Raw genomic sequence first — 57671 nt, 5'->3', positions numbered from 1 at the left:
GTCCCAACTGCCGGAACAGGGCGTGCAGTTCACGGGGGGCGAAGAGGTAGGCAAGCATCAGTACGTCGGCCTGCTTGGAGGCCTGGTAGCGGTTGACGGTGTCGCCCTCGGCCTCCAGGATCCGGTCCAGGCGCCGGATGTCGCCGTAGCGTTCGCGGTAGGCGCCCCAGTCCAGTTCGGCGAGGTCGCCGTAGCCCGCGAACTGGCTGATCACACCGTTGTGCCGGGGCACATGGAGGGTGTGCGCGACCTCCGTCCAGCGGTCGGTCTCGCCGGGTTCGAGGCCGAGGCGTTCGATGAGTTCGCGGCGGCGCGGTTCGGGCAGGGTGCGCAGCAGGTCCAGGGCGCGGGCCAGCACCCAGGCGGCGGTGGCGTTGGTGTACGTGTTGTCGTCCAGGCCCGGCCGGTCGGCGCCGGGATAGGCGTCGTGGTACTCGTCGGGGCCGACGACGCCCCGGATGCGGTGCCGCCCGAGCCCCTCGTCGTACACCGCCGAGTCGGCCCAGAAGCGGGCGATCTCCAGGAGCATCTCGGCGCCCTCGCCCGCGCGGAAGGCGCTGTCGCCGGTGGCCTCACAGTACTGCCACACGTTGTAGGCGACCGCCGAGCCGACATGGTGCTGGAGGCGGGAGTTGTCGGGCAGCCAGCGGCCGGAGCGCGGGTTGAGATGGAGTTCCTGGGTCTCCTCGTGGCCGTCGCTGCCGCTCTGCCAGGGGTAGCACGCGCCGCGTCTGCCGAGCCGGGCCGCGGCGTGCCGGGCGGCGTCCAGACGGCGGTGCCGGTAGCGGAGCAACCCCCGGGAGACCTCGGGCAGATGGAGGTCGAGGTAGGGCAGCACGAAGAGTTCGTCCCAGAAGACATGGCCGCGGTACGCCTCGCCGTGCAGTCCGCGCGCGGGCACACCGGCGTCCAGGTCGGCGGTGTGCGGGGAGAGGGTCTGGAGTACGTGGAAGAGGTGCAGCCGCAGGATCCGCCCGGCCTCGCCGGGCACGTCGAGGACGGTGCGCCGCCACAGCCGCGCCCAGGCGGCGCGGTGCGATTCCCGCAGCTCCGGGAAGCCGGGGGCATCGGCCAGCCGGTCCAGGGCCGCGCGCAGCGGGTCGCCGATGGCGGGGTCGTGGGAGGTGTGCAGGGCGACGGTCTTGTCGACGGTGACGGTACGGCCGGGGAGCAGGGTGAGGCGCACCGTCTGTACGGCGCGGCGGGGTTCGGCGGTGGCGGTGACGGGGGGTGGGGTGTCCTGCGCCCCCGGGCCTCGCGTGACGGTGAGCCGGCTCGCGAGGGCGATGCGGATGTCGGAGGTGCGGGTGCGGCAGTCCAGCCACACGGTGGCGGGGCCGGCCGCTGCGGTGCGTACGTCGGTGAGATGGCGGCCGTCCAGATCGCGGTAGCGGGCGACGCCCGCGTTGGTGACGTCGCCGTCGAGCGCGGCCTCGACATCCAGGTCGAGGGCCGCGCCCTCGGCGGTGAACTCCGTGCGCAGCGCGGCCAGATGGGGGTCGCCGAGGTGGACCAGGCGCGACTGCCGTACCAGCAGGGACCCGTCAGGTCCGAGGGAGTAGCGGGTACGGCGCTCCAGCAGGCCCGCGTCCAGGTGCAGGGTGAGGTGGTGTTCGGTGACGCCGGTGGTGTCCGGGGTCAGCCAGTCGGCTCCGTCGGCCGCCGGACGGAAGCGCAGGGGCAGCCAGTTGGGCAGGTTGACCATGTCCTCGTTCTCGACCCGGCGGCCCGCGATCTCGGAGGTGAGCCGGTTGTAGAGGCCGGCCGCGTAGGTGCCCGGGTAGTGGATCTCGTCGGCGGCGCACTCGGGCAGCGCGCCCCGGGTCGCGACATAGCCGTTGCCCAGGGTGCACAGGGACTCCCGCAGCCGCTCCCGTTCGGCCCGGTATCCGTCGTACTCCCAGGTCGGCCCGGCCATCGTCATCCCGCGGCGGGCAGACCGGCGAGGATCCGGTCGGGGGTGAGGGTCAGTTCGCGGCAGCGGACGCCGGTGGCGTGGTGGACGGCGTTGCCGATGGCGGCGGCGCGGACTTCGAGGCCGTCGGGCGGCAACGGGCCTTCCCGTACGGCGAGTCGGGTGGCGATCCGGGCGAGGACGGTACGGGCCCCGGTGCCGATGTCGGTCGCGTCGATCCGCACCTCGAAGGTGCCGTCGGGCAGGGCGCGCGCGGTGGCGGAGGCCGGGTAGGTGGCGGCGGCGACACCGGTACCGAGCAGCCAGAGGCCCTCGCGCGGGCACCGCACCAGGTGCCTGCTCCTGAACGGCATGCCGGTGCCCGGCTCGGGCTCGGGCTCGTTGCGGATGCGCGGCTGGACGGGGTCCACGGCGAGCGCCTCGGCGAGTTCGTCCCTGACGGACTCCGGGGCGTATCTGCCGGGCGATTCGCCGGGGGCCCGCATCCAGGAGGGGCTCGGCACGTCGAGGAAGGCCCGCTGCAGCGGATGCGGTTCCTCGCCGTCGCCGCCCAGGCCCTGCACGGTGGTGACCTCGGCGCCGTCGAGGGTCACCGCCGGCAGCAGACAGCTGTTGAGCCGCCGCCCGCCGGCCAGCACGGTGCAGGCCCCGCACTGGCCGTGGTCGCAGCCCTTCTTGGCGCCGGTGAGCCCCAGATCCTCGCGGAGCAGGTCCAGCAGGACGCGGCGGTGGTCGACGTACAGGGTGTGCGGCTTGCCGTTCACCCTCAGGGTGATCTCCGATCCCGGAGCGGGCGCGTTCTCGCTGGTCATGGGCGTGGGCCTTCCGGACGGACCGTGGTGCCGTGCGCTCCGCGTATCCAGGTTCACCGGGCTCACACGTACGGGGCGCACGCGCACGGGGAGGGGCGGGCGGGTTCTCAGACCGCCCCCACCTCCGTCTCCGCGGCCACCGTCTCCCCGGCCCCCTGCGCGAACTGCGTCCGGTACAGCTCGGCGTACCGCCCGTCCGCCGCCAGCAGTTCCTCGTGCGTGCCCCGCTCCGCGATCCGGCCGGACTCGATCACCAGGATCTGGTCGGCGGAGCGGACGGTGGACAGGCGGTGGGCGATGACCACGGCGGTGCGCCCCTCCAGTGCCTCGGTGAGCGCTTCCTGGACGGCGGCCTCGGAGGTGTTGTCCAGATGGGCGGTGGCCTCGTCGAGGATGACGACGCGCTGGCGGGCCAGCAGCAGCCGGGCGATGGTCATCCGCTGGCGCTCACCGCCGGACAGCCGGTAGCCGCGCTCGCCGACGACCGTGTCGAGGCCGTCGGGCAGGGACCGTACGACCTCGGCGAGGCGGGCCCGGCCGAGGGCGTCCCACAGTTCCTCGTCGGCGGCGCCGGGGCGGGCGAGCAGCAGGTTGGCGCGGACGGTGTCGTGGAACAGATGGCCGTCCTGGGTGACCATGCCGAGCGTGGCCCGCAGCGAGGCCGCCGTCACCTCGCGCACATCCACCCCGCCGACCCGCACGGCGCCCCCGTCGACGTCGTAGAGCCGCGGCAGCAGCTGCGCGATGGTGGACTTCCCGGCGCCGGAGGAGCCGACGAGGGCGATGGTCTGGCCGGGTTCGGCGCGGAAGGAGATGCCGTGCAGGACCTCGGTGCCGCCGCGGGTGTCGAGGGCGGCGACCTCCTCCAGGGAGGCGAGGGAGACCTGGTCGGCGGCCGGGTAGGCGAAGCGGACGGCGCCGAACTCGACGGCCACCGGGCCCTCGGGCACCTCGGTCGCGTCCGGCTTCTCCTCGATCAGCGGCTTCAGATCCAGCACCTCGAAGACCCGCTCGAAGCTGACGAGGGCGCTCATCACCTCCACCCGGGCCCCGGCGAGCGAGGTGAGCGGGGCGTAGAGGCGGGTCAGCAGCAGGGCCAGCGAGACGACGGCCCCGGCCTCCAGGGTGCCGCGCAGCGCGAACCAGCCGCCGAGGCCGTAGACGAGGGCGAGCGCGAGGGCGGAGACCAGGGTGAGGGAGGTGATGAACACCGACTGGGCGGTGGCGGTGCGCACCCCGATGTCCCGGACCCGGGAGGCGCGGGCGGCGAACTCCGCCGACTCCTCGTCGGGGCGGCCGAACAGCTTGACCAGGGTGGCGCCGGGCGCGGAGAACCGCTCGGTCATCCGGGTGCCCATGGCCGCGTTCAGCGCCGCCGCCTCCCGCTGCATCCGGGCCATCCGGCTGCCCATGCGGCGCGCGGGCAGCACGAAGACGGGCAGCAGGACGAGCGCGAGCAGGGTGATCTGCCAGGACAGGGTGAGCATCACGGCGAGCGTGAGCAGCAGGGTGACCAGGTTGGTCACCACGCCGGAGAGGGTGTTGGCGAAGGCCCGCTGGGCGCCGATCACATCGTTGTTGAGACGGCTGACCAGCGCTCCCGTGCGGGTCCGGGTGAAGAAGGCGACGGGCATGCGCTGCACATGGTCGAACACGGCCGTTCTGAGGTCGAGGATCAGTCCCTCGCCGAGCGTGGACGACAGCCGCCGGCCGAGGATGCCGAGCCCGGCCTCCGCGAGCGCGACCAGCGCGATCAGCAGGGACAGGCGGACCACGGTCCCGGAGTCGTGCCCCGACACGATGGCGTCCACGACGTGTCCGGCGAGCACCGGGGTCGCCACGGCGAGCAGTGCGGTCAGGACCCCGAGCAGGACGAAGCGGACGATGCCGGCGCGGTGCGGGCGGGCGAAGGCGGCGATGCGGCGCAGTGTGGCGCGGGCGAGGGGACGGCGGTCGGCCTGCGCGTTCATCACGCTGTGCAGCTGCGTCCATGCGGTGGTCTCCATGCTCATGAGGAGAACGTAGAACCTCAAGCATCGTTGAGGTCAAGGTCCGAGGTTTTTCACCCGCTCCGGCGCCGTCGACCGGGGCGCCCCGACGAACCGGACGGCCCCCATGACCCCGCCGACCGCTGCCCGTAAGCCGCCGTCCCCGACCGCGCCATCCCCCGTTGAGGCGGCGCCGGAACCCTCTGCGGATGTGACCGCCGTCCCCACTCCCCCGCTCTCCCGGGTACGACTCCCCCGTCGCGTACCCGTCCGCCAGGCGCTGTGCCTGCTGCCGCTCGCGCTGGTCGCGGTGGCCGCCGTACGCAATCGCCCGCTGCTCGCGGCGGGCCTCGGGCAGCTGCGTACCGCGTCCTGGCCCTGGCTGCTCGCGGCGGCCGGTGCCACCTGTCTGACCTGGGTGGCGGCGGCCGTCACCCGGCAGGGCGCGGTGGTCCAGGCGCTGCCCAAGGGGCGGTTGCTGGCCACCCAGTTCGCGGCGGCCTCAGCCAACCATCTGCTGCCCACCGGGCTCGGCGCGGGCGCGGTGAACCTGCGTTTCATGACCGTGTGCGGGGTACCGCTGGCCCGCTCCTCGGCCGCGCTCGCGCTGTATCTGCTCGCGGAGAGCGCGGGCCGGCTCGGGCTGCTCGCGGCCCTGCTGCTGGTCTTCCCGGACGCGCTGCGGCTCGGCCCGCTGCTGCCGGACGGCTCGACGCCGCCGCTGCTCCTGGGCGCGGCCGGGCTGCTGGTGGCGGCGGTGGCCGCCGGGACGCTGGTACGACCGCTGCGCGTGCGGGTCGCCGCGTTCGTGCGGGACGCTGTGGGCGAGGCGCGCCGCGTGCACACCCGGCCGATCCGCGCGCTGGCCCTGTGGGGCGGGTCGCTGGCCTTCCCTGCGCTCCAGGCGGCCGGGCTCGCCGCGGTCGGCCAGGCGCTGCGGCTGCCGGTGCCGCCCGCCCATATGGCGCTCGCCTATCTCGCGGCGACGGTCGCGGTGGCGCTGGTGCCCACTCCGGGCGGGCTCGGTTCGGTCGAGGCCGCGCTGATCGTGGCGCTGGTCGCGGTCGGTGGTCCGGCGGCGCCGGCCACGGCGGTGGTGCTGGCCTATCGGATCATCACGGTCTGGGCGCCGCTGCTGCCGGGGGCGCTGACCCTCGGGGCACTGGTGCGGCTGAAGGTCATCTGAGGCAGAGTGGCCCTCCCAGCCGTCTGGAGAGGGAGTGCCCGCCGTGCCGGTCCGTGTGGAGCGCGAGGAGTACGTCACCACCGTCGTCCTGTCCCGGCCCGCGGTCCGCAATGCCGTGGACGGTCCGACGGCGGCCGAACTCGCCGCCGCGTTCCGTGCGTTCGAGGCGGACGAGAGTGCCCGGGTGGCGGTGCTGTGGGGCGAGGGCGGCACGTTCTGCGCGGGGGCCGATCTGAAGGCGATCGGCACCGAGCGGGGCAACCGGGTGGCCGAGGACGGCGACGGGCCGATGGGTCCGACCCGGCTGCGGCTGTCCAAGCCGGTGATCGCGGCCGTCGCCGGGCAGGCGGTGGCGGGCGGCCTGGAGCTGGCCCTGTGGTGCGATCTGCGGGTGGCCGAGGAGGACGCGGTGTTCGGGGTGTTCTGCCGCCGCTGGGGGGTGCCGCTGATCGACGGCGGGACCGTACGGCTGCCCCGGCTGATCGGGACGGGCCGGGCCATGGACCTGATCCTGACCGGCCGTCCGGTGCCGGCGCCGGAGGCGTATGCGATGGGGCTCGCCAATCGGGTGGTGCCGACCGGCACCGCGCGCGCCGCGGCGCAGGCGCTGGCCGCGGAGATCGCCCGGTTCCCGCAGGCGTGTCTGCGCAGCGACCGCGCCTCGCTCCTCGACCAGGAGGGACTGCCGGAGGAGGCGGCGCTGCTCGGTGAACTCCGCCATGGGGCGGGTGTGTTGGCGCAGAGCGCGGAGGGTGCCGCCCGGTTCGCCTCGGGGGCGGGACGGCACGGCTCGTTCGGCTGAGTCCGCCGCGCACGGCGGGCGTCGGCGCGGACCGGTCGACGGTGCCGAGCGCCGCAGGGCGCGGGCGAACGCCGGAGCGCTGATCCCGGTCACGGCCGCACACACCACGGACAGCGCCCCCGGCTCAGCCCGCGCTGACCCGCACCTCCCCGCCCCCGGGATCCACCCGCCCGTGCCAGGACGCGTCGAGCGTCAGGGTGCGGTGCGGCCGGGCGGTACGGGGGCCGAGGCGGGCGCGGTGCAGCAGGCGGCCGTCCTGGTGGACGGACAGGACGGGGCGCGGCAGGGGGATGTCGAGGCGCAGGAGGTGGGGCGGGGCGGCCGGGTGGAGGTGGTCGGGGTCGACGCGGTTGGGGGTGATCCGGCACAGCGGCGCCGCCACGGTGACCGGGATGCCGGGGCGCGGCCAGGGGGCGCCCGCCAGCCGGTTGAGGACGGCGGCGGCCGCCCTGGCCCCCTCGCGGGCCGCGGTGCCGGCGGGCTCCACGGCGTGCAGGAGGTTTCCGGCCGCGAAGACGCCGGGGCGCGAGGTGTGCAGGGCGACGCCGACGGCCGGGCCCCGAGTGCCGGGGTCGAGGTCGAGGGCGCCGCGCCGGGCGAGTTCGTGGTCCGGGACGAAGTCGCCGGTGAACACGACGGTGTCGCAGGGCAGTACGGTCGTACGGCCGTCCCGGTGCCGGACCCGGACGCCGGACAGCCGTCCGTGGCCGAGGAGCTCGGTGACCGTGGTGCCGGTCAGCAGCGGAATGCCCCGGACCAGCCGGGCCGTCCGGGCGCGGGCGGGGCTCGTGAGGGCCCGGGGGTGTTCCGTGACCAGCGCGACGACCTCGGCACCGGCCGTGCGGACGGTCCCGGCCGCCGCGTACGACACGTCCCGCGCCCCGACCACGACCGCTCGGGTGCCGATGCGCTGCCCGAACAGATGGACCGCCTGCTGGAGTTCACCGGTGGTGTAGACACCGGCGGGCCGGGTGCCGGGCACCAGGCGGGCCGCGCGGGGGCGTTCACGGGCCCCGGTGGCGAGGACGACGGCCCGCGCGGCGAGGGCCTCCGGCCCTTGCGGCCCGACGGTCAGCAGCACATTCGCGCCGGAGCCGACTCCGGCTTCCCAGTCCAGCACGGTGGTTCGTGTCCTGAGCACCGCGCCCGCCCGCTCGGCCGCTTCCGTGAGCAGGTGGGCGTAGCGCGGGCCGGTCAGCGGACGGGTCCAGGTGCCGAAGCCGCCGTGGGCGCAGTGCCGGGGCACTCCCCCGGGCCGGGCCTCGCGCTCCAGGACCTCCACGTGTCCGGCTCCGGCGCCGGCGAGCCGGGCCGCCGCGGCGAGACCGGCGGGCCCGGCCCCGACCACGAGGACGTCGACCTGGCGTACGACCGTCATGCGCGCTCACCCCTGCCCTGCCGTTCGAGCAACTCCCTTACCGCCGCCCCGCAGTAGAACCCCTGGCAGCGGCCCGCCCGCGCCCGGGTGCGGCGGCGCAGGCCGTCCGGGCCGCGGGGCGGGATCGGTCCGGCGAGGGCGTCGCGGATCTCGCCGAGGGAGACCCGCTCGCAATGGCAGACGAGGGTGCCGTAGGCGGGGTCGGCGGCGATCAGTTCGGGGCGCTGGTGGGGACGCGGGTACGCCTCGCCGAGGTTGGGCATGCGCACCGGTTCCAGGTCGCGCTCGGGACCGAGGACGAGGCCGCTGTCGGCGAGCAGTCCGGTGATGTGCTCGGCGATGGCCAGGGAGGCGGTCAGGCCGGTGGAGCGGATGCCGCCGACGGTGATGTACGACCGCTCGGGGTGCGCGGCGATCCGGTAGTCCTCCTGCCCGGTGGCCGCGCGCAACCCCGCGTAGACGGCGGTGACTTCCTCCTCGACCAGCGCGGGCAGCACCCGGCGGCCCCGCTCCCGCAGCAGGGCGATGCCCTCGGCGGTGGTGCCGGTGGCCCGCTTGTCGTCCAGGTCCTCGGCGGTGGGGCCGAGCAGCACATTGCCGTACACGGTGGGGGCGACCAGAACTCCCTTGCCGAGCGCGGTCGGTACGGGCAGCAGGATGTGCCGGACCAGTGGGCGGGCGAATGTGTCGAACACCAGGAGCTGGCCGCGGCGCGGGGTGACGGTGAAGTCGTCGCGCCCGAGGCGGCGGTCGAGGGTGTCGGCGCCCAGTCCGGCCGCGTTGACGAGATGGCGGGCGCGCAGGGTGCCGCGGGAGGTGTGCAGGTGATGGCCGCCGTCCCAGGTGACCTGCTCCACACCGGTGTTCAGGTGCAGTTCGACTCCGGCGCGGACGGCCTGGGTGGCGTACGCCAGGGTGGTGGTCCAGGGGCAGATGATGCTCTCGCCCGGGATGTGCAGGGCGCCGAGCGCACCGGGGCCGAGGCGCGGCTCGCGCTCGTACAGCTCCGCTCCACTCAACGGCCGTGCTTCGTCGTAGGAGTTGGCTTTCGCCTTCGCCGCGAGTTTCGGCAGGGCGGCGAGTTGTTCCTCGTCCCAGGCGACGAGCAGTGCGCCGACGGGTTCGACGGGGATGCCGGACTCGGCCGCGTAGGCCGCGAGCCGGGTGTGTCCCTCGCGGACGAGCCGGGCTTCCAGGGTGCCGGGTGCGGCGTCGAACCCGGTGTGCAGGATCGCGGTGTTGGCCTTGGAGGTGCCCTGGCCCACGTCGTCCTGCGCCTCGATCAGGGCGACGCGCAGGCGGGGGTGGCGGGCGAGCCGGCGGGCGATGGCACAGCCGACGACTCCGGCGCCGACGATCGCGATGTCGTACGACCGCTCGGGCAGGGCCCCTTCGACGGTGACGGTCGGAGGCCGTCCCCTCAGGGGGTTCCCGGCGTCCGTCATGAGCCGGGCAGGGCGGCGACGGCCGCGCGGAAGCGGGCGCGGCGTTCGGCCGCCAGGTCGGCCGGGATGCGGGGCTCGTACACGGCGGCGGGGCGCTCCTCGGGCAGGGCCTCGGCGATGTCGAGGGCGGGGTCGGCGCCGAGGCGGGCGAGGGCGGCGGCGCCGAGCGCGGTGGCGTCGGGCAACGCGGATACCTCGACGGGGAGTTGCAGCAGATCGGCCTGGGTCTGCATGAGCAGCGCGGAGCGGGTGAGGCCGCCGTCGACGCGCAGCGCCCCGAGCGGGGTGCCGAGGTCGGTGGCGGCCGCCTCGGCGAGTTCGGCGACCTGGGCGGCGATGCCCTCGCACAGGGCGCGCACCAGATGGCCGGCGGTGGTGTCGAGGCCGAGCCCGGTGAGGGAGCCGCGCAGCTCACCGCGCCACCAGGGGGCGGCGAGTCCGGCGAGGGCGGGTACGAAGGTGACGCCCCCGCTGTCGGGGACGGCACCGCCGACCGGGTCGAGGTCGGCGGCCGAGCCGATGACCCCGAGGTCGGCGAGCCAGCGCACCGCGGAGGCGGCCGTGTAGACCTGGCCGTCCAGGCAGTAGCCGGTGGTCCCGCCAAGCCGCCAGGCCACGCAGGCAGCGAGTCCCGAGTCGCCGCGCCGGGGGCGTTCACCGGTGTGGGCGAGCAGGAACGCGCCGGTGCCATAAGTGCACTTGGCGGCGCCGGGGGCGGTGACCCGCTGGGCGAGCAGCGCGGCCTGCTGGTCCACGATCAGACCGGTGAGCGGGATGTCGTGGCCGAACTCCCGGGTGTGTCCGATCGGTTGGGCGACATCGGTGATGTCCGGGAGGGGTTCGCCGGTGAGGCCGTAGAGGTCGAGGGCGCGGGAGGACCAGCGGACCTGGTCGAGGTCGAGGAGCTGGGTACGGCCGGCGGTGGCGGCGTCGGTGACGAAGGCGCCGGTGAGGCGGTGCACCAGCCAGGCGTCCGAGGTGGTGACGACGCCCTCGCGGGTGAGATGGCGGCGGATCCAGGCCATCTTGGGCGCGGCGAAGTACGGATCCAGGGGGAGGCCGGTGAGGTGTCGCAACTCCTCGCCGTGGCCTTCGAGTTCGGCGCAGACGGTCTCGGCGCGGCGGTCCTGCCAGACCAGGGCGTCGGTGAGCGGGCGGCCGCTTGCGGGGTCCCAGGCGAGGACGGTCTCGCCCTGGTTGGCGAGGCCCAGCGCGACGACGGGCTCACCGGCCTCGGCGAGGGCGCTGCGGCCGGCCGTGAGCACCGAGTCGTACAGCGCGTCCGGGTCCACCTCGACCAGCCCGCCGGGCCGGTGCCGGGGGCGGACCTCGGCGTATCCGGTGCCGAGGACACCGCGCTCCGGGCAGACCACGAGGGCCTTGGTGCCGGAGGTGCCCTGGTCGACGGCGAGTACCGGCCCCGCTGTCACGCCGGTCCAGCCGTCCGCCGCTCCGGTACCGCCGTCCGGCGCGCCAATCCTGCCATCCGTACCCTCCCGCGCCCGGCACCAGAGATCACCGCGTCAGCCTGCCGCCGTGCGCATCCGGCGTCAAGCCGACCCGAGGCAGACCGATGATCTTCCAACTCACCTGGCTGGCTCATTGAGTTGGCAACAATGGTGAGGCTGAACCACCACCCCTATAGTGGCCGCCGACCACCACGCACCGCCCAGGGGAGGGCTGTTGCCACCTCATTCCGCCGCCTCGTCCGTGCGTCATCGGCTCCGGGGCTTCGGCTGATGGCACGCGAGGGAGCGAGACCCTCCTACGATCCCGCAGGACCCGACCACGCCCTGCGCGCGGTGCTCCAGGAGTTACGCACCGGGCGCTGGGTGGCCATGCGCACCCTGCTCGCGGAGACCACCGAGTGGTGGCTGTGGACCCAGCGCACCCAGATCCTCGCGGCCGCGGCCGCCGGCAGCGATGTGGTGCGCGCCTGGCTCGCGGAGGAGCCGGACAGCGCCCACGCGGGGGTGATGCGGGCCCGGATCGGCGTGGAGCGGGCGTTACGGGCCCGTCGCGAACGGCACCTGCGGGCCCATGAGTTGTGGATCGAGGCGTGGGACGCCGCCGAGACCGCCACCCTGCTCGCGCCGCGCGATCCGGTGCCCTGGATCTGCCTGCTCGCCCTGGCCCAGCTGGACCCCGAGCAGCGCTGGGCGGAGCATCGGGCGGACCCGCCCGAGCCGCAGCTCGTGCCGGGCCCCTGGGGACTGCTGGCCGAGGCCGCCGAACGGGACCCGGTCAACCGCGAGGCGCATCACCGGATGCTCCAGTTCCTCTACGCGCGCGGGGGCGTGGACGGCCGTACCGGAGCACCGGCCGCCGACGACTCCGACAGGCTGACGGACGCCGCCGGTTACGCCCGCTGGGCGGCGGCGGGGGCCCCGCCCGGATCGGCGCTCCACCTCCTCCCCCTGTACGTCCGTGTCGAGCGCCATCGCCGCGCGCGCCGCCCCGACACGCACTGGGCCATGGACGCGGCCGTCGAGGAGGCGCGGTCCGCCCTGCACTCCTGGTTCGAGCACGCGCCGCCCGGCCGGCGTGCGCAACCCGACCTCAACCATCTGGCGCACGCCCTGTGGGGAGCCCGTCAATTCACCTGCGCCGACCGGGTGTTCGAGGCGATCGGCCCGTACTTCAGCCCGCCGCCCTGGATGTACCGCGCCCAGGACGGCGACCGTGCGGTGGACGTGTTCACCCGGGCCCGCGACCACAGCCGCGCCCTGGCGGCCGACAGCGCCACCGGGGCCCGTACCAGAGTCTGCGCCGAAGCCTGCACCGAGCCTCGCACCTGCACCGGAACCCACCCCTGAGCCCCCCTGAGCCCCCCGACCGTCCCGACGCACTCCCGAGCCCCCAGGTCCCCACCCCCGGAGGTCCCCCATGTCCCCTTCCCCAGAGCTGCCCCAGCAGGACGAGGAGCGGCGCCTGCGCGAGCTCGGCTACCGGCCCGTGCTCGCCCGCCGCATGGGCGGTTTCGGCAACTTCGCGATCAGCTTCTCCGTGATCTCGATCCTGTCCGGCTGTATGACCCTGTACGGGTTCGGCCTGAACACCGGCGGGCCCGCCGTGATGCTGTGGGGCTGGGCGGGTGTCGGACTGTTCGTGCTGTGCGTCGGGCTCGCGCTCGCGGAGGTCACCAGCGCGTATCCGACCTCGGGCGCCCTGTACTACATGGCCGACCGGCTCGGCGGCCGCCGCTGGGGCTGGTACACGGGCTGGCTGAATCTGCTCGGGCTGCTCGGCGCGATCGCCGGGATCGACTACGGCGCCGCCCTGTTCACCGGCGCGTTCGCCAATCTCCAGTGGGGTTTCGTGCCGACGCCGGGCCGGACGATGCTGATCTTCTGCGCCGTCCTCCTGCTGCACGCGGTGCTGAACCTGTTCGGTGTCCGCGTCGTCAGCCTGCTCAACTCGGTCAGCGTCTGGTGGCACTTGGCGGGTGTCGCGCTGATCGTCGGCGCGCTCGCGATCGTGCCCGACCACCACCGCTCGCCGTCCTTCGTGTTCACCACGTTCGTCAACGGGACCGGCTGGTCGAACCCCGTCTACGTCGCGGCGATCGGCCTGCTGCTCGCCCAGTACACCTTCTCCGGCTACGACGCCTCCGCCCATCTGTCCGAGGAGACCTCGCGCGCCTCGGTGTCCGCGGCCAAGGGCATCGTCCGGGCCATCTGGGTGTCCTGGCTGGCGGGCTTCGTCCTGCTGGCCGGGCTCACCTTCGCCATCCAGGACTACGACGCCACGCGCACCACGGCCACCGGGGTGCCGCCCGCGCAGATCCTGCTCGACGGCCTCGGCACCGGTGGCGCGAAGGCGCTGCTGCTGGTGGTGATCGTGGCCCAGCTGTTCTGCGGGAACGCCGAGGTCGCGGCGGCCAGCCGGATGGTGTTCGCGTTCAGCCGGGACGGCGCGCTGCCCGGCTCCCGGCTGTGGCGCACGGTCAGCGGCCGTACCCAGACCCCGGTGGCCGCCGTCTGGCTGTCGGTCGGGGTCGCCGGGATCCTGGCGCTGCCTTCGCTGTACTCGGCGACGGCGTACAACGCGGTGACCGCCATCAATGTCATCGGCATCACCCCCGCGTACGCCATCCCGGTGCTGCTGCGGCTGCGGGCGGGCGACCGGTTCCGGCGCGGGCCCTGGCATCTGGGCCGGTGGAGCAGGCCGGTCGGCTGGGTCGCGGTGGTCTGGGTGGCCTGTGTCACGGTCCTGTTCTGCCTGCCGCAGTCCTCGCCGGTCACCGTCGGCTCGATGAACTACGCGGCCGTGGCCCTGGCCGTCGTCCTGCTCCTCGCCAGCGTCTGGTGGTACGTCGCCCGCCGCTCGTACGGCACCCCGACGGCGGCGTACGGCAGCGACCGCGACCAGGCCGAACTCGCCGAGGGCATCATCTGATCGGGGGTCCCGGGGCGCCGGTGGACCGGGTGGTAGGGCGTGTTCCGGATACGGCAGGATGAACGCTTCGGCCGGTCACCGGAGTTCCGGGGCCGGCACGTTCGTACTTCCCGCACATCGAGCAGGTGACCACGTGACGAGACCTCATATACGGCCCTCCGCGCAGACTCCGGGTTCCGGGGGTGCCCGGTGAACCGTGCGCTGACCCTGGACGACGCGGTGGTCGCCGGTATCGCGGTCGCGGCGGGCCTGCTGGCCGCCTTCCTCTCCCGTTCGCTGCTGCGCTGGCTGGCCAGGCACGCCAAGCGGACCCGGTGGAGCGGTGACGACATCATCGTGGACGCGCTGCGCTCGATCGTGCCGTGGGCGCTGATCGCGGCGGGTGTGGCGGCCGCGGCGATCGTGCTGCCGCTCACCAGGTCCGTGCAGCACCACACCGATCAGGTGCTGGAGGTGTGGCTGATCCTCGTGGCCACGCTGTCCGCGGCGCGGGTCATCACCGGTCTGGTGCACACGTTCACGCAGTCGCGCTCGGGGGTGGCGGGCTCGGCGACCATCTTCGTCAACATCACCCGGGTGCTGGTCCTGGCGATCGGCTTCCTGGTGGTGCTCCAGACGCTCGGGATCTCCATAGCGCCGCTGCTCACCGCGCTGGGCGTCGGCGGTCTTGCGGTGGCGCTCGCGCTTCAGGACACCCTCGCGAACCTCTTCGCGGGCGTCCACATCCTGGCGTCCAAGACGGTCCAGCCGGGCGACTACATCCAGCTGAGCAGCGGTGAGGAGGGGTACGTCGTCGACATCAACTGGCGTCAGACGACGGTCCGCCAGCTGTCCAACAACCTGGTGGTGATCCCGAACGGCCAGCTCGCCAAGGCCAATATGACCAATTACACCCGGCCCGAGCAGCGGCTCACGGTGCCGGTGCAGGTGGGGGTGAGCTACGACGCCGACCTGGAGCAGGTGGAGCGGGTGACCGCCGAGGTGGTCGCGGAGGTCATGCACAAGGTGCCGGGCGCGCTGCCGGACCACGAGCCCGCGATCCGCTTCCACACCTTCGGCGACTCCCGCATCGGCTTCACGGTGATCCTCGGCATCGGCGAGTTCAGCGACCAGTACCGGATCAAACACGAGTTCATCAAGCGCCTGCACCGCCGCTACCAGGAAGAGAACATCCACATCCCCTCCCCGGTCCGCACGGTCGCCATCCAGCAGGGCTCCTTCACGATCCCCCAGCAGCGAACCGCGGGGGAACCGGCACGGGAGACCGCCGAGTAGGGGTTCCGGCCGCCGGACGGAAGCGGGGGCACGCCATCATTCGGGGACGGCGACGGGGGCCCGTCACTCACGCCGACGCGAAGATCGGACCCGCAGCACAAATCCCGCCACGCATGCCGGATCCGCCACCCCGTACCCTCATACCGATATGACCGTTTCACCCGACCCCCGCTCCCTCGACCAGCGGCTCGACGCCCTCGCCCGGCAGCCGTTCCGGGCCCGGTTCCGGCTGCGGGGGCCGGAGCGGGTCACCGCCGCGGAGAAGGGGCCGGCCACCATCAGGTGGCACGCCTATGACCTGGTCGCGAAGCGGCTCGCGCCGGCCGAGCCGTACAAGGACGGGAAGCAGACGCCGTACCGGGGGCACCCCGTTTTCGTGGCGCAGCACGCGACCGCCACCTGCTGCCGCAACTGCCTGCTCCGCCTGCACGGCATTCCCAAGGGGCGGCAGCTCAGCAGGGCCGAACACCTGTACGTCGTGGAGGTGATCTGCCGCTGGATCGAGCGCGAGCTCACCCGCGGGCCCGTGGAAACAAGCGGAGGCGACTGACCAGGCGAGCGTCCGGTCGGCGGAAAACAGCGGCCCCGGGCGCCACCCCTGTCGAGCCCGCCCCCGGCACGAGATATCTTGATGTCGAGCAATGTTGCAGACGTGGAGCGGAGCACCCGGTGACTGACTCGACCATCATCTACACGTACACAGACGAGGCCCCGGCCCTGGCGACGCATTCGTTCCTGCCGGTGGTCCGGGCGTATGCCGCGCAGGCCGGTGTGCCCGTGCAGACCCGCGACATCTCGCTGGCCGGGCGCATCATCGCCGTTTTCCCGGAGTACCTGAACGAGGACCAGCGCATCGCGGACGCGCTGACCGAGCTGGGCGAGCTCGCCAAGACCCCTTCGGCCAACATCGTCAAGCTGCCGAACGTCTCGGCGTCCATCCCGCAGCTCAAGGCCGCCGTCGCCGAGCTGCAGGGCAAGGGCTACGCGCTGCCGGACTACCCGGACGACCCGAAGTCGGACGAGGAGCGCGACATCCGCGCCCGCTACGACAAGATCAAGGGCTCCGCGGTCAACCCGGTCCTGCGTGAGGGCAACTCCGACCGCCGCGCCCCGGCCTCGGTGAAGAACTACGCCAAGACCCACCCGCACCGCATGGGCGCCTGGACCGCCGAGTCCAAGACCAATGTGGCGACCATGAGCGAGAACGACTTCGCGGGCACCGAGAAGTCCGCGGTGATCGCCGAGAACACCACCCTGCGCTTCGAGCTGGTCGGCGCCGACGGCACCACCACCGAGCTGCGCGCGCCGCTGCCGGTCATCGCCGGTGAGGTCGTGGACGCCGCCGTGCTGCGCGCCGCCGCCCTCAACGAGTTCCTCGCCGCGCAGGTCGCCCGCGCGAAGGAGGAGGGTGTGCTGTTCTCCGTGCACCTGAAGGCCACGATGATGAAGGTCTCCGACCCGATCATCTTCGGTCACGTGGTGCGCGCCTTCTTCCCGAAGACGTTCGCGAAGTACGGCGAGACGCTCAAGGCGGCCGGTCTCTCCCCGAACGACGGCCTCGGCGGCATCTACAAGGGCCTGGAGAACCTGCCCGAGGGTGCCGAGATCAAGGCGTCCTTCGACGCCGAGCTGGCCGACGGCCCGGCGCTGGCCATGGTCGACTCCGACAAGGGCATCACCAACCTGCACGTCCCCTCGGACGTCATCGTGGACGCCTCCATGCCCGCGATGATCCGCACCTCCGGCCACATGTGGGGCGCGGACGGCCAGGAGCACGACACCCTCGCGGTGCTGCCGGACCACAGCTACTCCGGCGTCTACCAGGCCGTGATCGAGGACTGCCGCGCCAACGGCGCCTTCGACCCGTCCACCATGGGCTCGGTGCCGAACGTCGGCCTCATGGCGCAGAAGGCCGAGGAGTACGGCTCCCACGACAAGACCTTCGAGATCCCGGCCGACGGCACGGTCCGCCTGGTCGACGCGGCCGGCAACGTGGTCCTGGAGCAGTCCGTGGCCCGGGGCGACATCTTCCGCGCCTGCCAGACCAAGGACGCCCCGATCCGCGACTGGGTCAAGCTGGCCGTCACCCGCGCCCGCGCCACCGGCGACCCGGCCGTGTTCTGGCTGGACGAGGAGCGCGCCCACGACGCGCAGCTGATCGCCAAGGTCGAGCGGTACCTGCCGGAGCACGACACCGAGGGCCTGGACATCCGGATCCTGTCCCCGATCGAGGCCACCAAGCTGTCGGTGGAGCGCATCCGCCGCGGCGAGAACACCATCTCGGTCACCGGCAACGTGCTGCGCGACTACCTGACCGACCTGTTCCCGATCCTGGAGCTGGGCACCAGCGCCAAGATGCTGTCGGTCGTCCCGCTGATGGCGGGCGGCGGCCTGTTCGAGACGGGCGCCGGCGGTTCCGCGCCCAAGCACGTCCAGCAGCTGGTCAAGGAGAACTACCTGCGCTGGGACTCGCTCGGCGAGTTCTTCGCGCTCGTACCCTCCCTGGAGCAGTACGCGACGACCACCGGCAACACCCGCGCCAAGGTCCTGGCCGACGCCCTGGACCGCGCCACGGCGACCTTCCTCAACGAGGACAAGTCCCCGACCCGTCGCCTCGGCGGCATCGACAACCGCGGCAGCCACTTCTACCTGTCCCTGTACTGGGCGCAGGAGCTGGCCAAGCAGACCGACGACGCCGAGCTGGCCAAGGCGTTCGCGCCGCTCGCCGAGGCCCTCGCGGCCGACGAGCAGCAGATCGTGACCGAGCTGAACAGCGTCCAGGGCAAGCCGGCCGACCTCGGCGGCTACTACCGCGTCGACCAGGAGAAGGCGGACGCGGTGATGCGCCCGTCGGCCACCTGGAACACGGTGCTGGCCTCCCTGAGCTGATCCCGGCCGATCCCGGCTGATCGCAGCGGAGCGCCCCACCACCCTCGCCGGGCGGTGGGGCGCTCCGCTGTTCCCGCCTACGGGTGGTAGATCTCCGACAGGGCGGTGATCTGGCCCTTGGCGTTGACGTGGTAGGTGAAGTACGGGCTGTTGGCGAGCTTGTGGTTGGCCAGCCATGTCGGGGCGACCTTCACGCTCGTGGTCTCGCGCAGCACCTCGACGGAGGCGCCCGGCGCGAAGCCGAGCGAACGGGCCGCGCCGCTCGGGGTGTAGACGACGTCCTCGTCGTTCCTCGTGTTCACCTTGCACGTCTGCGGGGTGACGCGCACGACGGCCTTGCCCTTGACGTTCTTCGCGGAGTCCAGCTTCAGGAAGTGCCGGCCCGCGGGCAGGTGGCAGGGCTTCCAGGTGGTGGCCGAGGCGGCGTGGCCGGCCCCCTCCCGCGGGGCGGCGCCGGCGGACCCGCACGTGGTGGCGAGGAGGGCCGCGGCCGAGGCGGCGACGAGAGCGGCGGAGACATGACGGTGGTTCATTGAGCGTCCTCTGCTACGAGTGCTACGAAGATCTGCTGACATCGAAGATCTGCTGACATCGAGGGAGATAGCGGACCGGGGTCACGGGTTTCACCGGCCCCCACTGCTGTGACGGGACGGTGACAACTGGTACCCGGCCGGGACGATCACCCCGGGCGCGCCGCATGGACGTTCGCCCCGGCCGTACGTACGGCCGGCCGCCCGAACCGCGCCCCGTGTCGGGAACATTGCGGCCGCGTGTCGTCCATGACGTCCTCATGTCGCCTCGCGCGTAAGCCTGTTGGCCGAAGAGAGCGCATGGTTGCCTCGTGCCACGTCACCGCCTCCCGCGCACGAGGAGCACGCACCATGAGCACGCAGCCCGACACCGCCGCCTGGTCCTTCGAGACGAAGCAGATCCACGCGGGCGCCGTCCCCGACCCCGCGACCGGCGCACGGGCCACCCCCGTCTACCAGACCACCTCGTTCGTGTTCCGGGACACCCAGCACGCGGCCGACCTGTTCTCGCTGGCCGAGCCCGGCAACATCTACACCCGGATCCACAACCCCACCACGGACGTGTTCGAGCAGCGGATCGCCGCGCTGGAGGGCGGGGTCGGGGCGGTCGCGCTGGCCTCGGGGCAGGCCGCGGAGACCCTGGCGATCCTGACCCTGGCGGGCGCCGGTGACCACATCGTCTCCAGCACGGCGCTGTACGGCGGCACGTACAACCTCTTCCGGCACACGCTGGCGCGGCTCGGCATCGAGGTGTCGTTCGTGGACGACCCGGACGACCCCGAGGCCTGGCGGGCGGCGATCCGGCCCACCACCAAGGCGCTGTTCGCCGAGTCGCTCGGCAATCCGCGCGGCAATGTGCTGGACGTACGGGCGGTCGCGGACGTGGCGCACGCGGCCGGGGTGCCGCTGATCGTGGACAACACCGTGCCGACCCCGTATCTGCTGCGGCCGATCGAGCACGGCGCGGACATCGTGGTGCACTCGGCGACCAAGTTCCTCGGCGGGCACGGCACCGCGGTCGCCGGTGTGGTGGTGGACGGCGGCACCTTCGACTTCGGCGCCCACGCGGACCGGTTCCCGGACTTCAGCGAGCCGGACCCGAGCTATCACGGGCTGCGCTACTGGCCCGCGCTCGGTCCTGGCGCGTTCGCGGTGAAGCTGCGGGTGCAGCTGCTGCGCGACCTCGGCCCGGCGCTCGCCCCGCACTCGGCGTTCCTGCTGCTCCAGGGCGTGGAGACGCTGAGCCTGCGCCTGGAGCGGCACACCGCCAACGCGCAGGCGCTGGCCGAGTGGCTGGAGCGGCGGGACGAGGTGGCGACCGTCCACTACGCGGGCCTGGAGTCCAGCCCGTGGTACGAGGCCGGGCAGAAGTACCTGCCGCGCGGGGCCGGTGCCATCGTCTCCTTCGAGCTGCGCGGCGGGATCGAGGCGGGCAAGCGGTTCGTGGACGCGGTCGAGCTGTTCAGCCATCTCGCGAACATCGGGGACGTACGCAGTCTGATCATCCACCCGGCGTCCACCACGCACAGTCAGCTCACCGAGGAGGAGGCGGCCGCCACCGGCACGGCGCCGGGTCTGGTGCGGCTGTCGGTCGGCATCGAGAACCTGGCCGACCTCAAGGCGGATCTGGAGGCCGGCTTCCGCGCGGCGAAGGGCGCGTAGGTGAACGCGGTCACGGCGACCGAGCGGCTGCCGGCCACCGGGGCCTGGCGGGAGGGGGACCCGCCGGGCCACCGGCGGTGGTTCACGGCCGACCGGCCGCTGCCGCTGGAGGCGGGGGGTGAACTCCCCGGCGTGCGCCTCGCGTTCGAGACCTGGGGGCGGCTCGCGCCGGACGCGTCCAACGCGGTGCTGGTGCTGCACGCGCTGACCGGCGACAGCCATGTCGCCGGTCCCGCCGGACCCGGGCACCCCACGCCCGGCTGGTGGGAGCCGCTGGTCGGACCCGGGCGGCCGCTGGACACCGACCGGTGGTTCGTGGTGGCCCCCAATGTGCTGGGCGGCTGCCAGGGCAGCACGGGGCCGTCCTCGGCGCGTCCGGACGGCCGCCGGGCGTGGGGCGGCGCCTTTCCGTTCCTCACCCAGCGCGACCAGGTCGCGGCGGAGGCGGCGCTCGCGGACGCGCTCGGCATCGACCGCTGGGCCCTGGTGGCGGGCGGTTCGATGGGCGGGATGCGGGCGGTGGAGTGGGCGGCGTCGTACCCGGAGCGCACCGGGGCGCTGCTGCTGCTCGCCACCACGGGGGCGGCGAGCGCGGAGCATATCGCCTGGGCGGGGATCCAGTTGCGGGCGATCCGCACCGACCCCGACTGGCGGGGCGGCGACTACCACGATGCCGCCCGCGGCCCGCACACCGGTCTCGGGCTCGCCCGCCGTCTCGCCCATGTCACCTACCGCAGCGAGCCGGAACTGGCCACCCGCTTCGGCCGGGCCCCGCAGGGCACCGAGCACCCCTGGCGGGGCGGCCGCTACCAGGTGGACTCCTATCTGGACCATCACGCCGAGAAGCTGGTACGACGCTTCGACGCGGCGAGCTACGTCGTCCTCACGGAGGCCATGAACGCCCATGACGCCGGCCGCGCCCGCGGCGGCCTCCGCTCGGCCCTCGCCCGTGTCACGGCCCCCACCCTGGTCGCCGGCGTCGACTCCGACCGCCTCTATCCCCTCGCCCAGCAGCACGAGCTGGCCGCCGCGATCCCGGGCGCGGACCGGACCCGGGTGGTGGAATCGCCGTACGGGCACGACGGGTTCCTCATCGAGACGGCGCAAGTGGGCGCGCTGGTCACGGAGTTGCTGGGCTGATCGTCACCACTCGCGCGGGGCGATCAGCTCCTCCACGTCCGCCTTCCCGAAGCCGTACGCCCGGGCAGATCGGCGGGCCGCCCGGTCTCGGGAAGGTATGTTCCTTCCTGCCGCGATCCTGCACCACGCCACTGACCATCACGCCACAGACAACGACCCCACCGCCGACGCCCGGAGCCGCCGATGCCCGCGTTCGAACTCCTGCCCGGTGCCGCCGGCTCCCCCGTCCTGCTGCACGTGCCGCACTCCGCCCGCGCGATCCCCCGGGACGTCCGGGACGGGATTTTGCTGGACGACGCCGCTCTGGAGCGGGAGTTGGACCACCTCACGGACGCGCACACCGCGGAGCTGGCCGGGCGGGCGGCGGGGGCGGCCGGGCAGATGCCATGGCGGTTCGTGAACCGGCTGTCCCGGCTGGTGGTGGATCCGGAGCGGTTCCCGGACGAGCGGGAGGAGATGCTGGCCGTCGGGATGGGCGCCGTGTACACGCGGACCACGCACCGCGCGGAGCTGCGGCCCGCGGACACCGACCCGCGGCCCTTGGTCGAGCGGTACTTCCGGCCGTACGCCGAGGCCATGACGCGGGCCGTGGCCGGGCGGCTGGCGGCGACCGGGCGGGCCGTGATCGTGGATGTGCACTCCTACCCGGCGCGGGCGCTCCCCTACGAGCTGCACGGTGACGGCCCGCGGCCGCCGGTGTGCCTGGGCACCGACCCCTTCCACACCCCGCCGAAGCTGCTCGCCGCCGCCCGCGAGGCGTTCGCCGGGTGCGGGGAGACGGGGCTGGACAGCCCGTTCGCCGGGACCTATGTGCCACTGGCGTACTACGGCAGCGATCCCCGCGTGGAGGCGCTGATGATCGAGCTGCGGCGGGACACCTACATGGACGAGCCCGGCGGACCGGCCGGACCGGGCCTCGACCGGCTCGCGGCGGCGCTGGCCGCCCTGCTCGACGCCCTCTAGCCGGACCTGGTCGAAATCCCCGCAGCCACGCCGGTCGAAGCGCCGTGGACCCTCCGCCTGGAGCAGTCCCGCACGACACCCGCCGCGCCCCACCCCATCGTGGAGGGCATGACGACCATGGAGACCAGCGCGCCCACCGGCCAGGAACCGCCGCCCGTGCGGGACTGGCCCGCGATCGATCTGGACGGCACCGAGTTCGACCCGGTGCTCGCGGGACTGGTGCGCGAGGGACCGCTGACCCGAATACGGCTGCCGTTCGGAGAGGGCTGGGCCTGGCTGGCCACCCGCTACGAACACGTGAAGCTGATCACCAACGATCCCCGGTTCAGCCGCGCGGAGGTCGCCCGCGGCCGCGTCACCCGGCTGGCGCCGAACTTCGCGCCCCGCCCCGGCTCGCTCGCCTGGGCCGACCAGCCGGACCACAACCGGCTGCGCAAGCCCATCGCGGGTGCCTTCACGGTCGGCGCGATGAAGCGGCTGCGGCCCCGCGCCCAGGAGATCCTGGACGAGCTGGTGGACGGCATGGTCCGCGAGGGCCCGCCCGCCGACCTGGTCGAACGGGTGCTGGAGCCGTTCCCGTTGTACATCGTCAGCGAGGTGATGGGCGTCCCCGGCACCGACCGCGAGCAGGTGCACGACTGGACCCGGCAGATCATCTCCCTGTCCGGGGGCGCGGAGGCCGCCGACCGGGCCAAGAACGGCCTGTACGGCTGGATCACCGAGATCGTCCGGGCCCGCGCGCGCAGCGCCGGGGAGGACGTCTACTCGCTGCTCGCGGGCGCCGTGGCGCGCGGTGAGATCGGCGAGGAGGAGGCCGTCGGGCTCGCCGGTCCGCTCCAGATCGGCGGCGAGGCGGTCACCCACAACTGCGGGCAGATGCTCTATCTGATGCTGACCCGGCCGGAGTTGATGGCCCGCATGCGCGAACGGCCCGACGAACGCGGCCCGGTGTTCGACGAGTTGCTGCGCTGGATCCCGCACCGCAGCACCGTCGGACTCGCCCGGATCGCCCTGGAGGACGTGGAGATCGCCGGGCACCGGATCGCCGCGGGCGAGGCGGTCTACGTCTCCTACCTGACCGCCAACCGCGATCCGGCGGTCTTCCCCGACCCGGACGGCATCGCCCCGGACCGTGACCCCAACCCGCATGTCGCCTTCGGCAACGGCCACCACTACTGCACCGGCGCGGTCCTGGCCCGCCTCCAGCTGGAACTGCTGGTGGACACGCTCCTGGACCGGCTGCCGGGGCTGCGGCTGGCCGTGCCGCCGGAGGAGGTCCGGTGGCGGCAGCAGACGATGATCCGGGGGCCGCGCACCCTGCCGGTGACCTGGTGAGCCGGTCCCCGCTCAGGCCCGCAGCCACTCCGTGACGATCACCTCCGTGCCGGTGCGCAGCCGCAGGGCGAAGGGCCCGGAGGGCGGGGCGTCGCTGATGAAGCGGCCGAGGGTGTCGACGGTGACCGGGCGGGCGGCGCCCGGACCGCCGAGCACCTCGATCCGCGCCGAACCCGGCGGCAGCACCTGCCCGATCAGCCCCTCGCCCGTGACCTCGACATCGACGGTGAGCGCCCCCGCGCGAAACGTCAGCATGCGCGGCGCGTCCGTGACCCCGCGCACCGGCAGCGCGTCCACCAGCGAGTCGAAGGTCAGCTCGGCGATCCGCGCGTCGAGGTCCCGCAAGGCGTAGGCCTCGATGGCGAGTTGTCGCAGGAAGCCGGGCACGGGGTCGAGGACGGCCGCGGCCTGCCGCAGCTCCTCCTCCAGCAGGGCGTCCGCCGTGGCCTCCAGCAGCGCGTCCGCCGAGAGCGCGTCCGCCGACTCCTCGCCGTCCCCGTCCGCCCCGTCGCAGGGGAACCCGTTGTCCTTGTTCATGCCGCACCCCGTTGGTCCATCCGGGCCCGCAGCCGGCGCAGACAGCGCTGGCGCAAGGGGCCGATGCTGCCGACCGCGATGCCGAGCGCGGCCGAGATCTCCACATAGCTGGGCGGCGGCGAGGAGACCAGTACGCGCAGCAACTGACGGCAGCGCTCGCCCAGTTCGTCCAGCTCCTGCCACAGGCGGCGGACCCGCTCGGCCCGGTCCGCCGCCTCCTCGGAGTCGATCAGTGTCTGCTCCGGCGTACGGTCGTCGCTGGCCCGGTCCAGGACCTGCGGATCATCCGTGAGGGTGAGCCGCGTCATGCCCTTGATGACCTTCAGGCATTCATGGCGGGCGGTGCTCGCCAGCCAGGCGCCGGTCTTGTCGGGTTCCCGGATCCGCCCCAGATGCTGGGCGAAGCGGAACCACACGGTCTGGTAGACCTCGTGCCCGTCCGCGTCGGAGAGCCGATGGGCGCGCACCACCGACCACACCAGCGGGCTCATGCCCTCGACCAGCGCCTTCCAGGCCGCGGCGTCCCCGTCGACGGCGGACCGGACGAGCGCGCCGACCTCTGTTCGGTCCACGGCTCCACCCCTCGTATAGGGCTCGTCATGGTACGCCGTGGAACGGAGGGTTCCGGCGCTCATGCGGGCAGCGCCGGGGCCGTGACCGGGACCGGGCGCCAGGTGGGCGGCCGGAGCGCGCGCACCTTCGCCCCGCGGACGTCGGTGCGGTGGGTCGCGTCCGCCAGCAGCCGGGCGCCCGCCGTACGGGGATCGCGCTCGCGCTCGGAGGTCATCAGGGCGGCGACGAGCCCGGCGGCGACCGGGGTGGCGAAGGAGGTGCCGCTCCACTGCGCGAACCCGTCGAACATCACCTGGTCCGGCTTGCCCCCGGTGCTCTCCCGCGCCTCGCTCAACGCGCCGGTGTGGCGCGGGTACTGGCAGGTGCAGGAGTAGTCGAAGCCGTACCGGCAGTCGTCGTAGGTGGAGTGCTGGTAGAGGTACGGCACCGGGGTGCCGAAGCCGGTGAGGGCGCTGGTGAGGCGCTCGCCGGGGGCGAAGACGCGGACCCAGCGGCCGTGGTTGCTGAAGCAGGCGGGGCCCTCGCCGTCCGAGCGCAGCGCGCCGACCGACACGACGCTGTCCGCGTACTCGGGCAGGGCCGAGTACGCGGCGGGCCAGAACGGCACATCGCTGCCGTTGTTCCCGGCGGCGGCGACCAGCAGGGTGCGCTGCTCGCGCAGTTCGCGCATGAACGCGTCCAGGCCGAGCAGCCCGTGCAGGCCCGGGGCGGGGCTGCCCGCGGAGAGGCTGATCACATCGGGCCAGCCGGCCCCGTCGACGGCCTCGAAGAGCCGGGCGCCGAACTCCGACTCCAGTACGGCGCCCGCGTCGTTCAGGGTGCCGCGGACGGTGATGTCGGTGTTGGGCGCGACGGCCGCGAGGATGCCCGCGATGAACGTGCCGTGGCCGACGTACTGGCGCAGCACCCCGCCGCCGTCGGTCTCGGCCGCCTGGGTGTCGCCGGTGGTGTGGGCGAGCAGCGGGTAGGCGTGGTGGTCGTGCACCAGACCGGTGTCGACCACCAGGACGCGGACGGCGGTGGCGGGGTCGTGTCCGGTCCCGGCGGCGGCCGGGTTGGGCGCCGCGGAGCGCGCGATGGGCACCGGTTCGTCCCCGGGGCAGGCGTTGACCGCGATGTGCACCACATGGTTGCGGCTGACCAGCCGGCGCCCGTGCCGCTCCTCGGCCGCGCGCAGGGCGCCTAGGGCGTGCGGCACCACGTCGTCCCCGAGGTCGGGGGCGCCGACCCGGATGCGGGTGACGCCGGTGCGGCCGCCGTCCGGGCCGTCGCGGCGCACATGGTCGGGCAGCAGTCCCCGGGTCTCGGTGAAGTGGGCGCGCACCGAGTCCTCCACGGCGCGGGCCTCCTCCCCGGACCGGGCGAGGACGATCCCCTTCTCGTACAGCGGATGGGCGTCGTCGTCCGGGCCCATGGCCAACGGGACGTCGGGCATCGAGCGCTGGATGTGATCGAACTGTTCGCGGTATCGCTGGAGTGCCATGCCGTGTCCTCCCCCTGAAAGGCGGTGTACGAGAGTGAGAGCCGCCGGTCCGCCGTCTGATACAGGCCACTACCATGCGAGGCGTGACAGCGGGAAGCGAGCCGGCCCTCCAACTGCTGCCCCTGGTGTTCGCCGACCCCGGCGAGGCACGGGCGCGTGCCGAACTGCTGCTCGAATCCGCCCCGGCCCCGCTGCCCGCCAGCATCGCCCACCAGGTCCTCGGCATCTGGCAGCGGGACTTCGGCGATCTGCGGATCGCGCTCACCCATCTGCGCCGGGCCCGGGACCTGGCCGCGCGCGCCGACTCCGCCGACCGGGAGGCGGATGTGCTGGCGACCCTGGGGGTCGCACTGGTGCACGCGGGGCGCACACGGCAGGGGCTCGCCTCCTTCGAGCGGGGCGTCGCGCGGGGCACCGGGCACACCCGGGCCCGGGTGCTGTACCGGCGGGCGTACGTCTGGTGGGTGCTGGGCCACCACCCGGAGGCGCTGGAGGACGTACGGCGGGCGCTGCCGGTGCTCAGGCAGCTGCGCGACGACATCTGGACCGCGCGGGCGCTGACCCTGCGGGCCACGGTGCATCTGGCGCTCGGCGCGGTGGAGCGGGCCGACGCGGACTTCACGGCGGCGGAGCGGCTGTGGGACACCACGGGCCAGGAGCACGACAAGGCGGACGCGGTGGAGAGCCGGGGCCTGGCCGCGTTCCGCTCCGGGGACATCCCCCTCGCGCTGCGGCTGCTCGACGAGGCCGAGGAGCGGTACGCGAAGCTCGGCACGCCCACCTACATGCTGTCGGTACGGCGCTGCGAGGTGCTGATGGCCGCGGGGCTCGCCCCGGAGGCGCTGGCCGAGGCGGACGCGGCGATCGCCCTGCTGGACCGGCTGGGCGGGCAGTCGACCCGCAAGGCCGAGCTGCTGCTGGCCGCCGCCCGGGCGGCCCGCTCGGCCGGGGACGCGCACACCGCGATCGCCCGCGCGGCCGTCGCCGTACGGCTGTTCGCGGCGCAGCGGCGGCTGTGGTGGGAGACGCACGCCCGGCTCGTGCTGATCGAGGCGCGGGTGGCGGCCGGGCGGCGCTCGGGGCGGCTGGTCGGGGACGCGGCGGCGGTGGCGGAGCGGCTGGCCTCCTTCGGCTCGCCCGCGGCGCCCGAGGCGTCGCTGCTCGCGGGCCGTATCGCGCTGGCGCTGGGCTGGACGGCGGACGCGGAACGGCATCTGGCGGTCGCCGCGCGCAGCCGTCGGGGCGGATCGCCGACGGCCCGGATGACCGGCTGGGCGGCGCAGGCGCTGCGGGCGCGCGCGGCCGGGTCCCGGCGGGGTGTCCTGGAGGCGTGCCGGCACGGCCTGGACGTCCTGGACGACCACCGGATGACGCTGGGCGCCTCGGAGCTGCGCGCGCATGTGACCGCGCAGGGCGCCGAACTGGCCGCGCTGGCCCAGGAGGTGAGCCTGACCGACGACAGGCCCCGGCGCCTCCTTGAGTGGAGCGAGCGGTGGCGGGCGACCGTGCTGTCCACCCCGCCGACCCGGCCGCCCGCCGACCCGGCACTGCTCAGCGGTCTCACCGCGTACCGGGAGATAGCGGCCCGCGCGGAGGAGTCCCGCATGGAGGGCCGTCCGGTACCGGCCCTGGAGCGGGAACAGCGGCGCCTGGAACGGGAGATCCGCTCCCGCACCCGCCATATCCGCGGCTCCGCCCCGCACGAGGGGGCCCGCTTCGACGTGCCCCGGCTGCTGGACCGGCTCGGCGAGGACCGGCTGGTCGAACTCGCCGTGGTGCGGGGGCGGGTGCATGTGCTGCTGTGCGGCCGGGGCAGGGTACGGCGGTTCGTCGGCGGGCCGCTCGCGGACGCGGTGGCCGAGGCGGAGTACGTCCAGGCCGGGCTGCGGCGGCTCGCGCACCCGGGTGCGGAGGCGCGGCTGCCGCTGGTGGAGGCGGCGGGCGCCCGGCTCCAGGAACTGCTGCTCGCCGGGGCGGTGCCGCACCTGGGCGCGGGCCCGGTGGTGATCGTGCCGCCGGGCGCGCTGCACCGGGTGCCGTGGGCGCTGCTGCCCGCGCTGCGCGACCGGGTGCTCAGCGTGTCGCCGTCGGCGGGCAGTTGGCTGCGGGCCCGGGAGACGGAGCCGCCGCGGGACGGCCGTACCGTCCTGGTGCGTGGCCCCGGGCTCGCCACCGGCGGCGCGGAGGTGCCCGAACTCGCCGACCGCTACGGCACGGCGACGGTCCTGGAGGGCGACGACGCCCAAGTCCCCCGAGTACTGTCCGAGTTGGACGGCGCCGGGCTCGCCCATCTCGCCGCGCACGGCACCTTCCGCGCCGACAGCCCGCTGTTCTCCGCGCTGCGGATGTCGGACGGCCCTTTGATCGTGCACGACTTCGAGCGGCTGGCCCGCAGCCCCTACCGGATCATCCTCTCCAGCTGCGACACCGCCCGGCTCGCCTCGGTCGGCGCCGATGAACTCCTCGGCCTGGTCACGGCGTTGCTCCCACTGGGCACGGCCGGGGTGGTCGCGAGCAGCGCCCCGGTCAACGACGCCGCGGTGATCCCCCTGATGCTCGCCCTGCACAAGGGCCTCACCGCGGGCCTCTCGCTGGCCGAGTCGCTGCGGGACGCCCGGACCACCCTGCCGTCCGACACCGTGCACCAGGCGACGGGGTGGGCGTTCGCGGCGTTCGGAGCGGCCTGAGTCAGCTCGGCGGTAAAGGAGTTTCGGCCAGGTCCTGTCTCTTTGGTCAGTGGTGGGTCCGGATGGGGATGGCGGCGAGGTGGAGTGGGGCCTGGTAGGTGATGGCGGGTTTGTCGGTTTGTGTGGCTGGGCCGTGTCACTGCTTGGGGTGGTTGGTGCGGCGTTCGACGCTGTTGCGTTGTTTGTGGGCCTCGCGCTCGAAGCCGGGCGGGCGGCCGCCGTGCCGGCTTCGTCGTCGGCGGTGGCCGGTCTGGCCGGACGGCTGCGGGATGACGGTACGGATTCCCCGGCGCCGCAGATGGGCCCGGACGGCGCGCGAGGAGTCGGCGCGATCGGCGAGGACGGCCGCAGGTCTGGTTCGGGGTCTGCCCGGACCGGTGCGGGGCACGCTGATTCGGTTCATCACCTCTCGAAGGCCGGCGCGTCACCGGCCTGGCCTGTGGTGACGGTGAAGGGCAGAAGCCGGGCCCGGCCGTCGGACGCCAGGTGGGCCTTGGTGCTCAGGCCTCTGCGGGAGCGTCCGAGTGCGTGGTCGGCCGGTTTCCGGCGTCCCGTCGCCCCTTTTTTGAGTGCTCCAGCGGCGTGCTGGTGGGCCCGGACGACGGTGGAGTCGACCGACACGGTTCGATACTTCCAAGGATGGCTTCGAGGGTGCGACGGTGGTCCGCCCACCGTCGTCCCCGGACCGGATCGGCTGGCATCAGCGGCTCAATCCGGTCCCACACCGCATCAGTGATCACTCATCGGACAGACGCATCCGATCAACTGACCAACCCATCAAAGAGACACACGCTAGATCCGGCAGGTGGCTACATGATCCCTTTCCACCGCCATGGCGGGTGACCGGCGCGGCCGCGAAGGCAGTCCACGCGGTACTGGGCTTCTGCCCGCCACTCCTTGTAGGTGGCGGCATGCTGGGCGGCATACGTCGTCATGCGCAGCTGCCGAGCAGCGGACAGGAGCTCATACCCGTCCCACTTTGTGACGTCCGTACCGTACGCGGCGCAGAACTCGGCGTACTCCGGGCGGCTCAAGCTGCCTGTTGTGGTCAGCTTTACCGCGGTTGAGACGAGGTCCCACTCCGGCGGCCCGAGAGACACCCGCTCGAAATCGATCAGCAACGGCCCATCGGTTGTCACCACGACGTTCCCCACCCAGGCGTCCCCGTGCACCACGCATTCCGGCAGCCCCACAGGCCGATCGGCCCATCTGCCTTCCAGGTCGTGCAGCAGGTCCCGCAGCCACTGGCGATCGTCGTCGAACAGGGTCGTGGCAGCGTCGATGCGCTCAGCAACGCGGACAAAAGGGTCCAGGGCACCGAGGTTGAGATGATCGGGTTTCGGCAGCGCATGAAGTCGTTTCAGGAGACCGACGACGTCGGCGATACTGCCATTCTCGTGCGGCGGGAGCTCCTGCCAGAAGGTGACGGGGTGGCCGGCAGCCATGACCGGTTGCACTACGTCGAGCGCTCGCACCGCGGGAACGTCGTTCCTCTCAAGCCAACGTGCCACCCGGACCTCACGGCCGGCTGCGGCCCCCTGGTCTGACCGTGCAATCCGAGCGACCGCCCCGCCGGGCAGTCGCCATATCGCGTTTTCCGCCAGACGGATGGGTTCCGCCCCTACAGGATCGAAGCCGGCCGCCTCGCAGGCCTTTTCGAGCACGGCGCGATCGGAGCGCGTGGCCCTGGTCACGTGGCCACCGTGACGGCGATGCGCTCGCGCAGGTGAACGGCCTCGCTCAGCGTGCGGTGCCTGCCTGCGAAGCGTGCGAGCTCGCGGAGGTCATCGGCGGCTCGGCACGAGGTCAGCTTCCCCACGTCGTCCAGGGCCATGTGCCCCAGTACGACGGCCTCGTGCGGGTCTCCTATAGCCATGCTGAGCGATGCCCACTTTGTACGGGAGATTGCCCGCGAACGGGCAAAAGCCTGCCCATGTCCCTCAACCGCGATTTTGAAGCGTTCGGCTGCTCGACCGGGGTCTTGTCCGGCCCGGACGGCCAGGTCGTACAGCGCGTGGGCTGTGTCGCCGTGATGCTGCGCATGGTCGTAGTACGCCATCCATGGCGGGTCCTGTGAGGGGTCGGACTGCTCGAACGCAGCGTCGGCATCGCCTACGGCCATGAGCGTGTTGCTGACATCGCCCATCTTCCCGAAAGCCCTGGCGCGGGCCGTGTGCAGCATCGCGCGCTCGGTTGCGGTGATCCGGTCTGCGCGCACCAGCCCCTTCTCCGCGTCGGTGAGACCTGTATCCGGGTCGCCTACCCAGATCGCTTGGCGGGCCATGAAACTGTAGGTCTTCGCGCGCAGGTGCCAGTTCTTACCCTCTTCGGCGCATTCCGCTGCGAGGCGGAAGGAGACGCGCGCGTCGTCATGGGCGTAGGCATCGAACTGGCTGGCTCCCACGACGAGCCCCAACCGGGCTACAGCGGAGAGGAGTTGAGGGCAAAGCGACTCCGTGCACTTGACGGGCAGCAAGGTGGCCGCCCAGGCGAGAGACCGGTTGGCGATTTCCGCAACGAGCGCCCCCACCACCGTGGGCGTTGTCCAAGGCATGGATATGGTCGGCCGCACGTTCAAGCAGCGCGATCTCACGTGGGCGGATCACCGTTGGTGTCTCCGGCTCGGTGGTCGGGGTGACGAGGCTGACGAGGTCTACAGGGGCGAGGGCGGCGAGGCCGCCGAGAAGCAGGGCGCGACGGTCCACGGGGCTCAGGCTTTCACTTGAAGGTGTCGAACTACTTCTGCCCAGGATGCGGCCCTCATGGACTTGGACAGGCGCCTCCGCCCCTGCCGGAGTCCTTTTCTCGGAAATCGGGCCCTTCTTATCGGATTCGTCGGGCCGGAAGGCCATCGGCCACGCACGTTCGAACAGACCTCCGCTGTCGAAGACCTCATCCAGAGCTCTGGCGAGGTCGAGCCGACAACTAGGGTACTTTGCCGTCTCGACGGCGTAGATGACATCGTCGCTGACCTGCACCAACTTGCCCAGGGTCTTGGCAGACATCCCGCTGTTCCTGCGAAGCCGTCGTAGTTCTTCACCGAACCACTTCTGCGGTGAAACGCCGGTGGCGGGTTGCTTCTGCGGACGAGGCATAAAAGGCCTCTCTGTCTTCGGAATCCGATAACTGCAGCTCTCGGAACCAGCATCTCCACATTGGCCTTCACACCTGTCTCAATGGTTGCTGGCTGGTTCAACACCAGTACACACCGCAACACGAACCCGTTGGTGAGTTTTCGTAGGACGAGGTGGACTCCCGTGAACGCAGACCTACTGGATGCTTCGCAGACCGTGGCTGATGGGACGCAAGCGCTGACCCGTAGCCGCCCAGGAGTCCTTGAGATAGACCTTCAGCTCACGGCTGCGGCCGTGAAGCCCACCCGCGAAATCGTGATGAGGCACCTCGCCCTCTGGGGCCTGGCCGGATACGAGTGGCAGGTCAGCCTCGCCACGTCCGAGCTCCTCACCAACGCATTCAAGTACGCCCGCCAGCCCGACCAGTCCACCGTGCTCGTGCGGCTCATGCTCTCCCGCACTCCCGGTGGCCTCTTCCTTTGCGTCAGCGACCCTGAGCCAAGGCGCCCCAACCTTCTCCTGGCTGACGACGACCAGGAAGGAGGGCGTGGCATTCCTCTCCTTCGCGCGATCTGTGGCGAGTTCGGGTGCTCCAGCACCGACCGCGGCAAGGACGTGTGGGTGACCTTGGAAACGCCTTAGCTCGCGGTAGAGCCCTGTGACTCCCCTCCCTACGACCGAAGGACTTTCCGAGATGGAACCCGCCGTGGTGACCGCCCCGGTCCTGCGCGAGATCCCCATGGGTCTCCCTGCGGATTCGAGCGCTGCCGCATCAGCCCGCATCCAGGCGGAGACTCTGCTCACCGTTCTGGGCCGGTCTGGTGACCAGAACCTCGCGGTCGACGTGTTGCACACCCTCGTCGACAACGCCGTGCAGCACGCACTCATCCGCGCTGCGGCCGAGCAGCGCTTCGGCACCTGTCTCAGCATCACCGAGACCCGCGAACTGCTGATCGACGTGACGGACCCGAACCCCACATTCCCCCAGTTCGACAAAGCGATCACCGGCGAGGTCGGGAGCGGGCTTTGGGGCATCGTTTGTCAGGGTGCGACGCTCACCTGGTTCGCCAGGGCGGACTTCGCCGGCAAGACCGTCCGCGCCGTACTGCGCCCCAGGCAGGTGGGCTTGTGACGATCTCGGCCGTCTACACCCAGGCGGAGATGATGCGCGCCCTGGACGAGAGCGTAGGTGCGGCCCGGGCGCCTGCCGCCGATATGGCAGATCTCGCCGAGGTGATCCGGGCCTTCCTCGCGGTCGAGGCGCGCAGCGCGGCCCGTGTGCGGCTCGGGGGCGGTCTGTTCGACGTCGTCATCACCCAGCTCGGTCGTGGAGGCTCGGTGCGTGGTGACGGTGATAGATGAGGTCCAGGGCGGGTGCGGCCCTGTGATCGAGGACCCCGAGAATGGCTGGTTGTACTGGCTGGTCCCGCCCGGATCCCGTGCTCGGTGGGCGTGGCACGGTCATGCCGTGTGTCTGGGCCCGCCGCACACGATCACGCTGCCGTCCCCGAGCCGGCGGGCAGCGCCGGGACCGTACTGGCTGAGGGCGCCGACGGGCGACCGGCTCGTCCCCATGGCGCCGCTCTGGGACGCCCTCGCACAGTTTCGCCCCGAGCCGACTCCGCACGCCGCTCTCGCAGCGCGCCTCGGCATCAGCGTCTGAAACTCCGCGCTCGTCGGCGCATGGCATAGGGCACTGGCGAGCGCGGCACCAAGCCCCCCTTTTTTTGAAATCCGCTTGCACCGTGGGTGCCGATGATCGAGGTAGCACTGTGAAAGAGCCAGTAGCGCCGTATGTGACGCCGCGGACGGGAGAGCTCCGATTACCCGTCCAGGTGGTGGTCGCCGTAGCCGGGGTGTCGTACGCCGATCCTGCGCACGATGCCCTGGCGCGCGACGTGGACGGCGTGTTGTGGGAGTTGTGCGCTGGTACGACGACCGGCCGGCCCGACTACGCCGAGCTCCACCCGGGGCGGCAGCGTGAGACGATGGAGAATCTCCGCTGCGCGGGCTGCAACGAGCCAGCGGCCCGCGATGGGCGCGGCATGCTGTGGCTTCTCCCCCTGCTCGACACGGTGACGACGAGTTGGGAAGGCGTGCGGACCGCGATCCCGCCCGTGTGCGAGGCCTGTGCGGAGAAGTCCCCACGTCTGTGCCCCGAACTGCGCGGGGGCCACGTGCAGTTGCGCGTGCGGGAGGCCGAGCCGGTCGGCGTGCGTGGAATGCTCCACCCCCGCCCTGGCGAGCCGGGCGTGCCCGAACCTGGTGCCGTGGTCGGCTACGACTCCCCCGACCTGTCGTTCGTCGTCGCCCGCCATGCCGTGCGTGAGCTGCGCCGCACCACCGTGGTCTCGTTCACCGCGGTCGCACCCACGCAGGGCCTGCGCCGCTACGTGCCGGCACTGAGGGCGGTGGCCCGATGACCCGGAGGCCACCGCAGCTCGCGGTGGTCGGCTCACGGCCGACGCACGGCCAGGCCGAGGCTGAGGCCACTCCGGTCCAGTGGTCGCCAGTATGCGGACACGACTACGGCGCTGAGCGATGGCAGTCAGCCGGCCTGACGGGCGAGCGCCAGCTCGAGCCGGGCCTGGGCCCGGGCGCCACGCGGCTCGACCGCGAGGCCGCGGTGTGGCCGCGGATCACCGACCTGGCCCCGGCTGTGCCGGCCGCCGCCCCCGCCGACAGCCGGTCCACCGCTGTGGGGCCGCCCTCGTAGCCGGTCGAGCTCCGGCTCTGGCCGCACCCCTGCCCACGATCTCCGTGGTGCCCCCGTCTCCCCCAGCAGACGGCCACCACGGTCGCTCCTGATCAAGCTCTGTGGAGGAGAAGTTGACCGCTTTGAAAACACACGTCCCCCTGCGTGCCATCACCTACAACCTGCTACTCGGCGGCCTGCACGCCGGCGACGACACGCGCCTTCGCGCGCAGACGGAGATGCTCGCCCACCTGGGCCCGGACGTCTTGAGTCTCCAGGAGTGCACGGGGTGGACCAACCGCCACCTGCGCCGGCTGGCGGACGAACTGGGAATGGTCCCCGTCGACATGGCGCCCACACGCGTCCGCAGGGCCCCGGGCCCGCCCAACGGCACCACACTGCTGATCCGGCCCTCCAGCGTCCGGGTGATGGACCACTGGATCGTGGGCGAGGGGGTCTTCCACCACGCACTGATCCGCGCCTGGCTCGCCCGGTCGCGGTCGGCGACGACCCCGGCAGCGACTTCACCGCCTTCGCCACCCACTTCAGCTGGTCCTCGGGCGACGCGCGGCTCAACGAAGCCCGCATGCTCACCGACTACGGCGGCCCCTTCCCGGGAGCGCCACGGGGCGCGCTGCTCCTGGGTGATCTCAATACACCGGACCGGGAACCGCCCGACTGGTCGCTCGTCCCGGCGAACCTGCAGTCGCGGTACCGGTTCGTCAAAAGTGACGGGGCCTTCGGCCGTGCGGACCGGCGTGCCGTCCAGGTACTGCTCAAAAGTGGCTGGCAGGACCCGCAGACGGACTTCGGCGACCCGGAGGCCGCGAGTGTCGGATACGCGTACTCCAACGAGCCGGTGCCCTGGCGCCTGGACTACGCCCTGGTCTCCGGCCTGGCGGTGTCCGACTACTTCATCCATGACACGCCTGGGGCCCGGGAGTTGTCGGACCACCTCCCGGTGGTATGCGACGTGATGGTGGGAGCAAGCTCATGACGGACAACGCACACCAGGGCGCGACCGGCAACGGCGCCTTGTCCGGGGCCGCGCACGGACGAGCTGTCCTGGCGGAACGGCTGGCGGATCCGGAGCTGCTCGACCATGCGATCGAGATCCGGCTGGGCGAGGAGGGCATCGACGGCACCTGCCTGGCCGTACCCGTCGGCGGCCGGCGAGTGGCGGGCCGGGTGAGCGTGGCCGGCTGGACCCAGGCCCGACAGGTCCTTCAGGCACTGGCCGGCAAGCCGGGTTTCCCGTACCTGCGAGACGACAGCCACGGCAACGAGATCGACGACCCGTGTCACATCGCGTGGGGCCTGCACACCGGCACCAGGGACGACCACGGCAGACGGATGGCGCAGATGCTGGGCTACCACCCGGCCGGTGTAAACGCGTATGTGACCGAGCAGACCTGGCGAGATGCGCGCGTCCCCGTCACACCGTTGCCGGAGCGCGAGTTGTCCGCACCCGCCGGAGGCCGCGTCTACGACGTGCTCCTCGGCGGCCGGGACAACTACCTGTCAGACCAGCGCCTGGTCGCATCGCTCACCGAACACGACAGGCAGACCCTCAAGACCGCCGCAGCCATCAACCGCGCCCATCAGCCGGCCATCGTGGAAACACTCGCCGCCCGGGGCATCGACCAGTACCTCGACCTGGGATGTGGCCATCCTTTGAGCGACGCCCTGCCGATGGACGACGCCCCCTCCTACGCCGCACTCCATGAACTGGTGGCCCAGTACCGAGGGGGCACCGCGCGCACGGTCTACGTCGACCACGACACGTTCATCTTCGGAAGGGTCCGCCACCGACTCGAGGACGACCCACGCCGTCCCGCGTGGGTGAGCGCCGACATCCGGTACATGCGGCAGTTCCTCGACTCGGGCAGGGTCCAGTACCTCCTCGACTTCAGCCGCCCCATCGCCGTCCTGCTGCATGACGTGCTGCTCTGGATCGACAGCGACGAGACCGTGACGCAGGCCATGACCGTGCTGCGGGAACGGCTGGCGCCGGGCAGTGCCCTGTCCATCACCCACGCCGCCGACTTCGGCGAGGACAACGCGATGTCGCGGTTCATCAACCCGTTCCGCGCAGCCGGGCTCGCCTTCACACCCCGCAGCGCCCACACCATCGGCAAACTGTTCGGGGACTGGTCCCTGGAGAAGCCCGGGCTCGTGCCGACACACCGCTGGCAACTTTCAAGGCGGAGACCGGGCGTGCCTGACGAAGAGGTCGGTTTGCCGCGCCACCACGTGCCGCTCAAACCCGAGCAACAGCCCACCGCGGCCAAGGGGCTGAGAACCGGTACGCCGCTAACGAGTCGATCTGTGAACTCGCCGAGGAGATCGGCCGCTCGTACAGCTTCGCGCACCGAACCCTGGCCGTGGCCGGCGTGGCCTTCCGGCCGCGCAGCGTCAGGGCCAAGCCCCTGATCGCCTGTCCGGTGGCCCCGGATGACGTCCGGCGATCCAATACCGGTTGGTCGCGCCGTCCAGACGATCCAGCGAAAACCCCAAGAGACAGGGAGCTCCGCGTGTTCATCGACATCCCGAGCGAACTCGAAGCCGCTCTGATCGCCCTTCCTCTCCCGCCATAGAGAATGGACGATTCGTTCCTGGCGACGTCCACCATGGAGCGGTATCGGACCGACCTGACGGCCACCCCGCAGTTCGAGGAGACCGCCGTGACGCGGCACCACGCGCTGACCGGAGAGGGCGGCGGGTACGCCGTGCTGCGCCTTGGGAACCTCGCCAAGGAACTGGGCACCGACAACGACCGGTTCCTGCGGATCGCAACGAGCTTCGCAGCCGAGGTGGCGGTCCCCTTCTCCCTCTTCCCCCGGTGGCCTCTCTGGAAGGACATCGGGGTCAAGGCCGACAAGGACCCCGGTAAGTCCAGCGGCATCGGGTACAACGCCTTCCACATGGACCTGGTGAACGCGACCCTGCCACCGGATTTCACCACACTCCTGTGCGTTCGCCCCGACCCGCTCGGCGGCGGCCCCAGCATCCTCTCCGACGCCCACGCGGCGGCGGCGCGTCTGCCGGAGGACTGCCGTGCCTTGCTGACGGAGTCGGCCTACCACTACGGGACCTTCTTCGACCTTTACGGTGTCGGCGAGGAGTACAAGCCGTTCCCGATCCTGGACGGCTCCAACCTGGGCAAAGGGTTCGTCCGGTTCAGCGCCAAGATGCTGGAGCGGTCAAAACTCTGCCCGGCGCACGCCGAAGCCGCGAGGGAACTCGCCGACGAGCTGGTCCGAGGGCAGGTCTCCTTCATACTCCAGCCCGGGGACTACCTCGTCGTGAATCAGCGCCGCTTCCTGCACGGCCGGGAAGCACTCCACAGCGGCCAGGAGACCGTCCCGACCGCCGACCGGCGACTGCTCCTCCAGCTCTTCCTGCGCGCGAAGGCCGACGATGGCCCGGCCATGTAGCCGGCCGACGGCACCGCTGGCTCACCCAGCTCTGCCCCGGCGGCCCTGCGCCCTCGAACTCGCAGCACGGCCGCGGGGCGGGGCCCGGTCGGACGCCTTGGGAAACGGCCGTGCACCGGGCTCGCCGGTTCCGTCCAGGAGGTCAGACGCGGGAGTTGCGCAACGACTGCCACACAGCGCCGGTCAGCGCCACCGTCGCCCGCGGGACCGACAGATGCTCGTGCTCGCGATACAGGGCCCAGTTGTACTGCACGAGGGACAGCTTGTTGGAGGATAGCGAGCCAGCCTGATGGGCCCGGTACACCGCCAGCGGCTCGGCCAAGCCCCGGGCGTCAGCGCCGTGCCGCATGATCGACAGCCAGAGCGCGTAGTCCTGGCGCTTGCGCATCTCCGGCATCAGCCTCATGCCCAAGACGTTGCGGTCGTACATGGCAGTGAGGGCACCGATGTAGTCCCGGAGCAGCATCGCGCGGTAGTCCACGTGTTCCCGTGCGCGGATCACGCGTCCGTTCGGGACCCAGTCGGTGCTCTCGCCGTCGTAGTCGGCGTCCATCTTGTAGTACGAGGTGAACGTCAAGGGCGCGTCACCGTCCGCAGCGAAGGCGAGCTGCTTTTCGGTCTTCTCCGGCAACCACATGTCGTCGGAGTCGAGGAACGCGATGTAATCCCCGCGGGCCCGCTGAATCGCGAGGTTGCGGGCACGGCCCGCGCCGCCCCGCTCGGGTGCCGGCTCCGGCAGGACGCGCTCGTCCTGCTCGGCAAACTCCCGGAGCAGGTCCATGGAGCCGTCGGAGGACTGGTCGTCGGTGACCAGCAGCTCCAGGTCGCTGTGGGTCTGCGTGAGTACCGACCGGACGGCTGCGCCGAGGGTGGCCGCCGAGTTGTAGACGGGCATCACGACAGACACCAGAGGCACAGCGCATCTCCTTGCCAGATCAGGAATGACGGTCCATTCAAGCACCGCAACCGAGTAGGAGCTGACATGCAGATAGTCGTCGCTGGTCAGGGATACGTGGGGCTCCCGCTGGCCGTACGCGCGGCGGAGGTGGGACACCGCGTGATCGGCTACGACGTGGACGCCCATCGGATCGATCAGCTCACAGCCGGCCATTCCTACGTCGAGGACGTGACCTCCGCGCGGCTGCGCGCCGTGCTGGACTCCGGCGGCTACTGGGCGACCACCGATACTGCTGCGCTGGCCGGCTACGACATCGCGGTGATCACTGTGCCGACCCCGCTGCGGGATGGCGTGCCTGACCTTTCCTACATCGAGAACTGCACGCGGACCCTGGGTGCGTGTCTTCGCCCCGGTGCGACCGTGGTCCTGGAGTCGACGACCTACCCCGGCTGCACCGAGGAACTGATGGTTCCGATCCTGGAGAAGGCGTCATGCCTGCGGGCCGGGGAGGACTTCCTGGCCGGATTCAGTCCCGAGCGCATCGCTCCGGGAAACAAGCGGTTCTCGTTCGACGGGACACCGAAGGTGGTGGCCGGGATCGACGCCAAGTCTCTCGACGTGATCAGGGGCTTCTACGACAGCATCTTCCAAACCACGGTCCCGGTGTCCGGGCCCAAGGTCGCCGAGCTGGCGAAGCTGCTGGAGAACACCTTCCGGTTGGTCAACATCTCGCTCGTGAACGAGCTGGCGACGCTGGCGGCGCCCCTCGGCGTTAATGTCTGGGAGGCGATCAATGCCGCCGCGACCAAGCCCTTCGGCTTCACGCGGTTCACCCCGGGGCCGGGAGCCGGCGGGCACTGCCTGCCCGTCGATCCGCTGTTCCTCTCATGGAAGATCGAGCAGGAGCTGGGGATCCCCTTCCGGTTCGTGGACCTCGCCGACGACGTGAACCGGCATATGCCCGATTATGTCGTCCAGCGGATCGTGGACGGCCTCGGCAAGCGCGGTCTGCCCGTTGAGGGATCCCGCATTCTGCTGCTCGGCCTGACCTACAAGTACAACGCCACCGATCTGCGTATCTCCCCTTCAGCTCGGGTCGCCGAGCTCCTCATCGGCCTTGGTGCCGAGGTCCGCGGCGCCGACCCGAACGTCCCGGAGAGCGACACCAGGAAGCTGAACGTGCCCCTGGTCGATGCGAACCCGCAGGAGGTAGCAGCCGCTGACGCCGTGGTGCTCCTCATGGATCACACACTGTTCGATCTCTCAATGATCGAAATAAACGCGCCGTACGTGCTCGATTGCCGCAATCGCCTGTCCGGCGTAAACGTCGAGACCTTGTAAAGCTCCCCAGTTCCCCCGGCCACCAACTGACGTCGACCCCAGGAGTTCCCTTGCGCGACGAATGGGAGCACGCCCACACGGACTACACCAAGCCCGCGCAGCGCCCGGCTCCTGCCTCACTGGCCGAGAGCGAGGGCGACTGACGCCGCTACCTGAAAGGTGACACCCCCAACGGGTGGCTGATCCAGCACAACGCGATGGCCGAAACGCTCCTCAGCGGCAGGCCGATGTACTTGCTGCACGTCACCAAGGACATCGCCGCCATCCGCACCAGCGGAGAACTGCACGTCTCCACCGGATGCCTGGTCGGAGCCCTGTACTGCTCCCCCTTGGCCCATCGGCGCGAAGGACTGTACCCGCACAACCTCGGCGCCTACCTGATGCGGACAAAGCCCAACACCACACCCATGATCTTCGAGGTCACCCCGGACGCTCCCATACCCACCAAGGGCGTGGACTACCTGCATCTCGGCGCCATCCACCTGCGCTACCAGAACTTCCTCAGCCCGGCTGAGAACGACCATCTCAACCACGTCCTGATGGCCGGTCTGCGCGCCGCGGCCGCCGAGTTCATCGACCAGCTGGCTGCCGCCGTGCCCGCCGTGCCGTTCCTCGGCTACCTCTACTTCGAGGTGCTGTCCGAGTACCTCATGCTTCACTCCGCAACCCCGGAGACCAAGACCTACGCCCAGAACGGGGAGCTGAACAACTGGCTGTACAAGAGGATCGCGTTCGCCGCCGTGGACGGCATACACCAGCTGTTCGACCTCGCCCGCTTCCATCCGCGCCACCAGCAGCTCGTCCAGCTCGTCGACAGCGTGGAACCGTCGCTCGCCCCAGGGGTCGCCGAGTATGTGCGGCAACGGCTGTCCCACCTGTTCGCCCGGACCGCACTGCACCCGTCCCAGGACGCGGCATCGGTCGCCTTCCAAGGCGCCGATCTCGGCACGCTCCAGCAAGTCGCGCCGGGACTGATCGGCCAGATGATCTTCCGCGAGATCCGATACATGCCGCGCTACCAGCAGCTCTATCACTGCTTCGAAAAGGCCAAGGCGCTGGAGGCATGGGACTACTGGAACCACGAGGGCATTCCCACGCCCTTCAACGGCATCCTTCCAAAGGGCGAGATCGGGGTACACCCCGTCTACCCCCGGTCAGCGGTCAGCGGTCAGCGGCTGGATCGCCAAGCGCGACAGCAAAGGCTTCCTGCATCCGGCTCAGGAGATCACCGCCGTCTTCACACCGCACCTGGCGTCGTGGTGGGCACCACCTCATCACCACGGGCGCAAGACCACCGCCGCCCCACGGGCCACAGCCCCGTGCTCGCTCCCCGCCCACCGGCCATCCATCAAGGGGATCTCCGCATGAGCGCCAAACCCCTGACCATCGTCACCGGCATCAACCGCGCTTCCGAGCCTTCGTCCGGGAGCCTGATCCTCGTCCACGACCTTTACCGCGCCATGCCCGGCACTCACTCGACCTTCCTCGGCAGGGCACCAGTCGATCAGGCGTGGAAGGCCGCGTTCGATCACCTGATCCCCCTCTCCGCGACAAAGCGCCCCCAGGGCCCCGGCTTCAACCACTACGTTGACGAACTGACCCAAGAGGTCGGGGCACTCATCGAGCAGCTCCGGCCGGACGCCATCCACGCCCAGTACGTCGGGTTCGCACTCAGCCTGGCCCTCAGCCGAAGCGCCGGCACTATTCCGATCATCGCCATCGCCCACGGCCCAGAGGTGATGGCGGCCGAGCACAGCCCAGCGGAACACGACGCCATGAACGAGGTCGCCGCCGCCAGCACCACGATCGTCACCCCGACCTCCGACCTCGCCAGCCAGATCGATCGCCTCACCGGACGCCGGTTCACCGATCGCATCACCGTCATCCCGTGGGGCATCCGTCTGACCGATGCCCAGGTACGCGATCAGCCGCCCGCGGGGGCCGGGCCCCTGTCTCTGGTGCACGCCGGTCGCCTTGACGACAACAAGTCCACGATCACGGCCGTCGAAGCCCTCGCTCTCACCGATCAGCCCCACTGTCTGACTGTGATCGGCAAAGGGCCCCTGCGGGAACATCTGCAACAAAGAGCTGTCCAACTCGGCTTGCAGGACCGGGTCAAGTTCGATCCGTTCCTGCCCCGCACGGAACTGTGGCGCCGTTTACCGGACTTCGATGCCTTCGTTTCCACAACCAGAGGTCTGGAAGCTTTCGGGCTCGTCCTCATTGAGGCCCAAGCCCACGGACTTCCGGTTGCCTACTCCGATCTTCCCGGCGCGAGGGAGATCCTCGGGAACACTGGCGTCCCCTTCACTCCTGGCGACCCGCGCTCGCTGGCCATAGCCCTAGACGAAATGGGCCGGGACCTTCACCGGCGTAAGGCCCTGGCCAAGGCGGCTCTTCATAACGCGCGCCGATACGACATCACTACCACGGGCCGCCAACTTCGCGAACTGACGCTCCGAGCCACCTCACGCCACTTCCGGCCGGTTGTGAACCAGGGATCATCCCCGCGGGCGCGGGGAGCAGGCTTTCTGACCTGCGGCTTTATCGCTCCGCAGACGCGTTTTCGTGGACTTTTACAGTTTCCGGCAAAAGCACCATATCGCCCCTCTTCCCCCTGCCTTGGCAGCAAGCAAGCATCGTAATGGGACCGACGGCGACGAACCGCCACCTTGCGCCGCTGGCGTCCGCTGACGTTGCCGTCAACTACTGCCGTCAGACACCGCACAGGCCCCACCGGAAGGTTCCGGCAGGGCCTGCAGTTCGCTATCGCTCACAACGCGATCACGGGCAGAGAGCCAACCTCACTCCCCCTCTGGGCACCAAGACCCCCAGTGGAAGAATTCCAGCTGCCATTCACCGCCACCCTCAGACTCGATCGTTTCTGTCGCATTCTGAAGATGCCACGACGTGTTGACGAACAGGCGCAAATCCCGACCTGCAAGAACATCCGAGTTCAGAAGCCCCACGATCAATCGGCGCGGCTTCTCCTGGAACTCGGCAGACAGCAAGTCGAAGAATCCATCCCAGCCACCACGAAAGTAGCCCGGGAAGTCAAGCTCTCGCCCAACAGCTAGAGAGGCGTCACGCTCGGATTGAAAGCGTGAGGCATCGACGCATCGGACCTCGAATCCCTGACCCTCTACGCAACGCCTGACCTCGTCTCGGCCCGCCTCTGGAAGCAGATAGGGCGGGGCAGACAGCCCTGGAATGACGCTAGAGATCGGTCGCCACTGCACGTTTCCTCAACCTTTCGCCAACTCCTCATCGAAGCCGGATGAAATTGTCGTAGTGATTGGAGGTGTAGTACACCTCACCCTTCCGCCCGAATACGAGACGCTCCGTCCCTCGATTTCCCGTCCCTCTTCCGGAAGGCCAAACATCGCTCTCGGTGTAGTAGCCGAGCGGCCTATCTGGGAGCTGCCCATTGCCATTTCCGTACTCTCCGGCAGGACGACCTCTCCGACCGCCCTGGTGTGTCATGGCAGGCGGTCGCCCGTTCATATCGTAGAAGTCAACGACCTCTTGGATTCGACTCTGGGTTGCGGCCTTGCTCTGGCCGAAAATCCCATCCTTGAGCGGGGCGCCGAAGCGGCAGTTGCTGTTGTGAACGAGTACCGGCGTGACCCCCGCCAGCACATAGTACGTGTGAACGTCATCAATGGTGAGGTCGTATGTCCGCTGGCGCTTGGTGTAGCGGGCGACCGCCACGATCTGGACGTGGGTGCCAGTACTGGTGCGCAAGTACTGGCCGGGTCTGAGGATGCCGGCGTCCACCCATTTCTTGAGTTCAGGGACCCAGAAGGGATGGGTATCCGTGGCTGTGATTGTAGATTTGCCGCCGCTCTTCGTAGCGGTAGTGAGGGTAGTGAAGTCCTTGTCGTCCGCCGTAGTGATGGTGACGACGACCTTCTTCTTAACCGTCTTTCCGGTATCAGGATCGGTAGCCTGGACGAAATCGCCCGTCCTTACATCCTCGATTGCTTTGGTGGTTCCGTCAGCCAGGAGGACTTGAGTACCGGGCAGGAAGCTGTGCTTGGCGCACGATGCAGCAGCTTCCAACACTTCACCAACTTCAGCCCCTTTGCCCAATTTACCCAGCTTGGCAAGCTTGGCAATCTTGCCAAATGGAAGATCCGCAGCCAGCCAGGCACAATTCCACGTCAGATTGTGCGCGCATTGACCAGCCAGCTTGTAGTCGAAGACGAATGTCTGGAAGAGATCTTTCGCCTCCGTTATTCTTCGATTCTCACCTTCAGGAAGTACGCCTAGATATTCCTTATCGCCCACAATAGTTGTTTTAAACTGGACCTTTGCGTTGCCATCGACGTAGGTGTGCGTGACTACATTCGATCCGTCATCGCGGGCTGCGCCGACCTTGTCCTGTCCAGAGTGATACGTCCACCCTCCGTCATTGTTCTGGGTGAAGGTCTCGTGAGTTCCGTCGTCGCATCTGCCCTCTCGGCCGCAGAGACTGGCAGGCTTCAACCCCGAGGGATCACTCAGAGTGACAGGATTGCCGTTGGCGTAGCTGTAGCCGTTGAGACTCTGCGGATCAGTGGGGTCGAGGATGGGATCGACGCTGAGGAACCGGCCAGTAGTGGGGTCGTATTCGCGGGCACCGAGGTGGGTCAGTCCGGTGCTCGCGTCGTTGGTTCCGCCGACGAAGCCCTTGTCGCCGGGCCAGCTTGTCGGCTGCGTGCCGCGTAGTTCACCGAACGGGGTTGTCCGGCGCTGCTGCATGTTCAGGTTGCTGCTGTCGATGGCGAGCTGGCTGGTGCCGTGAGTGTCTCCGATGAGGAAGGACAGCTGGTTGTCGTCGGTGCGTACGGCCTGGTTGCCGCTGCCGAGGTCGTAGTAACGGGTGGCCTTCGGGGTGGTCGATCCCTTGGCTAGGGTGATCTCGGTGGCGCCGAGGAACAGAGTGGTGGAGCTGTCGGTGCGGGTGATCAGGCGGTTGCCGTCGGCATCGTAGACGTAGGAAGTGCTCTCTGTTCCGCCGTGACCGTCGTCCGCGGTCACCTTGGCCAGGTGGCCCTCGCTGTCCCAGGTGAAGGACTGGTTGTCGCCGCCGACGGATCGCGTCTTGGTGTTGCCGTCCTCGTCGTATGTGTAGGAGGCGAGCGCGGTGCCGGCGGCGCTGGTGGTGTGCACCTGGGTGACGGCGTGTGGCTGCCGGCTCTTGGGATCCGGATAGTCGTAGGTGTGAACGGTGTCCTTGCTGGTGTCTCCGGTCGTCGAGTGGTCGGTTTCGGAGGTGCGGTCGCCGTCGGTGTCGTAGCCGAAGGACTGCCAGTATGGTGCCGGGCCTCCGAGCACGGATGCCGTCGGGGTGGTGGCGCAGTCGGTGGCGCCTTGTGCCCATGCGTCGTCGAGCCGGCCGAGGGCGTCGTAGCTGAAGCACTGCGCGTCGGTGCCGTCGCGGGTGACGTCCGTGATGGAGGTGACGTCGCCTGCCTGGTCGTAGCCGTAGGTCGCGGACTTGTCGGTGCCGGGGACGTCCTGGCGGTCGACCCGCGAGTTGGACAGGCGCTGGGTGCCCCACTCGTAGGTGTTGGTGACCTGGGTCATCTTCTGCCCGGCCGCCTGGTAGGTGTACTGCAGTACCTGCCCGGTGTAGTCGTAGGTGGTGTCCGTGGTGTAGGTGGCGCCTCCTGAGCCGGACAGTTTGGTCTGCCTCAGAAGGTCGTCGTAGGTCGGAGTTACGGCCTCTGCTGTCAGGGCTCCTGCCGCGGGGTAGCCGATGGACTGGACGGTGCCGTCGGCGTTGTACTGCACGTTGCTCTGGTACGAGCCGGCCAGCGCCCCTTCGGCGGCGGGGATGGTGGTGGTGGTTCGGTGCGGCCGGTACAGGTTGTCGTACAGCTGGTTGGCCACGGTGTAGGCGGAGCCGGACGCGCCGCCGACGTAGCGGGTGGCGGAGGCGAGCTGGCCCTTGAATCCGGTGGGGTCCCACACGTGCTTGGTCAGCAGCGGGCCGGTCGCGTCACCGTCATGAGTCTCGGTCTCGCGGCCGAGCCCGTCGTACACGTGGGTGATCGTTTTGCCGCGCTGGTCGGTGGTGCTGACCAACTGGTTGCGGTCGTCGTAGTGGGAGGTGGTGGTGCCCGAATCGGGGTCGACCGCCGTGGTCTGGTTGCCGCGCTGGTCGTAGGTGTAGGACCAGACGTTGGTGGCGGGGCTGGTCAGCTTCTCCAGGTTGCCGGCCGGGGTGTAGTCGTACAGCGTTTTGTCGTACGCCCCGGTCGCGGTGGGGCCGTGGTACTGGTCCAGTTCCCGCGTGTTGCCCCGGGCATCGACAATGGTAGTGGTCGGCGTGGCGCCGTGCGGCGGGGTCACCGTGGTGCGGTCGCCGCCGTAGGCCGTGGTCGTGGTCGAAAGGACCTGGCCGCCGTCGCTGTTGCCGGCCACCTCCTGGCTCTGGGTGATCCGGCCCAGGCCGTCATACGTGTTCCAGGTCTGCGTCTCCACCTTCGAGGCGTCGTCCGGTGCGGACAGGACGGTCGAGGGCGCCTGCTTCTGGTAGTAGGGGGCGTAGGACTTCGCGACGAGGCCGCGGGCGTCGTAGAAGGTGTCGGCCACCAGCATGCCGCCCTGCGGGCCCGGGGATTGGGCCTGTCGTGCGCGCAGGAACCCGTCGTAAATGGTGTAGGCGGTCTGCGTGCCCGTGCCCGCCAGCGTGGTGGTGCCCACCGTCACCGGCTTGTCGTCGGTGACGGTGTACGAGTAGGAGTAGTTGGGGGTCTGGCCGTTGGCCTTGGAACGATCGGCGAGCCAGACCTTCAGACTGCGGCCCAGCGCGTCGTAGGTGGTATCAGTCCGCTTGTTGTTCGCGTCCACCACTGTCACCGGAAGGCCACGCACCGGGTCGAGGGTCGTGGTGGCCGTCTGCGCGGTGGCGGAGTTTCCGGTGGTGGCCGGCGGCGAGGTCACGGCCACCGTGGTGGGAAAGCCCGTGGCCGGTGCGAAGACCGTGGTGGAGGTCTCACCGTCGGAGCGGGCGGTGCGCTGCGGGGTGCCGGTCTGGGTGGCCGTCACGTTGCCGGTCAGATCCGTGGAGGAGGTGACGCGGCCGTAGGCGTCGTAGGCCTTGCCGGATTCCAGGAAGGTGCCGGTGGTGCCGTCGTTGGACTTCAGCGTGGCGGTGCGGGTGGCATCACCGGTCGTCGGCGCTGCCCCGTATGCCTGTCCGTCGTAGGCCGCCAGGACGTCGGAAATGATGTCTTTGGAGTAGTCCGGAGTGGTGACCGAGCACGCCACCGACAGCGTCTGTACCCGGGAGGGTGTGTCCAGGATGCCGGCGGTGGTGTTGTCGGCGTACGTGGTCCGAGTGCATTTGTTGTCGTCGGCTTTGGACACATCGCCTTCGTCGTCGGTCTGGACGATGCGTCCGGTGGCGTCCTCGAACGTGTTCTTCACGTCCGTGATACGCCACGAGGATCCGTCGCCGCCGTCCAGCGAGGTCCATGTGCGCGTCTCGGCGGTGCCGGTCAGGTTCGCGGCTATGGTGCCCCAGCTGCGGGTCACCGAGGCGGTCTGGTGATGCCAGGGCGTGTTGACGGTCTTGTCGAGCACCTTGCCGTCGGGCCCGGAGTAGTGCTCTGTTTTGTATTCGCCCCCGGCCAGCGAGTCATGGTCGGTGATGGTGCCGCCGTTGTCGTCGGAGACGCTGACGCTCCGGGTGCCGTCGGAGGTCTTGTCGGCGTCCATGCCGCGAAGGAAGTAGTGGTCGGTCTGCGAGAGCATGCCCACCGGGTCCTGGCCGCCGGTCTCGACCCGCACGTGCGCGTATCCGCGGTAGGTCGACCAGGTCTTGTACTTCTCCTTGGTGATGCCGTCATCGTCGTCGTAGTGCCATGCCGCCCCGCCCAGGTAGTCGTACTGGGTCACCATGTCGGGCGACTTGGTGGTCCGGTCGGTTTGCACGACCTGGCTCACCACGTACTTGTTGAACCACTGCAGGGACGGGTTCTCGTCGCCCTGCTTGGTGTAGTACTGCGGGAAGCACCGCGTCGTGTTGGAGTCCGGGGTCGGAAGGCTGGCGGCGTCGCAGGCGGCCTTGGAGTAGGTGACGTCGATCTGACCGCCGCTCTCGTCGTCGACGGTCGCGACGCGTTCCTTGATGAACGGTGAAGTGTTGTCGCCTGTGATGTCAAGCCGGTTGGTCCGCTGGTCGTAGCCGAACGTGACCTTCGGCAGCGTGAGATCCGGAGCTCCCTCAGGAGTGTCGGCCTTGCCTGTGTGCTGGATGGAGGCCAGTTCCAGCTGGTAGTCGATGTCTGCCATGCCCCACTGGTCGGTCAGGTCCCAGGTGTCCACCGGCGTGTACGTGCTGCCGGACTTGAGTACCTGTGTGGTGACCGAGGTCAGTCGCTTACGCGACCAGAACGAAGGGCCGAAGTTGTCGCAGTCGCCGCTCGACTTGCAGTTCAGGTCCCACGGCGTGTCGTACCAGTAGAAGGAGTTGGCGTCGATCTTCGACTCGTCGCAGGTGCCGGTGGTCGTCTCCAGGCACCGCTCCGCCGTGGTGAAGTCCACTCGGCCCAGCGCCTTGGTCGAGTACATGGCGGCGGACTTCAGGCCGTACTCGATGTGGTCCAGATAGCCCCCGCGGTCATACGGGGTGGGGTTGGACGCGGTGTTGTCCCGGGCGTAGAAGTTGGATTCCTTGTTGTAGTAGTAGGCGATGGCGTTGCCGTGCGGGTCGACGGCGTAGTCGAGGTTCCACCGCCAGCCCTGCTGGCACCACGAGGTGGCGTAGGTGGAGTCGTGGCAGGGCTCGTTGGCGTTGTTGCCGTAGACCGGCATGGTCCAGGCGGAGTTGGTGGTGGTGTTGCCGCTGGCCCAGCCGGGCAACCGGTTGTAACCGAAGTAGTAGCGGGTGCCGTCGGTGGTGGTCATCCGCCAGTACTCGTCGTTGTGGGCGCCGTTGGACCGCACGTCGCTGGTGCTGCCGTAGATCCGGTCGATCTTTGTACCGTCGTCGCCCTTGATCCGGAACGAGTTGGTGCCGGTGGCCACCAGCTGGCCGGAGTGCCCATTGAAGGAGACAGTTGCGTTGTCGTACGCCCAGCACATGTCCCCGACCTTGTTGCCCGAGGAGTCCTTCACGCCTTCGTCGGCGCAGGGCTTGTAGCTGCGCTCGATGTATCCCGGCCACAGGTCAAAGCCATCACCCGCCCAGGAGGACTGGTTGTTGCTGTTACTGGTACGGCCGTCGATCCCGCTCGAGTCATACGACAGGCCCACGTTCGGTATGAAGTTGCCTGGTACGCCCGGAACGGGCATGTCGTACGACCATGAGAAGTCTCCGGCGCTGAGGCCCACGTTGAACGTGGATGACGCGGAGAGCGAGGTGGCCGAGTAGTCGCCGTGGTCGCTGGACGTGCCCGAAGTAGCCGCCAGTACGACCGCGTCGCTGCTTGCAGAACCTGCCGACAAGGAAACTGCCCCGGCGGTCAGGGTGTGTGCGACCGGGTCGTTCACGGTGCGCACGGGGGTCTGCCTGGTGCACGACGACTTCCGGGGGGTGGTCAGCGCGCAGGCGGGCAGTCGGACCAGGTGCATCCGCGCCGTGTACGCGCCTCCATAGGTCCGGGCGTACTGGGTGTCATCGACCCGTACCCCGATCGAGTTCCCGTGAGCGCCCGGCTGTCGTGCCACGGTGAAGAGCAGGCCGTCCACTCCGGCGGCTCGGGTGGCCTTCTGGTCGAGCACCCGTACCGCCGCTTTCCCGCTGAGTGCGGACGCGCTCGCCGCCTTGATGCCGTGGGCGGACTTCGACGCCGGGGTGGTCAGGGCTACGGGCAGGCTTCCGGCCCGCACCGTGGCGGACTTGGCCGTGGCCGACGGGATGGTGACGCTGGCCGTTCCCGGCTTTGCCCACGCGTGCGCGGGGGCGTGTGCGGGATGGTGGGGCAGGCCGTCGCTCTTGCGCGGCACCTTCGTGGTCACCGGGTGGCCGGCCACCAGTTTGCCCGGAGACGGCTTGCCTGGCATGTCATCCGCATGAGCCACCTGCACGGCAGCCCCTTGCAGTACTCCGGCGACCAGGAGCCAGCAGACCAGCAAGGAAAGCTGCCGCGTCGTCCGGACCCAAGATGTCCGTCCGCGTATCACGTTCGTACGTCCCCATCCCTCGATGTCCGCCGCGTCACCGTCACGGTGACGCGGCGGCTCACGGTTCGTCTGGTGGTCACCACCGAGCGTTGATCGCGCGCTTCGGGGTGGCGTGTGGTGACCTGTGCGCCGCCCCGGTCGTTCCCTCGGTCAGGGCCCGGCGGTGGTATCCAGATCCGTCCCACTGGCAAGGGAGGCGATCTGGCTGTCGGAGGCCACCCCGGCGAAGACCCATACGTCGTCGATCACGCCCGGCCAGTACTCGCCCCAGGTGGACGCACCGGTCTTGGTGCGGCCCAGCTGAAGGCCCTTGGCCGCGTCGAACGGCAGCACGGAGGAGTTCCACGACACTGACTCCGTGCAGGTCGGATCGTCCGGGGTGCCGTCTCCATCGCTGTCCGCGCACACGTTCTGCTGGAGTTCACCGTTGACGTACAGGCGCATCTGCCCGGCCATCTGGTCGTAGACGACCGCGATGTGATCCCAGGCACCGTTGTTCTGGAAGCTGGTGTCCGGGGCGATCGAGGTGTCCGCGGTTGCGCTGTCGGCGTTCGCCATCTGCAACTGCCATCTGCCCGCATTGGCCGGGTCGGTGGCGTCGGGCACATACCGCACGGAGAAGCCGCTGGTGTTCGCCCCGGCCATGCTCATCACCGTCACCGGCTTGGTCGGCCGGGCGGGCGTGGATACCCATGCGCTGGCGGTGAAGCTGGTGTTGGTGTGGATCGGCGAGACGGTGGTGGACGCGTAGCTGTTCGATGTGCCGTCCAGTACCAGAGCGCCCATACCGACCATGCTGTCGGCTCCGGTGGAATCGAGCTGTGCGCCGCTGCCCAGGGTCAGCGCGTGCCGGTCGGCCGCCGTCGGCAGTGCGTCGGGGGAGACCTGCGGAGTGCCCGAAGCGGACTCCATCTGCCAACGGCCTTCGACCTGGAGCTGGTTGTGGTACATCGCCGCGGCTTCCGGCCCCGACAGTGCCCGGTCGTAGAGCTGCACGTCATCGATCTGGCCGGGGAAGAAGTTCCCTGGGGCGCCGTCGAAGGAACTGGCGCCGATCTGCGTCGGGCCACCGCCATAAAAGGGTGCGGCGAACGTCGTCGTGGCCACCCAGGCACCATTGACGTACAGCCGCATGTCATCGGTGTTCGCATCGTACGAACCCATCAGCTGCGTCCATACGCCTGCCGGTGAGTGGGTGGTGTCGCCTTGGGCGGCACGCACGATCGACGCGCTGTCGGAGTCCTCGGTGTAGGCGTCGAACGACCAGCCGTAGGTGGCCGAGTAGTACAGCTCGAAACCCGGTCGATGGGTGCCGGTCTGGGTGGCAATGGTGGCGGCGTGGTCGGGCTTGGACGACAACTTCGCCCATCCCACCACGGAGAAGCTGTGCACATTGTTGACGTGCGAGGAGCGGGTGGCCGCGTAGCCGGTCGTGCCGTCCAGCGTCAGTGCCTTGTCCTGGGCGCCCGCGCTGCCCGCCGTGACGCCGCCGTGGAAAACGGCGGGCTCCACATCCGCCCGTCCGTGCACCTCGGTGGTCGGCGTGCCGTCGGTCTGCGTGGCTTGCTCGTCCAACGGGAAGACAGCCCGGGCCGGACGCCCCGTCCCGATCGGCTCGCCGTTGTACAGGTGCGTCACGTCTCCGGCGGCCAGGGCCTTGTCGTAGATACGGACGTCGTCGATCGTGCCGGGGAAGAAGTTCACGGCCGAACCGGAGTAGTTACTGGCGCCGATCTGCAGACCGCGCCGCGCGTCCCATGGCGTGGTGTAACTCGTCGACCCGACCAGTTGTCCGTTGACGTACAACGCCAGCACGCCATTGACCGCGTCGTAGCTGCCGAGCAGGTGGTACCACTGCCCCGCTGAAACTCCGCCGGCGGTCGAGGACATCGCTCGCACCGGCGTGGCTGAAGCCGAGTCGGAGGTGTTCTGGTTGAACACCCACCGGTCGTAGCCCTGGGAGTAGTACAGCTCGAATCCCGGCGCGTTGTTGCCCGGCTGGGCAGCGATGACCGCCGCGGTCGAAGGCATCTGATCGAGCTTCACCCATGCCGCGACCGAGAAACTGGTGTTGGTGTGCACGGTGGGTATGTCGGACGCCAGGTAGGAGTCCGTCCCGTTGAACTCGACTCCGGTGTTCACCTTGCCCGGCGCACCCAGTGTCGGGGAACCCACCACGTCGAGGGTCCGGTTGCCGGCCGTGCCGACGGCCTGTGTGGCACCGGCGGCATCGTCCAGTTGCCACTCGGCCGGGGCCGGCTGGCCCTGCTTGACCCGGAACTCGTACACCTCCGGCTCACTCGCATTGCCCGCGCCGTCGAACGCCTGCGCGTACACGAAGTTCGTGCCCGCCCGGGTCGGCCGGAACGTCACCGACTTCGCCGCCCCGCTCGTCGTCGTCACCGTGTGGTCGGCGTCGCACACCGGATCGGCGTTCACGCCGTAGCAGTACTTGACCACGTCCGTGGACGACGAGTCGAAGGTGAAGCTGCCGTCCCGGCCGACCCCGTCGTACGTCGGGTCGTCCGGGTTGGAGTCGTCCACCGCCGGATAGTCACCCGAGGTGATCACCGGGCCTGCGGGCACGCTGGTGTCGTACACCCAGTAGCAGTCGGTCGCCGATCCGGTGTACGACCACGGTGAATAGCTGTAGTACGTGCCCTGGTCGTAGTCCACGGACCGCACGGCCCAGCCGATGGTCTTGTTCTTCGGGATCGTCTTGCCGTTGGGCAGGGTGGAGGTCAACGTCGTGGAGAACGTCGACCCGGACTTCTTCGGCCCGATCTTGGACGAGGTCCACTGCGTCGCGAAGCCCTTGCCGTCCCCGGCGTCCCACGACAGCTCGAACTGGACAGCCACCTCGTCCTTGTCCGGGTCGGTGACGTTGCTGGCGCTGATCGACGGCAACCTGCCGATCCGCACCGGGCTCGAGGGGCTGTGACACGTCCCGCCCGGGCTCATCGACAGCTGCGACATGCCGATCTGCTTCGGCGGCATGTTGTAGTGGACCCGCAGATAGGCGTCGTCGGAGAACCGCTTCCAGCCGTACGCGTCCGACTCGTCCGAGGCCCTCAGCCCGAAGGTGGTGGTCGAGGAGTTGTGCGCCGCCGCGTACTTCACCCCCGACGTGGCATCGAACTCCACATCCGACGCCGCACAGCCGGAGAATCCGTGCGCCTCGTTCTTGGTGTCCAGGCGGTCCAGCCAGTTGTCCGACGAGGAGTTCCACGTCGTGCCCGACGAGAAGCCCTTCGTCCGCCACAGCTCGACCGACCGCGCGCTGCACGAGGCCGACCACGTCTCGTGCGCGACGAAGGTCGCACTGAGAATCGACTTGCCCTCGAACTTCGACGTGGGAAAGGAGTAGAAGAGCCGCTTGGTGTCGTAGGGGGCACAGTAGGACCAGCCGCAGTAGCCCAAGCCCTCGTCCGAGTCGCCGTTGAAGCGGTACTGCGGGCTGGAGGCCCAGTACTTCGAGACCACCGTCCAGTCCCCCGCTTTGGGAGTGTACGTCTGCGGGTCGATGAACAGCGGGAACGACGTGTCCGATCCGGTCAGCAGGGAGTGATCCGGCGTCAGCGTCAGCTGGGAGGAGCCCGAGTCGACCGCGACCCCGATCGGCGCCACCTGCGACGAGTCGGTCGGCCCCTGAGACGGATAGTCGGCGGTGCCGCCCGAGGGCTCATCCGACGTCATCGTCGTGATGCGGGACTTGGCACTGGTCTTGGCCCCAGCATCGGCAGTGGTATCGATACCGGAATCCCACATGATCGGCTGCGGTGCGGAGAACACCACTCCGCCGGCCGCACTGTCGGTGGCCTCCAGGCCCCCGGCCTTCGTCTCCGACAAGGCCAGACCATCGGCCTTCACCCCGAACGTCAACCGTTCCAGAGCCGGATTCTTCGCAGCATCCGCGGTGTTGACCACCAACAGCTCGTGGAATCCATCGGTGTCCGCGCGCAGCTGCAGATCCACGTCCGGCAGCACGCCCTTGTACGTCGCGGTGTCGCCGCTGAGCGTCGGAGCCGGCAACGACGAAGCCCAGCTGTACGACAGCTTCCGCCCGGCCCGCTCCAAGGTCGCCAACGGCTTCGAGCCGCCCCCCGAGAACGACATCCCCACTGCCGCCACCGCAGGCGCGACACTGCCGTCCGGCTGCTTGACCAAGGTGTTGTCAATCGCCTTCCACGCCCCGCCCACCCGCGCACGCACCGGCCGCAGATGCTGATCCGACTCCAAGCCGCCATCAGGCCTGGCGTACGTCTCGCTGGACTCGGTCCGCAGGGAGGTGATCTCCACCCGCTGGCCTGTGTCGGCGGCTTGCGTCACCGCCGCACTCTGTGTCAGCGCGGAGCGGTGCGCTCCAGAGGTTACCGACTTCGCCGGCTTCGCTGTTTTGACCGGTGACACCGCAGTGGCTGGCCCGGCAGCCGTCAAACCGGCCGCAGGCACCACGCCGGCGACAATCGCGGACACCAGTAGTGCTCTCCATGCCCGGCGCGAGGGCGCCCGCCCAACCCCACCCAACACAAGCCCTCTTCCCCACAGAACCCCCACCCGGGAGTCACAAGATCTCCAAAGGAGAGGAACCTTACCTAGCTTTTACGTGTGCAGGTCAAGGGCTTACCGTTCACTCCTCAGGTCCGAAGGGTGGCAGTTTCGGCCACACGGGCGATTCGCTGGACCTAGGACTAAAAACAGGCCTTCACCCCTTTTTGAAGGCGTGAATTTCCGGCGGAGGTAGCGCAAATGGAACCTCCAGATCCAGCCAACTACGTTGACATCAACCGTGGTCCGCTTTGCTCAGATTTGGATTTCCCAATGCGGAACGAGCTGCCGACGGTAAGCATCCGGACACCCGGCCAATGCGGTTCCTGTAAGAGCCTCTGCCTCTTGACACAGACCATCAGGCCGCCTGGCCGAGCGCCCGGGTGACGTGGGGCATACGCTTGAGAGAAGCCCTGCCGATGATCCTCAGTCCTGGCGCCTTCCATCTCTTTCCGGCCTCCAACCCATGACGCCGAGTGGCAGTCCGTCCACGAGGCCGCCGACGGGCACGGCATACGTCTAACGAGTTGGTGCGTGATAGCGGGTGGGGTGTGTTTGCCTTGCTTGCAGCCGTCTTCAGATGTTGGCCGTGCGGTCGGAGACGAGGCCGGCGATGGCACGGTAAGCGTCGGGCAGGCGGTCGCGGCGGTGTGTCCAGCGGGTCAGTTGCTTCCAGCGTTTGTGGTCGGCGAGGGCGTGTTCGACGGTGATGTGGTCGGATGAGTGGCCGTGGCGGTCGCGTTCCCACTGTTCGACTCTGCCGGGCAGTGCTCCGGGGCGAGGTTTTCTGGGTGGTGTGATCGCTTGTCCGCGGTGGTCGCGGCTCAGGCCGAGGTAGCCGTCGTCCAGGAGGACCTCGACGTCGGGGAAGTGCTGGAAGCAGACGGCGATACCTTCGTTGCGGGCGGCCGTGGCGTCGTGCATACGCCGCGGTCGCAGGGCATCGGCCCATAACGCGCGGCCTTGATCGTCGGCGACGACGGTGGCCTTCATGGTGTTCTGCTTCTTCTTGCCCGAGACGAACGCACGGCGACCGCCGCGGCCGGCCGGTGGCCTGCGGACCTGGATCTCGGTGGCATCCAGGCGCAGCTCGACGCCTTCGGCCTGGGCATAGGCAAAGACGTCCGTCAGCGTTCGGAGCCGCAGGCCGGGACGGTTGGGAACCGCGCACCCCCGCTCCGCCAGAAGCGTGCGCACCTCTGCGATCGCCCGGGTGACAGCCGACCGGTCGACGCCGAACAGCAGCCCCAGCACCGAGTGCGGCAAGTCGTGCCGCAGATGAATCAGCGTGCCACCAGCCGATCGACGAACACGAGCTGATGACGGGCGCCGGCACCTTCGGCCCGCTTCCTGGCCCCTCCTCGCGCAGCATGGCGACGACCCTCGACCCCGGCCTGCCACGGCGCGGCCAACTCATCGACCAGGCAAGCAAGATGATGCCGAGAGAGCCCCGTGAACAGACAGTGCGCCAGCACCGTCCGATTGGCCGTGATCGCCACGGCGAGATCATGCCATCCACCTGCGATGACCCTCACCCGCTATCACGCACCAACTCGTAAAGAGTGTTGCAGAAGGTTTGATGGCGGGCATTTTCCCTGTATGGGTGGGGTGTTGAGGGCTGAGCCGGTGTGGGTGGAGACGTTCACCGGGTTGCGGATGGGGCGTTTTGAGAAGCTGCTTCGGGTGGTGCGGGAGCGGGGCGGCATCGGCCCCGGTGGTGGCCAGCCGTGGTGTCTTCCGCCGGCCGAGCGGGTGCTGGTGGTAGCCGTGTCTGCCGGGTCATCCAGCGCCTGCAACCCCTGCTCGCACTGGAGCCGGCGCCCCGGCCGGTGCCGGGCACCGACCGGTCATGGATCGTGGACGGCACCCTGATCCCGGTCCGTGACCGTAAGGTCGCAGCCTCCTCCCGCAACTACCGGTTCTCGGCGAACGTGCAGGTCATCATCGACGCCGACACCCGCCTGGTGGTGGCCTCGGCCCGGCCGGCTCCCGGCAACAAGGCAGACGCACACATCTGGCGCGAGTCAGATCTGCCCGCCGTGGCGGCGGGCACGACGGTGATCGCGGGCGGCGCATACCTGGGCACCGGGCTGATCGTCCCGCACCGCAGACGAGCCGGACGCCCCCTCCTGCGCGGCCAGGAGGAAGACAACGCCGAACACCGGTGCGTCCGGGCCCGTGTCGAGCACAGCTTCGCCCGGATGAAGAACTGGAAGATCCTTCGCGACTGCCCCCAAAGGGGCGACGGCCTCCACCACGCCGTCGCCACTATGCACACTGACAGGGTGAAAGCAGCAGGTCAGCTGTCACTCAACCCTGTCCACCACCGACCTTCTGCAACCCTCTTTAAAGGGTGTTGCACAAGGCCGTGAGCTGGGCATCTCCTAGGCTTGGCTGCGGTGTTACGTGTTGAAAGAGTGTGGGTGGAGACGTTCACCGGGCTGCGGATGACGCGGTTTTCGGGTTTGTTGAAGGTGGTGCGGGAGCGGGGCGGCAACGGCACGTTGCGGGGCCGGCCGTGGTCGTTGCCGCTCGCCGAGCGGGTGCTGATGGTCGCGGTG

General features: G+C 70.2%; 38 protein-coding genes and 8 pseudogenes (1 of these 46 running past the window's edge). 25 read left to right on the top strand and 21 right to left on the bottom strand.

The window, feature by feature from the left end:
* The 4 genes and pseudogenes from AB0N90_RS30850 to AB0N90_RS30835 all read right to left on the bottom strand — a co-directional run.
* Positions 1-1918, bottom strand: partial view of a glycosyl hydrolase family 65 protein gene (locus AB0N90_RS30850; RefSeq protein WP_365202171.1) — the 5' portion only. The gene continues 485 nt to the left of window position 1, outside the view; 1918 of the gene's 2403 nt are visible here — the first part of the coding sequence; it begins with the start codon at positions 1916-1918; its stop codon lies beyond the left edge, outside the window.
* 161 nt (positions 1919-2079) lie between these two features.
* Positions 2080-2424 (bottom strand): annotated as a pseudogene (locus tag AB0N90_RS30845) (xanthine dehydrogenase family protein molybdopterin-binding subunit); the annotation flags it as partial.
* Positions 2419-2727: pseudogene (locus AB0N90_RS30840) on the bottom strand (2Fe-2S iron-sulfur cluster-binding protein); the annotation flags it as partial. The pseudogenes AB0N90_RS30840 and AB0N90_RS30845, both read right to left, overlap by 6 nt.
* A 107-nt stretch (positions 2728-2834) precedes the next feature.
* Positions 2835-4739 carry an ABC transporter ATP-binding protein gene (locus tag AB0N90_RS30835; RefSeq protein WP_365202169.1) on the bottom strand — a complete coding sequence of 635 codons (1905 nt, stop codon included), beginning with the start codon at positions 4737-4739 and terminating at the stop codon, positions 2835-2837.
* Positions 4740-4926: 187 nt separating this feature from the next.
* Here AB0N90_RS30835 and AB0N90_RS30830 point away from each other — a divergent pair, with 187 nt between their 5' ends.
* Both AB0N90_RS30830 and AB0N90_RS30825 read left to right on the top strand, forming a co-directional pair.
* Positions 4927-5901, top strand: a complete 975-nt coding sequence (locus AB0N90_RS30830; protein WP_365202167.1) for a lysylphosphatidylglycerol synthase transmembrane domain-containing protein — start codon at positions 4927-4929, stop codon at positions 5899-5901.
* A gap of 43 nt (positions 5902-5944) precedes the next feature.
* Positions 5945-6703, top strand: a complete 759-nt coding sequence (locus AB0N90_RS30825) for a crotonase/enoyl-CoA hydratase family protein (protein ID WP_365202166.1) — start codon at positions 5945-5947, stop codon at positions 6701-6703.
* 124 nt (positions 6704-6827) lie between these two features.
* On the opposite strand, the gene AB0N90_RS30820 is transcribed toward AB0N90_RS30825, so the two are convergent.
* The 3 genes from AB0N90_RS30820 to AB0N90_RS30810 are packed head-to-tail and all read right to left on the bottom strand — an operon-like array spanning position 6828 to position 10956.
* Positions 6828-8081 carry an FAD-dependent oxidoreductase gene (locus tag AB0N90_RS30820; protein ID WP_365202165.1) on the bottom strand — a complete coding sequence of 418 codons (1254 nt, stop codon included), beginning with the start codon at positions 8079-8081 and terminating at the stop codon, positions 6828-6830.
* Positions 8078-9526: an FAD-dependent oxidoreductase gene (locus tag AB0N90_RS30815; RefSeq protein WP_365202163.1), complete on the bottom strand. Its 1449-nt coding sequence runs from the start codon at positions 9524-9526 to the stop codon at positions 8078-8080. The genes AB0N90_RS30820 and AB0N90_RS30815 overlap by 4 nt, the downstream gene beginning before the upstream one ends.
* A complete protein-coding gene (locus tag AB0N90_RS30810; RefSeq protein WP_365202161.1) occupies positions 9523-10956 on the bottom strand; it encodes an FGGY family carbohydrate kinase in 1434 nt (477 codons plus the stop codon). The genes AB0N90_RS30815 and AB0N90_RS30810 overlap by 4 nt, the downstream gene beginning before the upstream one ends.
* 309 nt (positions 10957-11265) lie before the next feature.
* Here AB0N90_RS30810 and AB0N90_RS30805 point away from each other — a divergent pair, with 309 nt between their 5' ends.
* The 5 genes from AB0N90_RS30805 to AB0N90_RS30785 all read left to right on the top strand — a co-directional run bounded on the left by AB0N90_RS30805 (position 11266) and on the right by AB0N90_RS30785 (position 18088).
* A complete protein-coding gene (locus tag AB0N90_RS30805) occupies positions 11266-12342 on the top strand; it encodes a hypothetical protein (protein WP_365202159.1) in 1077 nt (358 codons plus the stop codon).
* A 70-nt stretch (positions 12343-12412) separates the two neighbouring features.
* On the top strand, positions 12413-13924 hold the full coding sequence (locus AB0N90_RS30800) for an amino acid permease (protein ID WP_365202157.1): 1512 nt from the start codon (positions 12413-12415) through the stop codon (positions 13922-13924).
* Positions 13925-14113: 189 nt separating this feature from the next.
* Complete coding sequence (locus tag AB0N90_RS30795; RefSeq protein ID WP_365202155.1) at positions 14114-15199, top strand: mechanosensitive ion channel family protein; 1086 nt, start codon at positions 14114-14116, stop codon at positions 15197-15199.
* Positions 15200-15347: 148 nt separating this feature from the next.
* The gene (locus AB0N90_RS30790; protein ID WP_365202154.1) at positions 15348-15749 is read left to right on the top strand and encodes a DUF4186 domain-containing protein; all 402 of its coding nucleotides are present in this window, start codon (positions 15348-15350) and stop codon (positions 15747-15749) included.
* A 119-nt stretch (positions 15750-15868) separates the two neighbouring features.
* The gene (locus AB0N90_RS30785; RefSeq protein WP_365202152.1) at positions 15869-18088 is read left to right on the top strand and encodes an NADP-dependent isocitrate dehydrogenase; all 2220 of its coding nucleotides are present in this window, start codon (positions 15869-15871) and stop codon (positions 18086-18088) included.
* Between the two features lie 77 nt (positions 18089-18165).
* Here the strand turns inward: AB0N90_RS30785 and AB0N90_RS30780 are convergent, their stop codons facing one another.
* Entirely contained in the window at positions 18166-18621 is a 456-nt protein-coding gene (locus AB0N90_RS30780) for a hypothetical protein (RefSeq protein WP_365202150.1), read from the bottom strand.
* 348 nt (positions 18622-18969) lie between these two features.
* Here AB0N90_RS30780 and AB0N90_RS30775 point away from each other — a divergent pair, with 348 nt between their 5' ends.
* The 4 genes from AB0N90_RS30775 to AB0N90_RS30760 all read left to right on the top strand — a co-directional run bounded on the left by AB0N90_RS30775 (position 18970) and on the right by AB0N90_RS30760 (position 23718).
* Positions 18970-20280, top strand: a complete 1311-nt coding sequence (locus AB0N90_RS30775; RefSeq protein ID WP_365202148.1) for a bifunctional o-acetylhomoserine/o-acetylserine sulfhydrylase — start codon at positions 18970-18972, stop codon at positions 20278-20280.
* Positions 20281-21420 (top strand): homoserine O-acetyltransferase, encoded by a 1140-nt coding sequence (locus AB0N90_RS30770; protein WP_365202147.1) that lies wholly within the window; start codon positions 20281-20283, stop codon positions 21418-21420. It begins immediately after the preceding gene.
* A 183-nt stretch (positions 21421-21603) separates the two neighbouring features.
* The gene (locus AB0N90_RS30765) at positions 21604-22383 is read left to right on the top strand and encodes an N-formylglutamate amidohydrolase (protein WP_365202145.1); all 780 of its coding nucleotides are present in this window, start codon (positions 21604-21606) and stop codon (positions 22381-22383) included.
* Positions 22384-22491: 108 nt separating this feature from the next.
* Complete coding sequence (locus AB0N90_RS30760; protein WP_365202144.1) at positions 22492-23718, top strand: cytochrome P450; 1227 nt, start codon at positions 22492-22494, stop codon at positions 23716-23718.
* A 12-nt stretch (positions 23719-23730) separates the two neighbouring features.
* Here the strand turns inward: AB0N90_RS30760 and AB0N90_RS30755 are convergent, their stop codons facing one another.
* From AB0N90_RS30755 to AB0N90_RS30745, 3 genes are read right to left on the bottom strand one after another with little or no spacing between them, the layout of a single operon-like run.
* Positions 23731-24255 carry a hypothetical protein gene (locus AB0N90_RS30755; protein WP_365202142.1) on the bottom strand — a complete coding sequence of 175 codons (525 nt, stop codon included), beginning with the start codon at positions 24253-24255 and terminating at the stop codon, positions 23731-23733.
* Positions 24252-24890, bottom strand: coding sequence for a sigma-70 family RNA polymerase sigma factor (locus AB0N90_RS30750; protein ID WP_172427708.1), 639 nt, complete (start codon positions 24888-24890; stop codon positions 24252-24254). Before AB0N90_RS30750 ends, AB0N90_RS30755 begins: the two co-directional genes overlap by 4 nt.
* Positions 24887-26311, bottom strand: coding sequence for a S8/S53 family peptidase (locus tag AB0N90_RS30745; protein ID WP_365202140.1), 1425 nt, complete (start codon positions 26309-26311; stop codon positions 24887-24889). Before AB0N90_RS30745 ends, AB0N90_RS30750 begins: the two co-directional genes overlap by 4 nt.
* 74 nt (positions 26312-26385) lie before the next feature.
* On the opposite strand from AB0N90_RS30745, the gene AB0N90_RS30740 reads away from it, so the two are divergent.
* On the top strand, positions 26386-28998 hold the full coding sequence (locus AB0N90_RS30740) for a CHAT domain-containing tetratricopeptide repeat protein (RefSeq protein WP_361673706.1): 2613 nt from the start codon (positions 26386-26388) through the stop codon (positions 28996-28998).
* Positions 28999-29134: 136 nt separating this feature from the next.
* Here AB0N90_RS30740 and AB0N90_RS30735 read toward each other — a convergent pair whose 3' ends face one another.
* From AB0N90_RS30735 to AB0N90_RS30715, 5 genes and pseudogenes are all read right to left on the bottom strand, one after another.
* Entirely contained in the window at positions 29135-29401 is a 267-nt protein-coding gene (locus AB0N90_RS30735) for a hypothetical protein (RefSeq protein ID WP_247594053.1), read from the bottom strand.
* A gap of 14 nt (positions 29402-29415) precedes the next feature.
* Positions 29416-29699, bottom strand: a pseudogene (locus AB0N90_RS30730) (IS5/IS1182 family transposase); the annotation flags it as partial.
* A gap of 108 nt (positions 29700-29807) precedes the next feature.
* Complete coding sequence (locus AB0N90_RS30725) at positions 29808-30692, bottom strand: aminoglycoside phosphotransferase family protein (RefSeq protein WP_365202139.1); 885 nt, start codon at positions 30690-30692, stop codon at positions 29808-29810.
* Complete coding sequence (locus AB0N90_RS30720) at positions 30689-31552, bottom strand: hypothetical protein (RefSeq protein ID WP_365202336.1); 864 nt, start codon at positions 31550-31552, stop codon at positions 30689-30691. Before AB0N90_RS30720 ends, AB0N90_RS30725 begins: the two co-directional genes overlap by 4 nt.
* Positions 31553-31940: 388 nt before the next feature.
* A pseudogene (locus AB0N90_RS30715) lies at positions 31941-32003 on the bottom strand (hypothetical protein); the annotation flags it as partial.
* A 252-nt stretch (positions 32004-32255) separates the two neighbouring features.
* Between AB0N90_RS30715 and AB0N90_RS30710 the strand changes: the two are divergent.
* The 9 genes and pseudogenes from AB0N90_RS30710 to AB0N90_RS30670 all read left to right on the top strand — a co-directional run bounded on the left by AB0N90_RS30710 (position 32256) and on the right by AB0N90_RS30670 (position 38204).
* On the top strand, positions 32256-32714 hold the full coding sequence (locus tag AB0N90_RS30710) for an ATP-binding protein (protein WP_365202138.1): 459 nt from the start codon (positions 32256-32258) through the stop codon (positions 32712-32714).
* Positions 32715-32766: 52 nt separating this feature from the next.
* Positions 32767-33204 (top strand): hypothetical protein, encoded by a 438-nt coding sequence (locus AB0N90_RS30705; protein WP_365202137.1) that lies wholly within the window; start codon positions 32767-32769, stop codon positions 33202-33204.
* Positions 33201-33434, top strand: a complete 234-nt coding sequence (locus AB0N90_RS30700) for a hypothetical protein (protein ID WP_365202135.1) — start codon at positions 33201-33203, stop codon at positions 33432-33434. The genes AB0N90_RS30705 and AB0N90_RS30700 overlap by 4 nt, the downstream gene beginning before the upstream one ends.
* Positions 33435-33844: 410 nt before the next feature.
* A complete protein-coding gene (locus AB0N90_RS30695) occupies positions 33845-34495 on the top strand; it encodes a hypothetical protein (protein ID WP_365202133.1) in 651 nt (216 codons plus the stop codon).
* 394 nt (positions 34496-34889) lie between these two features.
* A pseudogene (locus AB0N90_RS30690) lies at positions 34890-35255 on the top strand (endonuclease/exonuclease/phosphatase family protein); the annotation flags it as partial.
* Positions 35256-35353: 98 nt separating this feature from the next.
* Positions 35354-35764 (top strand): endonuclease/exonuclease/phosphatase family protein, encoded by a 411-nt coding sequence (locus AB0N90_RS30685; protein WP_365202334.1) that lies wholly within the window; start codon positions 35354-35356, stop codon positions 35762-35764.
* A complete protein-coding gene (locus tag AB0N90_RS30680; protein ID WP_365202131.1) occupies positions 35761-37200 on the top strand; it encodes a DUF6302 family protein in 1440 nt (479 codons plus the stop codon). The genes AB0N90_RS30685 and AB0N90_RS30680 overlap by 4 nt, the downstream gene beginning before the upstream one ends.
* Entirely contained in the window at positions 37092-37364 is a 273-nt protein-coding gene (locus AB0N90_RS30675; RefSeq protein WP_365202323.1) for a hypothetical protein, read from the top strand. The genes AB0N90_RS30680 and AB0N90_RS30675 overlap by 109 nt, the downstream gene beginning before the upstream one ends.
* A 3-nt stretch (positions 37365-37367) precedes the next feature.
* A complete protein-coding gene (locus AB0N90_RS30670; protein ID WP_365202129.1) occupies positions 37368-38204 on the top strand; it encodes a TauD/TfdA family dioxygenase in 837 nt (278 codons plus the stop codon).
* A 142-nt stretch (positions 38205-38346) separates the two neighbouring features.
* On the opposite strand, the gene AB0N90_RS30665 is transcribed toward AB0N90_RS30670, so the two are convergent.
* Entirely contained in the window at positions 38347-39120 is a 774-nt protein-coding gene (locus AB0N90_RS30665; protein WP_365202127.1) for a glycosyltransferase family 2 protein, read from the bottom strand.
* A 66-nt stretch (positions 39121-39186) separates the two neighbouring features.
* Between AB0N90_RS30665 and AB0N90_RS30660 the strand changes: the two genes are divergently transcribed.
* Both AB0N90_RS30660 and AB0N90_RS30655 read left to right on the top strand, forming a co-directional pair.
* Positions 39187-40443: a nucleotide sugar dehydrogenase gene (locus AB0N90_RS30660; RefSeq protein ID WP_365202125.1), complete on the top strand. Its 1257-nt coding sequence runs from the start codon at positions 39187-39189 to the stop codon at positions 40441-40443.
* A 197-nt stretch (positions 40444-40640) separates the two neighbouring features.
* Positions 40641-43088, top strand: coding sequence for a glycosyltransferase family 4 protein (locus tag AB0N90_RS30655; RefSeq protein ID WP_365202123.1), 2448 nt, complete (start codon positions 40641-40643; stop codon positions 43086-43088).
* A 159-nt stretch (positions 43089-43247) separates the two neighbouring features.
* On the opposite strand, the gene AB0N90_RS30650 is transcribed toward AB0N90_RS30655, so the two are convergent.
* From AB0N90_RS30650 to AB0N90_RS30635, 4 genes and pseudogenes are all read right to left on the bottom strand, one after another.
* Complete coding sequence (locus tag AB0N90_RS30650) at positions 43248-43682, bottom strand: barstar family protein (RefSeq protein ID WP_365202121.1); 435 nt, start codon at positions 43680-43682, stop codon at positions 43248-43250.
* 25 nt (positions 43683-43707) lie between these two features.
* A complete protein-coding gene (locus AB0N90_RS30645; protein ID WP_365202120.1) occupies positions 43708-50466 on the bottom strand; it encodes an RHS repeat-associated core domain-containing protein in 6759 nt (2252 codons plus the stop codon).
* A gap of 246 nt (positions 50467-50712) precedes the next feature.
* Positions 50713-55038 carry a LamG-like jellyroll fold domain-containing protein gene (locus AB0N90_RS30640; RefSeq protein WP_365202118.1) on the bottom strand — a complete coding sequence of 1442 codons (4326 nt, stop codon included), beginning with the start codon at positions 55036-55038 and terminating at the stop codon, positions 50713-50715.
* Between the two features lie 648 nt (positions 55039-55686).
* A pseudogene (locus AB0N90_RS30635) lies at positions 55687-56609 on the bottom strand (transposase family protein).
* A gap of 100 nt (positions 56610-56709) precedes the next feature.
* Here AB0N90_RS30635 and AB0N90_RS30630 point away from each other — a divergent pair.
* Together AB0N90_RS30630 and AB0N90_RS30625 are read left to right on the top strand one after the other, a co-directional pair.
* A pseudogene (locus tag AB0N90_RS30630) lies at positions 56710-57386 on the top strand (transposase family protein); the annotation flags it as partial.
* Positions 57387-57500: 114 nt separating this feature from the next.
* Positions 57501-57671 (top strand): annotated as a pseudogene (locus AB0N90_RS30625) (IS5/IS1182 family transposase); the annotation flags it as partial.

The sequence above is a fragment of the Streptomyces sp. NPDC093018 genome, assembly GCF_040684035.1.
Lineage (GTDB): Bacteria > Actinomycetota > Actinomycetes > Streptomycetales > Streptomycetaceae > Streptomyces > Streptomyces murinus.
This window is presented reverse-complemented; position numbering and strand designations above follow the sequence as displayed.

What these genes read in the sequence shown, in the direction of transcription:
- AB0N90_RS30835 (WP_365202169.1), bottom strand. Translation starts at nt 4,739, where the DNA reads ATGAGCATGGAGACCACCGCATGGACGCAGCTGCACAGCGTGATGAAC.
- AB0N90_RS30820 (WP_365202165.1), bottom strand. Translation starts at nt 8,081, where the DNA reads ATGACGGTCGTACGCCAGGTCGACGTCCTCGTGGTCGGGGCCGGGCCC.
- AB0N90_RS30815 (WP_365202163.1), bottom strand. Translation starts at nt 9,526, where the DNA reads ATGACGGACGCCGGGAACCCCCTGAGGGGACGGCCTCCGACCGTCACC.
- AB0N90_RS30805 (WP_365202159.1), top strand. Translation starts at nt 11,266, where the DNA reads ATGGCACGCGAGGGAGCGAGACCCTCCTACGATCCCGCAGGACCCGAC.
- AB0N90_RS30800 (WP_365202157.1), top strand. Translation starts at nt 12,413, where the DNA reads ATGTCCCCTTCCCCAGAGCTGCCCCAGCAGGACGAGGAGCGGCGCCTG.
- AB0N90_RS30790 (WP_365202154.1), top strand. Translation starts at nt 15,348, where the DNA reads ATGACCGTTTCACCCGACCCCCGCTCCCTCGACCAGCGGCTCGACGCC.
- AB0N90_RS30780 (WP_365202150.1), bottom strand. Translation starts at nt 18,621, where the DNA reads ATGAACCACCGTCATGTCTCCGCCGCTCTCGTCGCCGCCTCGGCCGCG.
- AB0N90_RS30775 (WP_365202148.1), top strand. Translation starts at nt 18,970, where the DNA reads ATGAGCACGCAGCCCGACACCGCCGCCTGGTCCTTCGAGACGAAGCAG.
- AB0N90_RS30765 (WP_365202145.1), top strand. Translation starts at nt 21,604, where the DNA reads ATGCCCGCGTTCGAACTCCTGCCCGGTGCCGCCGGCTCCCCCGTCCTG.
- AB0N90_RS30760 (WP_365202144.1), top strand. Translation starts at nt 22,492, where the DNA reads ATGACGACCATGGAGACCAGCGCGCCCACCGGCCAGGAACCGCCGCCC.
- AB0N90_RS30755 (WP_365202142.1), bottom strand. Translation starts at nt 24,255, where the DNA reads ATGAACAAGGACAACGGGTTCCCCTGCGACGGGGCGGACGGGGACGGC.
- AB0N90_RS30750 (WP_172427708.1), bottom strand. Translation starts at nt 24,890, where the DNA reads ATGAGCGCCGGAACCCTCCGTTCCACGGCGTACCATGACGAGCCCTAT.
- AB0N90_RS30745 (WP_365202140.1), bottom strand. Translation starts at nt 26,311, where the DNA reads ATGGCACTCCAGCGATACCGCGAACAGTTCGATCACATCCAGCGCTCG.
- AB0N90_RS30740 (WP_361673706.1), top strand. Translation starts at nt 26,386, where the DNA reads ATGCGAGGCGTGACAGCGGGAAGCGAGCCGGCCCTCCAACTGCTGCCC.
- AB0N90_RS30735 (WP_247594053.1), bottom strand. Translation starts at nt 29,401, where the DNA reads ATGAACCGAATCAGCGTGCCCCGCACCGGTCCGGGCAGACCCCGAACC.
- AB0N90_RS30720 (WP_365202336.1), bottom strand. Translation starts at nt 31,552, where the DNA reads ATGCCTTGGACAACGCCCACGGTGGTGGGGGCGCTCGTTGCGGAAATC.
- AB0N90_RS30705 (WP_365202137.1), top strand. Translation starts at nt 32,767, where the DNA reads ATGGAACCCGCCGTGGTGACCGCCCCGGTCCTGCGCGAGATCCCCATG.
- AB0N90_RS30685 (WP_365202334.1), top strand. Translation starts at nt 35,354, where the DNA reads ATGCTCACCGACTACGGCGGCCCCTTCCCGGGAGCGCCACGGGGCGCG.
- AB0N90_RS30680 (WP_365202131.1), top strand. Translation starts at nt 35,761, where the DNA reads ATGACGGACAACGCACACCAGGGCGCGACCGGCAACGGCGCCTTGTCC.
- AB0N90_RS30670 (WP_365202129.1), top strand. Translation starts at nt 37,368, where the DNA reads ATGGACGATTCGTTCCTGGCGACGTCCACCATGGAGCGGTATCGGACC.
- AB0N90_RS30660 (WP_365202125.1), top strand. Translation starts at nt 39,187, where the DNA reads ATGCAGATAGTCGTCGCTGGTCAGGGATACGTGGGGCTCCCGCTGGCC.
- AB0N90_RS30655 (WP_365202123.1), top strand. Translation starts at nt 40,641, where the DNA reads ATGGCCGAAACGCTCCTCAGCGGCAGGCCGATGTACTTGCTGCACGTC.